Raw genomic sequence first — 57,671 nt, forward strand, 5'->3', positions numbered from 1 at the left:
CCAGCCGCCCGCCGTCACCGCGTCCCACGCCGACGGCGAGCCCGTCGGTCGTGATGCCCCGCGCGTACGCGCCGTCGGCCCGCAAGCAGCGCAGCAGTCGTTCGGTCGTCACCACCATGCTGCTGATCACCGCGCCCGCCGTGCTGGCGGCCGCCGCGCTGCGTCCCCGTTCGTCCGGCTCGTCCGGGCGCCGTTCCTCGTAGGAGGCCACCTTGTCGGAATGGCTGGTACTGACCATCGCGATGGCGGCCGTCTGCGCCGTCGTCCTGAGCATCACGGTCCTCAAACATCGCCGCATCGGCGAGGACGACGACCCGTCCGAAACACCCGATGTCATCGAGTACATGACGATGATGGTGGGGGTGGTGTACGCGATCGTCCTCGGCCTGGCCATCGCCGGCGTCTGGGAGGCCCGCGGCGGCTCCGAGGACACCGTACGGAGCGAGGCACAGGCCCTGCACGAGGTCAGCGAGCGGGTCCGGGTCTACCCGGAGGCCACCCGGGAGCGCATCCGCGCGGATGTCGACGCCTATGTCTCCCACGTCGTCCACAAGGAGTGGCCGGTCATGGCCGAGCAGGGGCAGGTCACCGAGCGGGGCAGTGAACTGCTGGACAAGGTACGGGCCGACGTGACCGACTACCGGCCGCGCGACGACTACGAGGCGCAGTCCTACCAGCCCCTGCTCGACCAGGTCGCCGCGGCGGACGCCGCCCGCAACGCGCGGGCGGACAGCATCGAACCGACCCTGCCGCCGGTGGTCTGGTTCGGGCTGATCACCGGTGCCGTGATCACCATCGGGCTGATCTTCACGCTGCAGATCCGCCGGTCGGGCCGCGAGCTGCTGATGGCCGGTCTCTTCAGTGCCCTGATCGCCTTCCTGCTCTTCCTCGTATGGGACTTCGACGCGCCGTTCAGCCGGGGCATCTCGACCTCGGCCGATCCGTTCACGGACCTCTTCCCGGGGTTGTGAGGCCCCCGTACGGGACGTGAGCGCCTGTGCCATGCCCCTGGCCGGGCGCCCGAAGTCATGGCACAGGCGCCGAACCCGGCGGGACGTCCATACGGCGGGGCATCCAACACCCACCCAACGGAGTGCGGTTACGGCCGCCCCCGGCCGTTCACTCCGCAGCCTGTTCAGCGTGCCCTCCCTGTGCTTCGATGCTGCGATCACCTGTTCGCACAGGGGCGGCAGAGCGGCGGAGAGACCGGGGTGGGCGCATGGACCGGCGGGGTTTCCTTAAGGGAACAGCAGCGGTGTCGGCCGCGGGGGTGCTGGCGGGGGCCGGAAGCGGGCAGTCCGCCGCGGCGGGGCGTGCCGCGCCCGTCGGTGGCGTGGCCACGCGGGCCCGGCGGTCCGTCGCCGTACAGGACTGGATGTCGGCCCTCCCGGACGGTACGGCGATGCAGCGGCTCTCCGTCCCGGGCACGCACGACTCCGGGGCGCGGTACGGCGGCCCCTGGGTCGCCTGCCAGAACACCACCGTCGCGCAGCAGTTGGACAGCGGTATCCGCTTCCTGGACGTACGCTGCCGGGCCGTCGACTCGGTGTTCGCGATCCACCACGGCGCGTTCTACCAGCAGCTGATGTTCGGCGACGTGCTGGTGGCGTGCCGGGCGTTCCTGCGGGCGCATCCGTCGGAGACCGTGCTGATGCGCGTCAAGCAGGAGTACTCCGAGGAGAGCGCGGCGGAGTTCCGGCGGATCTTCGACATCTATCTGGACGGCAAGGGCTGGCGTTCGCTGTTCCGGCTGGACGGTGCGCTGCCTACCCTCGGTCAGGCCCGGGGGAAGGTCGTGCTGCTGGCCGACTCCGACGGGCTGCCGGGCGTGCGGTATGCCGATCCGCGTGTCTTCGACGTCCAGGACGACTACATGGCCGAGCCGCTGCGCAAGTACCCGCTGGTCGAGGGGCAGTTCCGCAAGGCCGCCAAGGAACCCGGCAAGCTGTTCGTCAACTACGTCAGCACCGCGGCCCTGTTGCCGCCCCGCTCCAACGCGGACCGGCTCAATCCGCAGGTGAAGAGTTTTCTGAACGGTGCGGAAGCGCGCGGCTGGACCGGGCTGGGCATCGTTCCGATGGACTTTCCCAACGAAGTGGGCCTGGCCGAGACGCTGATCCGGCACAACACAGGCGGGTGAGCACGCGGATGCGACGACGTCGCGGCGGACGGCCCTGCGGGCGGCCACTGGGGTGGGCAGCCGTCAGATGGTGACGACGAGCTTGCCCCGGGGGTGGCCCTGCCGCAGGTGGTGGATGGCCGCTGGCGCCTCGGCGAGGGGGTAGGTGCGGTCGATGACCGGGGTGATCCGGTCCTTCTCGGCGAGGTCCTTCAGGGTCAGGAGGTCCTCGCGGCGGGCGAGGGAGACGAGGTTGCGGAGGTTCTGGGCGATGAGGGGAGAGAGGAGGACGGCCCGGAGGCCACGGCTCATACCGCCGAGGAAGCCGCTGCCGCCCTCGCCGCCGACGATGACGAGGGTGCCGCGTGGTGTGAGGGCCCGGCGGAGTACGGGCAGCGGCCGGAGTCCCGCGTTGTCGACGATGACGTCATGGCGGTGCGGGCTGCCGGTGATGTCCTCGCGCGTGTAGTCGATGACGTGGGCGGCGCCCAGGGACCGGACGAGGTCCGCGCCGGCCGGGCCGCAGACGCCGGTGACCTCGGCGCCGTACATCGTGGCGAGCTGGACGGCGTACGTTCCCACGCCGCCGGACGCGCCGATGACCAGGACCCGCTGACCGGGCCGGGGGCGGGACGTGCCGCTGAGGGCCTGGAGGGCGGTCATGCCGGAGACGGGGAGGGCGGCGGCCTGCTCGAACGTGAGGTTGGCGGGCTTGGGCACCACCCTGTCGGCCTTGGCACGCGCGTACTCGGCGAAGGATCCCTCGCAGTTGCCGAACACCTCGTCCCCCGGCTCGAAGCCGGTCACCTTCGCCCCGACCGCCTCGACCCGCCCGGCCCCGTCCCAGCCCCGGACGGGGTTCCTGGGCTTGCGGAGTCCGAGGGCGACCCGGGCCACGTACGGCTTCCCTGTCATCAGGTGCCACACTTCGGGCCCCACACCGGCGGCACGGACCTCCACGAGCACCTCGTCGTCGCGCGGTACGGGACGGTCGATGTCACGCAGCTCCAGGAGATCCTCCGACCCGTACGCGTCCTGAACGATCGCCTTCATGGCCGTGGCCCCTCTTTGCGGTTTCCGACACCGGACAACCCGGGCTGCGCCGAGCACCCCGTTTGCTTCGAGCATCCCGAGGCATCAGACGTCTGGCCACATTCCTGAGTACGGTCCCGGGGCCGGGCGCCATGAGTTTTCCTACGGCGGACGCCCTACCGGACAACACCCCGGCGTCCGAGCGGCCGGAGGGCTCCGGCCCCGGGTTCCGGGCCCGGGTCCGGGCGGAAGGAGTCCCGTCCCGGAACCGTATGATCTGCTGGTGAGTACGACCGGGCGCGGCCGCGCCCCACGGCCCCCGTCCCCGGGCGGGGCGCACAAGCGCCGCCGGACCGCCGCCCTCGGCCTCTGCGCGGCGCTCACCCTGACCTGCGCCGGCACGGTCCTGGCCGTACGGGCCTTCGCGCACGGCGGGTTCCTGGCGGCCGGTGACCCGGTCACGGGCTCGTACGCGCAGGGAGCGGCCGACGGTGACGCGGCAGCCGACGCGCTGCTCTCCGGGCCGTACACCGAACAACCCGGACCGCCGCGCGCCACCACCCGCGCCACCACCCGCGCGGCAGCGGACCCGCCGGCGGCAGCGGCAGCGGATCCGGCAGCAGACCCGGCACAGAAGCGGAAACCGCCCGGCCTCCCCGTCTCCCGCCCCCTCCAGGCCACCCCGGCAGCCGTCTCCCCCGCCGTCGGTCCGCTCTTCTCGCCCGGCGGCGACGGCGACGCCGACCATCACTGCACCGCGAGCGTGGTGCACTCCGCGGCAGGCGACCTGGTCGTCACCGCGGCGCACTGCGTCTACGACGGCGGCTTCCGCACGAACCTGGTCTTCGCGCCCGGATACCACGACGGCGTTCTGCCGTACGGCGTCTGGGTGCCGTCCCGTATCGACATCGACCCGCGCTGGGCCGACGGCCGCGACGACGAGCACGACGTGGCGTTCGTGCGGGTGCGCCGTCCGCACGGCACCGGGTCCGGCGAGCGGCGCGTCGAGGAGCTGACCGGCGCCGAGCGGATTCGTTTCTCCCCGCCCGGCGGCCTGCCGACCCTGACCGTCGGTTACCCCGACGACCGTGAGACGCCCGTCAGCTGCCGGAACACCACCACCCTCGTGCCCGGCCAGCTGCGCTTCGACTGCGCCGGCTTCCCCAACGGCACCAGCGGCGGCCCGATGCTCACCGGCATCGACCCGGACACCGGCCTCGGTACGGTGACCGGCGTCATCGGCGGCCTGGACGACGGCGGTGACGACGAGACCTCGTACAGCAGCTGGTTCGGTCCGGACACCGCCGCCCTCTACCACCGCGCCGCCGGGGAACGGGCCTGAGGCGGCGCGGCCTGCAAGCCCTACGCGCCGCGCGGCACCACGGTCTTCAGGATCTGCGGCAGCGGGTACCAGTCGGCGGTCGCGATGCTGCCGTGGGCGGCGGCGAGCTGGTTCACCCGGGCGCGCGCCTCGGCCTCGGTGGGCTTGGTGCCGTCGATGACCGGGGGCACCTTGTGCGCGTCGGTCATGATCAGGAGGTAGTGGCGGCTGTCGTACCAGGCGGTGTCGACGCCGTCCTTCAGGTACGTCGCGGCGTCGCCGTCGAAGACCACGAACCAGGGGCGCAGCGCCGGGTCGGCGTACCGGGTGCGCGGGTCGCCCGCGGCCGCGCCGTGCACCGCCGGGAAGGCGGTGGACTGCGCGAGCTTGCCCTGGGCGGCGAGGTTCTTCAGGTGGATGGCGTACTCGCGGTCGGTCCACAGGTCGTCGAGGGGGTTCTTCTCCTCGACCGTGCCCGGTATGAGCTCGAAGAGGAACTTGCCGTTCAGCGCGGAGCGGGTGGGCCAGCCGTCCGCCCGTACGGCCTCGTCGAGGTCGCGGTGCCCGGCGGCCAGGTCTCCGGGCCCGTACACGGCGTCGCCCAGCCGGGAGCGGACCAGTGCGTCGAAGGCGGCCGGGCCGCGGCCGCCCTTGTCGTTGAAGCCGTCCTTCATCTCGACCTTGACCATGACGGGCCGGTGGCCGGGGTGGGCGTCGTGCCACGCCTTCATGTCGGCGAGGCAGCCGCCGAGGTCCTGGTCGCGCTTCTTGGTGCGCAGCTCGCCCGCGGTGGCGGCGTTCACGCAGTTGCTGTTGTTGCCGAACGGGTTGCTGTGCGAGACCCGCCAGGACTTGCCCAGCGCGTTGGTCCACACGTCCAGTTCGACGAGGCCCGCGCCGGAATCCAACGCGTCGGCGAGGTACGGGTACTTGGTCTTCTCGTAGGCGTTGTGGACGCCGACGGACGTGGTGGCGCCGTACGACCCTGCGGGCTGTGCCGCTCCGGCCGGGGTCCCCACGGCCAGCACCACCGCCGCAGCGACCGCCGCCGTTCCCGCACACCGTGTTCTGCTCATGGCCCCCGCTTTCACTCCACTGGCCCCCCGGCAGCCCCCTGTGGCTCCGGAATCACCAGCCCCTCCGGTCGAAGGAGCAGCGTACGGGAGTTGACGGATGGTCCGGCGGCCGGGTGGGTACGCGGGCCGGGAAACGCCGCGCCGGACGAGCAAACCAGGACAGGGAGAAGATGTACGGCATCGTGGACACCGTGGACACACCTCTGCACGACACGACGTCCCGGGGGCGGCCATGAGCAGTGACCGCGCCCGGGTACGGACCCTCCTCGACACCTACGGCCGGACCTACGCCGACGAGGCCGGTATCCGCCTGAAGGACACACCGCAGCCGCTGTACCAGCTGCTGGTCCTCTCCTGTCTGCTCAGTGCCCGCATCCAGGCCGACATCGCGGTGGCGGCGAGCGGCGCGCTGTCCAAGGCGGGGCTGCGGTCGGCGCGGCGCATGAGGGAAGCGACCTGGCAGCAGCGGGTGGATGCCCTCGGCGAGGGCGGATACCGCCGCTACGACGAGCGCACCGCGACCCAACTGGGGGACGGCGCGGAGCTGTTGCTCGACTCGTACGGCGGCGACCTGCGCCGGCTGCGGGACGCGGCGGACGGGGACACGGACCGGCTGCGCAAGCTGCTGCGCGAGGTTCCCGGCCTCGGGCCCGCCGGTGTCGACATCTTCCTCCGGGAGGCCCAGGCCGTGTGGCCGGAACTGGAACCGCACCTGGACGCCAAGGCGCTGCAGGGCGCGGAGCGCGCCGGGCTGCCGACCTCGCCCGACGCGCTCCTCAAGGCCGCCGGGAAGAAGACGGAACCTGCCGTGCTGGCGGCGGCGCTGGTGCGTGCGGCGCTCGACAAGAAGGGCGCGGAGGAAATCCGTAAGGCGAAGTGAGCGGCGGGGAAAGGGGCAGCGTCCGGAGGCCCCGGCCTTCTCGAAGGGACAGTGCCCGGCGGCCCCGCCCCTCTCGAAGGGCCGGGGCCGCCGGACCGCGGGCGCTCACGGTGTCGACGTGAGCAGCCCCCTGGCCGTGGCCGCGATGGCCTGGGCGTCGATGCCCGCGGCCCGCAGCTGCTCCTCGGGGGGCGCCGACCCGGGCATGGTGCGGACCGCGAGCCGGGCCAGGCGCGGCACCGGGCGGCCGTCGGTGAAGGCGTCGAGCACCGCGTCGCCGAGGCCGCCCTCGGGGTGGTGGTCCTCCACAGTGATGAGCCGGCCGGTGACCTCGGCGGCCTCCCGCAGCGTGGGCAGGTCCACCGGCTTGAGGGAGTACAGGTCGATGACGCGGGCGGCCACGCCCTCGCCGGCCAGGGTGTCGGCGGCGCTCAGCGCCTCGTGGACGGTCACCCCGGCGGCCACGATGGTGACGCGGTCCTCGGGAGTGGACCGCAGCGTCTTGCTGCCGCCGATCGGGAACTCCTCCGCCGGGCCGTAGATGACCGGGCTGTCGCCCCGGCTGGTCCGCAGGTAGCGGATGCCCGTGGCGTCGGCCATGGCGGCGGTCAGGCGGGCCGCCTGGTTGGCGTCGCACGGGTACAGGACGGTGCTGCCGTGCACCGCGCGGAACGCGGCCAGGTCCTCCAGGCCCATCTGCGAGGGGCCGTCCTCGCCGATGGCGACGCCCGCGTGCGACCCGACGAGGTTGAGGTCGGCCCGGCTGACGGCGGCCATCCGGACGAAGTCGTAGGCGCGGCTGAGGAAGGCGGCGAAGGTGGTGGCGTACGGCACCCAGCCGCGTACCTGCATGCCGACCGCGGCGGCCACCATCTGCTGCTCGGCGATGTAGCACTGGAAGTACCGGTCCGGGTGGGCGTCGCCGAACATCTGGGCGCGGGTGGAGTCGCCGACCTCGCCGTCCAGGGCGACCACGTCGCCGCGGGCCGCGCCGAGCGCGGCGAGCGCCTCGCCGAAGGCGTTGCGGGTGGCGACCGCGTCGCCGACCTTGTAGTCCGGCAGCTCGGGCGCGCCGCCGCCGGTCCGCGGGCGCGGTGCGGCGTCGTGCGGCCGGTGCACGTCCACGTGCAGGTCACGGAGGCCGCCCAGCTCCTTGATTGCCTCTGCGGCGTCCTTGAGCGGCTTGCCGTGCTTGCCTTCCTGGTCGGCCACCTCACGCGCGCCCTGGCCCTTGCGGGTCTTCGCGATGATCGCGGTGGGCCGGTCGGTGGTGGCGGCCGCCTCGGCGTACGCGCGGTCCACGGCCGCCACGTCGTGGCCGTCCACCTCGATGGTGTGCCAGTCGAAGCTCTGGATGCGGCGTGCGTAGGCGTCCAGGTCCCAGCCGTGGCGGGTGGCTCCGCGCTGGCCGAGCCGGTTGACGTCGATGATCGCGGTGAGGTTCGCGAGCCGCTCGTACCCGGCGTGTTCGAACGCCTCCCACATCGAGCCCTCGGCCATCTCGCTGTCGCCGCACACCACCCACACGCGGTACGGGACGCGGTCCAGGTCGCGGCCCGCCAGCGCGAGGCCGACGCCGATCGGCAGGCCCTGGCCCAGCGAGCCGGTGGCCACGTCCACCCAGGGGATGCGCGGGGTGGGGTGTCCCTCCAGCAGGCTGCCGTTCTTGCGGAAGGTCAGCAGCTGCTCGTCGGTGAGGGCCCCGGCCGCCTTGCCCATGGCGTACACCAGGGGCGAGGCGTGTCCCTTGGAGAAGACCAGGTGGTCGTTTCCGGGGTTCTCGGGGTCGGCGAAGTCGTAGCGCAGGTGCTCGTCGAGCAGGACCGCGCCCAGGTCGGCGGCGGACATCGAGGAGGTCGGGTGGCCGGAGCCGGCGGCGTCGGCGGCCCGTACGGAGTCGACGCGCAGCTGCTGTGCCAGCTCGCGCAGCCGGTCGTACCGGGTGTCGGCATCCGGGGCGTTCTGCGTGGTCATCAGGTTCCTTCCGCTTTTCGGGGCCCGTCGGGTTTCTTTCCGGCCGCCTCGGGCCGGTCCTTCGGGCCGGTCTTCTCCCCCGGTCCCCCCGATTCCCCCGGTCCCCCCGATTCCCCCGCTCCGCCCGGTGCCGTCTGCCGCGCCGGTTTCCCCTTCGCCGGTTTCCCCCGCGCCGGCTCCCCGCCGTGTCCGTCCGCCGGTATCCGGGGCAGTTCGGGTGCCGCCGTGTCCAGCGGTACCGACCAGGAGCGCACCAGGCCCAGCTGGACGCCCTGGCGCGGCAGTGCCGCGTCCAGCAGCCAGTCGGCGGCGACCCTGACCCGGTTGCCGGGCATCGCCATCAGGTGGTAGCCGCGGGTCACGGCGTTGGCGACGGGGCCGGACAGCGGGACGTGCAGCGGGTTGGCGGCGGCCTGCACCCCGCCGAGGTCGACCATGAAGCCCAGGTCGTGGTGCTTGTAGGCGCGCGGTTCGCCCTTCCCGTAGGAGGCGGCGACGTTGTGGGCGGCGACCTTGCCCTGGCGCTGCGCGTGCTGGGCGGTCATCGGTGTCGTCTCGCCCGGCCTGGTCAGGTCCGGTACGGCGGCGGCGTCGCCGCAGGCGAGCACCTCGGGGTGGCCGGGTACGGCGAGGAATTCGTCCACGCACAGCCGGCCGCGTTCGGTGGGCAGCCCCAGCGCCTCGACCAGGGGGTCCGGCCGTACACCGACGCACCAGATGAGCGACCGGGTGTCGACGGTCGTGCCGTCGTCCAGGAGCACCCCGCCGGAGGTGGCCTCCTTGACGGAGGTCTTGGTGCGGATCTCGACGCCGCGTTTGCCCAGTACCCGGTGCGCGGTGCGCGACAGCCGGTGGTCCAGTTCGGGCAGGACCCGGTCGGCGAGGTCCAGCAGGATCCAGCGCGGCCGCGGCTCGCCGCGCAGCCCGGCATTGCGGCGGGCCAGTGACTCGGTGAACGTAACCCCGTGTGCGGCGACTTCCGTTCCGGTGTAACCGGCGCCGACCACGACGAAGGTCATGCGGGCGGCCCGCTCGGCCGGGTCCTCGGCGGCGCCCGCCAGCTCGATCTGGCGGGTCATGTGGTCCCGCAGGTACAGGGCCTCGGGCATTCCGCGGAAGCCGTGCGCGTGCTCGGCGACGCCCGGGATGGGCAGCAGCTTGTTCACACTGCCGACGGTCAGCACGAGGCGGTCGTAGCCGAGCGATCCGGTACGGCCCTCCGGGTCGGTGTACTCCACCCGGCGGCCGTCGAGGTCGACGCCGCCGACCTGGCCGAGGACCAGCCGGACGTCCGGCAGCGTGCCGGTCAGGGACACCGACACCCGGCGGGGTTCCAGGATTCCGGCGGAGACCTCGGGGAGCAACGGCAGGTAGAGGAAGTAGTCGTTGGGGTTGACCAGCACGATTTCGGCGGCGCCACGGGACGTCTTCGCGAGCGTGCGGGCGCACTCGTACCCGGCGAACCCGGCCCCCACGATCACCACGCGCGGCCGCCTCCCGGCACGGCTCTCCGCCACCATCTGCGTCTCCTCTCACCTCGGGGTCCTGCCCTGATCGGCCCGGGTGCCCGCATTCCCCGCGGGTATGTACGCCGTCCGGCCCAGCCGCGCCGGACCCGGACGCCGTTCGGCCACCCGGCGCAGGGGCCGTCCGTGGGCCGCTCAGTCCGGCAGGGCGAGCAGCACCCGGCCCGGCGTCGTCGGGTGTTCGACGGCTTCGTGTGCTTCGGCGACGGCTTCGAGGGGGTGGACGGCCGCGACGGGGTACCGCAGCGCGGACGCGGCGGCCGCCGCGGTGATGTCGGGCAGGGCCAGGCGTACCGCTTCCCGGGGGAAGTCGTCGTAGCCCAGCAGCCGCACGGTCGCGTTCTTGAAGGCCAGCGGCCAGAAGGGCAGGGCGGGGGCGGGCTCGCGGGTGGCGTAGGCGGCGATGGTGCCGCCGGGGGCGAGCAGGCGCGCGTCGAGGGCGGCGTTGGCGTCGAGGGCGACCTCGATGACGCGGTCGGCGCCGCGGCCGCCGGTCAGCGCCAGCACCGCGTCGACGGCCTCGGAGCCGTCCGGGCCCTCGCCGCTTTCCGTGGGCCCGCCGGGACACACCGCCCGGTCCACGCCCAGTTCCCGGAGCGCGGCGAGCTGGACCGGCCGGCTGACCGTGCCGATGACCTGCGCGCCGCCGCGCCGGGCCAGGACGGCCGCCGCCCGGCCGACGCTCCCCAGCGCGCCCGCCACCACCACCGTGCGCCCGGCCACCGGCCCGTCCGCGAACACCGCGCGGTGCGCGGTGATGCCGGGGATGCCCAGGCAGGCGCCCTGTTCGACGCTCACACTGTCCGGCAGGACGCCGACGCAGCCCTCGGGGACGACCGTGTACTGGGCGGCGGTCCCGTAGGGGCGGTAGCTCTGCGCGTACGAGCACCAGGCGCGGCGGCCGAGCCAGGCGGCGGACACCCCGTCGCCGACCGCGTCGACCACCCCCGCCCCGTCGCTGTGCGGAACGGTCCGCGGGAAGGCGGGCGCGGCGGCGCCCAGCCAGGCCTGCCGTTTCTTCACGTCCCCGGGATTGATCCCGGAGAACGCCAGCCGGATGCGCAGTTCCCCGGGGCCGGGCTCGGGGGTGGGCAGTTCCCCCACCTGGAACACCTTTCGGGCCGGGCCCCTGTTCTCGTACCAAGCGGCGCGCATACGGGCACGATACGGCGTCTGCCGACGGCGTGGACAACCCCCGCCGCGCGCAATACTTTCGATGGCACCTCAAGCCGTCCCGGAGGTGCGTGGTGAAGATCGAGGTCATCGAGAAAGACGATCAATACATTCTGAATCACTGCACCAAATACCTCGCCAGGGAAAGCCGGGACGCGCGCCATGATTTCGGGCAGTACGCGCCGGGCGACGAGCGCGCGGCGATCTGCGAGGCGTGGCGCTTCCCGGTCGTCGACGCGCACTGGGACGGGTCGTCGGCGACCGCCTCGTACCCGTACAACGACGTGACCTTCGTCTACGACGGCCGCCGCGCCGCCCCTGCCTCGGTGGCCGTACTGGGTACCTTCGGGCCGCTGCACTCGCCGGTGCCGCTGCGTCCGCTGGTGTTCGCGGGCGAGCCGACCGGCTTCTTCGCCACCACCGTGCGCGTACCGAAAGGGCAGGTGCACACGTACAAGTTCGCGGTGGACGGGGTGTACGCGCTCGACCCGGTCAACCCGCAGCGCACCGTCCTGGACAACGGCGAGCCGTGGTCGCGGTTCTTCACCGACGCCTGCACCGTGCCGCTGTCGCTGAGCCGCACCGAGCGCGATCTGCTGGGGCGGCTGGTGTGCCACCTGCTGCCCTTCCGGCTCGACGAGAACCGGCGTTTCATCCGCGGCGTGTACGAGTCGCTGGACCGGGCGAGCCGGGACGAGGAATTCCCGCTGGCCTATCAGCTGGACGACGAGGTGGGCACGGTCAACTACATCGACAAACTGATCGCCCGCCAGGAACAGCACCACGCCGATGATTACCACACCTGCCTCAAAATCATCGGGGAAATCATGCGGTCCCGTTTCGGCGGCCTCGATCCGGCGACCGCGCCTCCGGAGATGTACGCGGATCTCTACCGGCAGATGGAAACCGAAAAGGTGGACGGCTGGGACTACTCCCGCTACGGAAGTCCGCGGTTCTTCCTGCTGCTCCTGCGCCGGCACGCGATGACCGGCGCCTTCGTCCACCCGAAGCACGGCGGGAATTCCGGCGCGGCGGGCTGGATGTACCTGGAGAGCCGCTTCCGGGACACACGGGACGCCACGCTCTTCGACTGGCGGCGGGCGCTGGAGTCGCCGCTGGGCCACAGCACCGACTACCGCGGCTGAGTGGAGGACGGCATGGACGGGGAGAGCGCCGAAGTCGTCGTCATCGGCAGCGGCGCGGGCGGCGCACCGCTCACCCATACGCTCGTACGGGCCGGCCACCGGGTGGTCGTCCTGGAGAAGGGACCGCTGCTGCGCACCCAGGCGCAGAGCCCCACCGGCCTGTCGGACTTCAAGCGCGACGAGTGCTTCGCCACCGGGTCGGAGAAGCGCATCACCGTGCAGGGCGTGGCCAACACCGGTGAGTCGTACTTCTCCAGCCATGTGGAGCCGGACCTGAACGACGAGCCGCACGTCTACCGCGACAGCGACGGCCAGGACCGGGTCACCATCGAGGGGTACACGGCCCAAGTGGTCGGCGGCGGTACCCAGTTGTACGGCGGTGTGTCCCCCCGCTTCACCCCCGACGACCTGCGGCTGGCCACCCTCAACGCGTCACGCGGCGACCTGCGCGACGACCCGGGCGGCGACGTGCGCCGGGAGGCCCGCGACTGGCCGCTGGACTACGCCGCGCTGGAGCCGTACTACACCAGGGCCGAGGAGCTCGTCGGCATCAACGGGACCTGGGACGGGCAGGCCAAGGTGCCCTCCCAGGACCGCTACCAGCCGCCGCTGGAGCCCAACCCGATCAGCGCGTACGCGGCCGCCGGCATGGACGCGCTCGGGATGCGCCGCTACCGCACACCGCTCGCCGTCATCACCCGCGACCACACGCCCAGCGGCCGTACGGTGCCCGCCGACGCCGAGACCATCAAGACGGCGTTCGTCAACCGCTACGGCGACCCGCTGGGCCTGAAGTCCAACACCTGGGTGTCGCTGCTGGCGCCGCTGCGCGACGTCAACGGCAGCGGCGGCCTGGACCTGCGGGCCAACTGCACCGTCACCCACCTGGAGGCGGACGGCCCGCGCGTGACGAAGGTGCACTACCGCGACCCCGGCGGCCGGCCCCGCTCGATCACCGCCGGCACCGTCGTCGTGGCCTGCTCGGCGATCGAGTCCGTACGGCTGCTCCAGCTCTCCGGGCTGCTCGACCCGGCCTTCGACAAGCGCGCCAACGCCAACGGCCTGCTGGGGCGTTACTTCCTGACGCACTGCTTCGGCGGCGCGCAGTGCATCGTGCCGGACCGCTCGGACAAGTCCAAGACGCTGGACTCGGACTGGGCCACCGACCACTGCGCTCGTCCCGAGTGGTTCCGCGCCCAGGGCCTGTGGGCGGGCGGCGTGATCTACAACAACACCTCCGACGGCGCCCTGCCCATCTCCCTCGCCCGTACCTGGCACGCGATGGACATGGACAACATGTGGAAGGGCTACCTCTACGACACCGGCATCGTCGGCAACGGCTTCGAGGACTACCTGGAGGACAGCTTCGGGCGGCGCCTGTCGGTGGCGTTCATGGCCAACCAGGTGCCGCAGCGGGAGAACCGCATCGAGCTGCACCCGCGCGTCAAGGACAAGTGGGGCCGCCCGGTCGCGTACATCCTCAAGACCTGGCACCCGCACGACCGGGCGCTGATGGACGCCCTCGCCGAGCAGTGCCGGCAGATCCTGGTGCGCGGCGGTGACGTCCGCGACGTCAGTGCGGGGTCGGTGGGCGGTTCGGTGGTACGGATCGCCAACCACGTGCTGGGCGGCGCCCGGTTCGGCGCCGACGCGGCGGACTCGGTGCTCGACCCCGACTGCCGGGCCTGGAACTTCGACAACCTCTACGTCACCGACGGGGCGTTCATGCCGACCTCGGGCAGCGCCAACCCGACGCTGACCATCGAGGCGAACTCCTTCCGCGTCGGCGACGTGCTGCTGGACAGGGTCGGGAGGCCGTGACATGGACAGCCGCTTCGACGAGGTCTACACCCACCCCGAGAACGAGATCTTCCGCGTCGTCTTCTACCCCGACCGGATCTACCACGCCCGCTACCTCAACGCCACCCGCTCCTCCCGCTACCGCTACTACGTCGCCGAGGTGCGCGGCTCGGCGGACGGCACCGCCATCAAGGGCGACGTCTTCCTCGGCGGCACCAAGCTGTGCCCGATGCTGCGCATCGAGTACTCCGGCATCCGCCTCGTCGAGCAGGCCAGGGAGTTCGGCCGGCGGCTCGGACCCCGTACGAAGGCGTGGCTGAAGGTCACCGGCGAGGACCCGGCGGACTCCGCCGAGGCGATCGTCACGCTGCACTGGGACCCGGTGATCGGCGCGTACGCGGCGGAGATCTGGGAGACGCTGGAGCCGCCGGACGGCACCGCGCACGACCACCGGGTGCTGCCGCTGATGGGCCGGGGCGCGCCGATCACCCGGGTGCCGCAGCTGTCCCCGCTGCTCGGCTCGGTCTCCGAGGTAGCGATGGCGTTCCGCGAGGACGGCGTGCTGTACCCGACGGGCCAGCGGCTGGGCAACCCGCAGTGGGACAACGCGTACCTCCGCTCCCACCAGGAACCGCGCAGCCAGGAGCCCAGCGACCCCCGCAACACCGTCGCCGACAGCAACTACCTCCTCGACTTCCAGCGCGGCTTCTTCATCCCGGACGCCTCACAGATCCCGCCGGTCAACTACCGCAACGCCATGACCGACGAGGGCAATCCGGAGCGCCGGGACGACAACATCGTGCAGATGCGCTGGCTGTTCCAGCGGGAACTCGGCAGCGACCTGGTGTTCTTCCACGAGGTGACGGTGCCGCCGGGCGCGGTGGAGGGCACCCACCGGCACATCGGCTCGGAAGAGCTGTACTACGTCGTCTCCGGCACCGGCACCGCGTACCTGAGCGACGGCGACGACCCGACGACCGCGCATTACCCGCTGGTCGAGCGGCCCGTCTTCGGCGTCGGCCCGGTCAAGTGCCGTGAGCTGCCGGTCAAACCGGGCAGTGTGCTCTACACCAAGAGCGGTGGCGTGCACGGCATCCGCAACCCCGGGACCGAGCCGCTGAAGTTCGTCGCGTTCCTCTACCACACCACCTGAGGCGGTCCCGCGATGCCCAAGATCGTGCACACCGACTCGGTCTTCCGCGTCGACCCGGTCAAGCCCCCGGACTACGCGGAGGCCAACCCGCTGCTGAAGCTGCTGGGCCTGGTCGAGCGCTCCCGGTTCGCCGCCGAGCGCGAACTGTACGAACCGGCCTCGCTCCAGCACCTGTTCCCGCTGCGCACGCTCGAACTGTACGGGCCCGCCTCGCCCAACCAGGACCAGCTGGACCCGGCGCAGCAGGACGACAAGACCGACTTCCAGAAGCAGAACGTCCGCGACTTCACCCTCGGCGACACCCGGGCGGTGCGCGGCTGGGCCGAGATCGGTGACTGGCGCGGGCCGTTCCTCCAGCTCTCCTACCGGGGCGGCCCGGACTCCGCGCTGTGGCGCGAGGCGGGCCAGCTCGGCGACGCCATCGGCTGTGTGCTCTCCGTCCAGGGCAGCCGTCCGGTGCCGGTCCGGGTGCCGTACGACGAGGAGAGCGACTTCTACACGATCGAACTGTGGGGCCGGGTCGGCGACGGCCTCCGCGATCTCCTCGGCCCGCGCGGCCGGACGGCACTCGACTCCGGACTCCTGCAACCCCGCCCGGACCTCGTCACCGGCCTGGGCCAGGACTTCCACCGCGACCAGATGACCAACCAGGACCTGCGGCTGGTCGCCCCGCGGCACGCCATGCACCCGGTGCTGCCCTGCTACATCGACCTGCGGTGGACCGCGAGTCCCGACGGTGCGGGCTCGGCCGACCCACCGTCCGGATCGGTGCGGCTGGGCTTCGAGATGAAGATCCGCGGCTGGGACAACTACCTCGGCGTCGGCACCAGCGCCAACCCGCACGGCGGCGTCGGCTTCCTCGAATACCGCACCCTCTTCAGCGAGTACGGCCGCTGGGCGGGCGGCGACGACCTGCGCCGCGCCCTGGAGCCGTACAACCTCGACGCGTTCGGCCGCAAGGGGCACACCACCGGGGACGTGGAGCCGTTCCTCGCCGTCACCTACATGGACCTGCACGTCCTGGACCCGGCCTGCGGCATCGGCCTGCACCGGCACCGCGACAACCAGGAGGTCTTCCTGATGCTGGAGGGCGACGGGCTGATGGTGATCGGCGACTGGGCCGACTCCGGCAGCCGGGTGCGCTCCTTCGAGGTGCGGCGGCTGCCCGCCGGCCATCTCGCGCTGCTCAAGGGCGGCAACCTGCACGGGCTGATGAACCCCGCCGACCAGCGGGCGTCCCTCTTCATGTTCGGCGGCTACGACTGATGACCGCACCCCGCGTCTCCCCCGTACCCGGCGACCCGTACCGTCTCGGCGCCCACTGGGACGGCTCCGGCACCTCCTTCGCCGTGTACTCCTCGGCGGGCGCGTACGGCGGCTCCGTCGAGCTGTGCCTGCTCGGTGCGGACGGCGAGCGGCGGGTCCCGATGGCGGTGGACTGCGACATCTGGCACACGTACGTGGCGGGCGCGCGGCCGGGCCAGGGTTACGGCTACCGTGCGCACGGCCCGTTCGCCCCCGGGCGCGGCCTGCGCTTCGACGCGTCCCGGCTGCTGCTCGACCCGTACGCGAAAGCCCTGAAGCCGACGGGGACCCGCGCGCTGCTGCCGCTGGTCGCCGACACGGCGTTCGACTGGGGTGACGACCGGGCGCCGCGCCACCCGTGGTCGCGGACGTTCCTGTACGAGACGCACGTCAAGGGCCTGACCGCGCAACACCCCGAGGTGCCCGCGCCCCTTCGTGGCACGTACGCCGGGCTGGCGCACCCCGCCGTCACCGGGCACCTGAACCGCCTCGGCGTGACGGCCGTCGAACTGATGCCGGTACAGCAGTTCCTGCCCGAACCGTTCCTCCTCGACCGCGGCCTGACCAACTACTGGGGCTACTCCACCATCGGCTTCTTCGCGCCACACGCCGCGTACAGCTCGGCGGGCCACGAGGGCGGCCAGATCACCGAGTTCAAGACGACGGTCAAAGCCCTGCACGCCACCGGCATCGAGGTGATCCTCGACGTCGTCTACAACCACACCGCCGAAGGCCCGCCCGACGACCCCACCCTGTGCTTCCGCGGCCTGGCCAACGAGATCTACTACCGGCTGGACCCGGCCGACCCGGCCCGCTACATCGACACCACCGGCACCCGCAACACCCTCAACGCGGGCCGCCCCGAAGTACTGCGCCTGATCATGGACTCGCTGCGCTACTGGGTCACCGAGATGCACGTGGACGGCTTCCGCTTCGATCTCGCCGCGACCCTGGCCCGCCAGTACGGCTACGTCGACCGCCTCGCCGCCTTCTTCGACCTGCTCTACCAGGACCCGGTCGTGAGCCGCGTCAAACTCATCGCCGAACCCTGGGACGTGGGCGCGCCCGACAGCTACCAGGTGGGCCGCTTCCCGCCGGGCTGGAACGAGTGGAACGACCGCTACCGGAACACCGTGCGCGACTTCTGGCGGGGCCGCCCGGCCGTCGGCGACCTGGCGAGCCGGATCGCCGGCTCCTCCGACCTGTACGCCCCCGAGCGGCGCGGCCCGGACGCCTCCATCAACTTCGTCACCTGCCACGACGGCATGACCCTGACCGACCTGGTGACCCATGCGCGCAAGCACAACGAGGCCAACGGCGAGAACAACCGGGACGGCACCGACGACAACCGGTCCGCCAACTACGGCGTCGAAGGCCCCACCAGGGACCCGGCCATCATCTCCGTACGCGAACGCCAGCGCCGCAACATGCTCGCCACCCTCCTCCTCTCACAGGGCTGCACGATGCTCCACGGCGGCGACGAACTCGGCCGCACGCAGGGCGGCAACAACAACGCCTACTGCCAGGACAACCCGACGAGCTGGTACGACTGGTCGGCACCCACCCCCCTCACCGACTTCGTGCGGCGGGTGATCGCCCTGCAACACGACCACCCGGTACTCCAACGCACCACCTTCCTGACGGGTTCCGGCGATCCCCCGGACATCGCCTGGTACGACCGCGACGGCCGCCCGATGAGCCCGGCACGCTGGGACGACCCCGCCACCCGCTTCCTCGCGTTCCTCCTGGCGGGAGAGCGCGCGACAGCACCGGACACCGACGTCCTCGCCCTCCTCAACTCCGGCGCAGACGCGGTCGACTTCGCCGTACCCGGACGGACCGGAGCGGTGTACGAGGTCGTACTGGACACCACCGCGCCGGACGGCGCTCCGGCGGCCTCCGCCACGCTCAAGGCCGGAGACGTGTGCACCGTGCCCGCGCGCACGGTGCTGGTCGCGACGGCGGCGCTGCCACCCGGCTGACAGCGCCCGTAGAGTGCGCGGAGCAGCACTCCACCGCAGGCCAGCAAACCAGGGAGACCGGCGATGCCCGCCACCAGACCGTCGCAGTCCCTTCCCCTCGCGGCGACCGTACTCACCGGCACGATCGCGCTCTACATAACCCTCGTAGCATTCGGCAACATCACCGACTTCGGCACCAACCAGGCTTTCGTCCAGCACGTCCTGGCCATGGACACCACTTTCAAGGACCCCGACCTGATGTGGCGGGCCGTCGAATCACGCACCCTGCAGAACATTGCCTATGTTCTGATCATCATCTGGGAGACGGCCGCGTCGCTGGTACTGGTCACGGGAACCGTACTGTGGGCGCGGGGGCTGCGAGGGCCCGCCGGACACGCCGGTGCGCGGCGGGTCAGCACCATCGGGCTGCTGATGGTCCTGCTGCTCTTCGGCGCGGGGTTCATGGCGATCGGCGGCGAGTGGTTCTCGATGTGGCAGTCGAAAAGCTGGAACGGCCTGGACGCGGCGGCGCGGAATGTGATGCTGGCGGGGGTGGCACTGGTGGTGGTCCAACTGCGGGGCACAGACGAACGATAGCGCCATGAGGAAAGCAGCCCTCTTCCGGATGGTGTACGGAAGAGGGCTGTGCGGTGTGGTGTTCCTGATCAGCGGCTCATGATCCCGTGATCTTCATCGTAGATACCCTTGGCTGAGCTGTGGATTCTCAGCAGATCCCGATCCTCCAAGCGAAACAACACGCCGGAACGGTCGACACGCTGCCAGACCTCCCCTGGGTCAAAAGGCGTGCACTCAGTGATCTGATAACCGTCATCGACCAACTTGGCGACCGTTCGGGAGAACTACGGAACACGCTCGCGCACGTACCACCCCGAAGCACTGGGCAGAGGGATCATGTCAGGCCCGCACTCGATCTACAGGTGTCCTAGCCTCTCCTTGCCGGTGAATCCCGGCTGCAGTTCGCCGTAGAGGCATTAGATCGGATCCGGGTGCTGCTTCGCGAACGCTTCGGGCTCGCCCCAGTCAGCGCCAGGGCCGGTTCTACCTGTGCGGGAGGGCTCTTCCCCGTCCATGAGTATCGCTCCGGCTGACTGTTGTCAGCGCCAGCCAGGAGGAATGCCGGCCACCTGCCGCAGCAAATCCCAGCCTTCGGGACGGCATTCAGGGTCGAGCCACTCGGCGCCTGTACCCACCCAGTAACCGCGGACTTCCCACACCTGCTCCAGGTCGGTGTCCTGCAGACCTGCCTGTGCGCCGCAGCATCGGCAGGTGGCGGAGGTGGGCCGCCCGCCTTCACGAAAGACCGTGCCATCCGAGTAACCACAGACGCGGCACACGTCCTCACGTTCTCCATTGTTTGCCATATACATCCTTTCGCTCGGCAAGAGACGTCGGAGTGTCTTGCCTGGATTCCGCGAGCACCGGGCGGGCAGCGATCAGGGATCGATGCCCGCCCGAGGCTTCTGCCAGGGGTTCAGACCTTCGGAGTGCGCGTTTTCATCCCGCCCGGTCCATCACCACTCACACCGCGCTTCGACTCAGCGCCACTCCGGCGGAATACTGGCCATCTGCCGCAGCAGGTCCCAGCCTTCAGGCTTGCGCGTTGGATCGGTCCACGGAGCACCCTGCCCCACCCAGTACCCGCGAAGCCCGCGTACGCCTTCGAGAATGTAGTCATTAAGACCGGCCTCTGCCCCGCAGGCCGAGCAGATATCGTTGTTGGGGCAACCATTCTCCCAGCGAGGCTCACCGTCGTCGTAGCCACAGACGCGGCATACGCTTTCGATATCGTCGATGTTATCCATGCTCTCCTCCAATCAACGCCCACGCTCCGACCCGAAATGCTTTTGCGCCCTTATGTGCTCTTCCAGCGTCTTCTCCTTAAACCCATCCGGGTTTTCGGGAGACTTTGGAGTGGGCCTGTACATGCTAGAGGGAACCCCGTCCTTGGTGAACGCTGTCAGCGTGTTGGTCTCTTTTTCGTAGACAGCCCATCCCGAATCGTTACCCTTGTTATCTTTCCGGTCAAACACCCGGTACCCATTCGGCGGAGGACCTGGATCGGTGTACTTCCGATAGCTGTGAGCCTTCGTCACGTATTGACCTATCCGGCCCATCTCGGGAAACTCTCGTGCGTGCTTTTCCCAGTGTTTCGTTGCAAGCTGGATGCGTGTCTTGTTCTTCTTTTCGGCCCAGATCTTGGCGGGCCGCCCGGCATCGCGATTGGCCCGCAGGTAGGCCAGGAGGGTGGACGCACCCTTCTGGCCGATTTCATTCTCAAGGGCCTGGATGCCTTCCTTCGTTCCCAGCTTGAGACCGCTCCTGGGGCCCTTGAAGCTCTTGCTTCCTTCCCCCAACTTGCCCAGGAGGACAGCCGTGCAGGAGGCGTCGGCGTCGGCCTCCATGCCGCGGACGCCGTAGGTGAAGCAGTTGAACCCGTCGAAGTACTCACCGAGACCCGGGAAGTAACCGGCCCAGTCGCTGCCCTGCTGGAAGTCGTCGAGCGGATGGTCGGGGTTGAAGAACTTCTCCCAGAAGCCGCGGGTGTCGTCATTGTTCATGACGGCCCGCATCTGGTCCTCCAGGATCTGGAGGTCGTTGTAGTCCTGTTGCGCCTGCTTGTCCCGCAGGACCGCCTTCGCCTCCTCGTCCAGCAGGTGGTCCACGCGCTCGATGGTCTCGAGGACGGCCTTTTGGGCCTCGGCGCGGTCCTTGCCGGCCGCCTCGGCGGACTTACGGGCGGCAGCGGCCGCGGTCCATGCCTCGTCCGCAGATGCCTGAGCCGACTCGGCCGACAGCTCGGCACGTGCCGCGGCGTTGGTGGCCTTGACCGCGGCCTGGTGGGCGTCGGCCTCGGCCTTACGGGCCGTCTTCGCCGACTCCATGGCGCGGGCGGCGGACGCATCGGCGTCCTTGGCCGACTGCCGGGCCTCGGCCAGGTACTTGTCGGCCAGCCGGGAGGATTCCTTGGCCCGGTCGGCTGCCTTGTCCGCTTCGGCCGCGGCGTTATCGGCTCGGTCCGCGTACTCAGCCGCCTTGGACGCGTCGTACTGGGCCTGCGCCGCGACCCTGGAGGCACCGGCGATCAGACTCTGGACCCGGGCGACATGGGTGGTGGTGAGCCGGTCCCTCCGCTGGGCCGTGTACTGCCCGCTCTTGATGAAAGCGTGCACCAGTTCCGGCGGGCCCTCCATGGCGATCCGGGCCGCACTCTTGACCTCGGGGCCACCGGAGTTCATCAGCTGCATGGTGCGGACGCGATCGTCCGCGCTCCGTGCGTTTTGCTGGCCCGTTGTCAGGAATTCCTGGAGCTTGGCGGGCGTGTTCTCGTTCATCGCGGCCTGGGCGGCCTTCTTGACCTCCGGCCCGCCGACGCTGGCGATCTGCATCACGCTGACGCGGTAGCTGGACGCCGCTGCCCGATACTGGCCCGAGGCCAGGAACGCACTGATCTGCTCGGCGTTTCCGCCGAGGGCTTTCTCGGCCTCCGTGCGCACCTGTTCCGTCAGGCCTTCGCGTGCCAGACGTTGGACGCGGGCGCGGTCGTCACGCCGGGTGCCGTCCTTCCAGCCGGACCGAATGTAGTCGCGGATGTCCTCGTCCGAGCCGGCCAGGGCCACCTCTGCGGTGGTCCTGCTCCACGAGCCACCGGTCTTCATCGCCAGGAAGGCGACCTTACGGCCCTTGGCCGCCACCTCCTTGAGGTCCGCTCCGGACTTGGCGGCCTCGGCCACCAACCGTGTGGCCTCGGTGTCGAGTTCCTTGGCGTCCTTGAGCCGCTGAGCCTGTTCAGCCTTGCCCTCGTCATAGGCAGCCTTCAGGTCCCGGGCCGCGGCTGTCGCGGAGGCCGTCCGCGACTTGAGGTCCTCGTCCTCCATCTTGCGCGCAAGGTCGTAGGTCTCACGAGCCTTCTTCACCGCATCCGCGGCGGTGTCGGCAGCGGCCTGGGCGGCCTTGGCGTGCCGCCTGGTCTCTTCGGCGGCCTTGGCCGATTCCCCGGCATGCTTGGCGGCCTCTTCCGCCTCCCGCGCCGCCTCCCTGGCCTGGTCGGCGGCCTTGGCGACGAATGCCCTCGCCTGGCTCGCCGCGCGTGCCGATTGCTGCGCGAGCGCCTGCGAGGCCCTGGCCGCGCGGCTCGACTCGGCGGCATGCCGACGTGCCTGGGCCGCTGCGGCCTTGGCACGGGAAGCCTGGGCCCCCGCGGTGCCGGAGTAGCCGCTGGCTCGTTCGGCCTCGCTCGCGGCAGCGTCCGCGTTTGCGCTGGCGCTCAGGGCCGCGTTTGTTGCTTCCGTCGTTTGGCTCTGGGCCTCGATCAGATCGTCGAGTGCCTCTCTGACGACGTCGGTGGCGTACGCGGCGTTCCGGGCATCCTGCGCGGCCTTGCGGGCGTCGGCTGCCTTTCCTGCGTCCCTGGAAGCACCGGCTGCCGCGTTGCGGGCCCGTGCCGCGGCGTTGGCGGCGCTGGCCGCCGCGGTGGCCGCCTGCGAGGCGGCGGCGGAGGCGATCCGAGAGGCCCGGTTGGCTGCCTGGGCCGCGGTGATGGCTTGCTGTGCGGCGCTTGCCGCGCCCCTGGCCGCCTGAGCGGCTTCGCTCGCGGCGGCTGCGGCCGAGGAGGAGTTCTTGCGGGCGTCCTCGGCTGCGTCAGCCGCGCGCTTCGCCGCGTCCTTGGCCTCCTGCGAGGCCTTCTGCGCACGTTCGGAGGTCTGCTTGGCGGCCTTGGTCTCACGCTGGGCCGCGGCACCCGCCTCCTTGGCCTGCTGGGCCAACTGCGCGACGGTGGCCTGCTCCTGATCCCGGGCGCGGGCCACGTGCTGGCCCACGGTCAGGAACTCCCGGATGTCGTCCATGGAGCCCCGGATCGCGAGGTTGGCGGCCTCCTTGGTCGCCGGGCCCCCGGTACTCATGATCTGCATGAGACGCACCCGGTCGTCGGCGTCCCGTGCGTTGTACAGCCCCTTTTCGAGGAAGTCGGCAACGCCGGTGATCGAACCGTTGAGAGCTTCCTGGCCCTGCTTCTTGACCTGGGGGCCGCCGACGCTCATGGCCTGCATGAGCCGAACCCGCTGGTCGCTTTCGAGCGGTTTCTTCCAGCCGTCCTTCAAAAAGGCACGGACCTGGGCCGGGTCGCGGGTACCCATGGCCTTCGACGCCGCCGCCTGCACCTGTTCGCCGCCGAGGGACGACATCTGCATTGCCGTCACACGGTCGTCACTGGCTTCGGCGAAAGCCTGTTCGTTGCCCAGGAAGAGGCGGACTTCGTTGTCACCACCCATGAGAGCGACCTCGGCCGCGGCCTTGACCGCTGGCCCTCCGCTCTTCCACAGCTCGACAATACGTCCCCGATCGGTCGCCGGAATGGGGCTGCCGCCCTCGTCATCCCAGTCGGCCGCGAAAGCGGGGGAGGCTCCCGGTGTCCCGATCAAAACCGCCAGGGACAGCAAGCCCAGGGAAGTTGCACGTATACCGTGCACCATTCTCCCTCTCGCTTTGTCCATTCGGACTCTTCGTCTCACGAAGCAGACCCTTCTTGCTAGTTGCACTCTGCCGTTACCGGAGCGGTGAGCATAACGTGCCTGGTCAGAGCCGTTTCGCAAGAGACTGGCAAGGAGCCTGAAGGGGTATCATGACGCCGACACCCATGTCCAATTCGATTGACACCATCGCGCGTTCCCCAGGACACGGTTGTACCGCAGCACTTCATTGTTGTCTTTTCGTTATCAGGCACCTCCGGCCGAAACACCGCCGGCCATCGGTGTAACGTTTACCCCGCCCTTTATCTCTTCACTACTCCCGTGCGGCTGTTGTCGGCGCCGCAAAACTTTCGGAAGGACCCCTGGTGGTATTTCGCGCGCGTAGAACTGCGCTCATTGGAGTAATCGGCACGGCCACGGCACTGGCGGGTGTGTGCGCCTTGTCCAGCGCCCAGGCTGCCCCGCAGCCCTCGGGCGACACCGCGCAGCACGTCACTTCCGACGCTCTCCCGCCCTATGCGGTGGAGAGCTTCCAGTACCCCGGCGCGGAGAAGATCTTCAAGGAGACGGGGATCCGGCTGGCGAAGGGAGACGGCCACATCGTCCTGAGCCAGTGCTCCGGACAGGACTGGAACATCCGCGTATGGACGACCCAGCAAAAGGAAAGCAATGATTACTGCTTCAAAGCCACTGCCAAGTCCGGCTATCTCGCACTGAAGATCCCCGAGGTCTACGGCGTCCAGGCGATGGACCGGGCCGTGCGCGCGACCGTCACTTCTGACAAGGAGCAGAAGCGCGTCGATGTGGCCGCATGGCAAACGGAGCAGGTCGGCGTCAGCGACATGTCCTCGGGCCACCCCGGCAAGCCCGCTGTTCTGGTCGAGCTGCGTGTCGGGCAGTGAAACACCCGGCCGTCACACGAATCGCCTGACCCGGCGTCGGTGACGACGGTGCCGCTGTACAACCACCAGATGTACGGCGGTGCACTCCGCGCACGGGCAGCGCAGGAACCCCGCACCTGCACTGCGAGCGAACACACGCAACGTCAACTGCGGGCCACGTTTTCAGGAAAGCACAGAACAACATGTTGAGTAGACGCCTGCGAGCAACCTGGGCGACCGGGCTCTTGACCACCGCTGTCGCCGTCGGCGCACTGGCCTCCGCCTCACCCGCCCAAGCCGTCACCGGAGCCGCCGCCACCGACGGGACGTACGCGTTCACCGCCAAGCTGGACATCGGCAACGGCACGCGCAGCTGCTCCGCAACGCTGGTCGATGCGCAGTGGCTGGCCACCGCCGCCAGTTGCTTCGCCGACAACCCCGCCGAGAGCCTGAAGGTCTCCGCGGGCGCGCCGAAGCTGAAGACCACCGCCACCATCGGCCGCACCGATCTGAACAAGACCGGCGGCAGCGTCACGGACGTCGTCGAGCTGGTCCCCCGCGGTGACCGGGACCTGGTGATGGCCAGGCTCGCCAAGCCCGTCACCGGCATCGCCCCTGCCGCTGTCGGCACCGCCGCCCCGCGTCAGGGCGAGGACCTCACCGCGAGTGGCTACGGCCGTACCAAGGACCAGTGGGTCCCCGACCGCCTGCACAGCGCGAAGTTCTCGCTGCAGTCCGCGCAGGACACCTCGGCGAACATCGCGGGCGCTTCGGCCGGTGCCACCGTCTGCGCCGGCGACACCGGCGGCCCCGTTTTCCGTGAGCAGGACGGCCGCTACGAGCTCGCCGGAATCAGCCACCGTTCCTGGCAGGGCGGTTGCTTCGGCAACGAGGACGAGAAGCGCACCGACGCCGTCATCACCCGCACGGACGACGTCGCGGGCTGGATCCAGCAGATCCGTCTGTCGACCCTGGTCCCCGGCGTCACCTCGGTCATGACAACGGCCGACTTCAACGGCGACGGCCGCACCGACGTCGCAGCCGTGACCAAGGACGGCAACCTCCACGCCTTCTACGGCCGCGCGGACGGAACCTTCGAGTACGGCCGTCCGCTGTGGAAGCTGGACGGCGGCTGGAAGGGCATGTCGAAGATCATCGGTGGTGACTTCGACGGCGACGGGCACGCCGACATCGCCGCCGTCTGGGGCAACGGCTCGCTGCGCCTGTACAAGGGCGATTCCAAGGGCACGCTGGCTGCGAACAAGCCGATGTGGCAGGACGAGAAGACCAACTGGAACGACATGGTCCAGCTGGTCCGCTTCAAGTCCGGTACCTCCAACCGCGACGGCCTGCTCGCCGTGTGGGGCGGCGGCCCCAAGGGCGCGCTCTACGCCTACGACGCCGGCCCCAGCGGCGCGCTGAACGGCACGAAGCGCAACATGTGGCGGGACGACTCCTGGCAGCACATGGCGAAGATCGCCACCGGTGACTTCAACGGCGACGGCCGCGACGACATCGTCGCCGTCACGAACGTCGGCGGTCTGACCCGCTACACCCGCTTCGACAGCAAGACCGGCGGCGGCCTCAGCGAGGGCGTGTCGATGTGGCACGACAACGGCTGGAGCGGCACCCAGATCCTGCTGGCCGGCGACTTCGACGGCGACGGCAAGACCGACATCGGCTCGCTGTGGAGCAACCAGCAGCGTTTCAACTTCTACAAGGGCGACGGCAACGGCAACATCGCGACCGGCACCCACGCCTGGCCGCGTATCTCCTGATCCTCGACCGGTGACCCTGGTGGCGTACGGCAACTCGACGTACGCCACCGGCGGTTCACCGGTCTGCGAAGGGCCGTGTCCGGGGGTGACGCAAGAGAGGGCAACCGCTGGGGCGGACACCTCTTCCCAGTCGCAGCCTGAACTCGACTGGCCCTCGCCTCACCTTCGCCAGAACAGGTGGTGCGTCACACCGCTCGGGCTGGGCACGACCTCCAGGTGGAACCGGTCGAGCAGTTCATCGGGGGAATCCCAAAGGCGTAGTCCGGACCCGAGCTTTACCGGGGAGACCGCCACATGCATGGTGTCGACGAGGCCGGCGTCGAGGAACTGCCGGATGGTGGTGACCCCTCCGCCGAGTCGGACGTCCTGGCCTCGCGCCGCTTCCCGCGCACGTTCGAGGACCGTGGCCGGGGCGCCGTCGACGAAGTGGAACGTGGTGTCGGAGAGCGTGATCGACGGACGCTCGTGGTGGGTCATGACGAACACCGGAGTGTGGAACGGGGGCTCCTGGCCCCACCAGCCGCGCCACTCATGGTCCTGCCAAGGCCCGCGCTGAGGGCCGAACTTGTTGCGGCCCATGATCTCGGCTCCGATGTTGCGTGCGAAGTCCCGCGTGAAGTAGTCGTCGAGGCCCCGGCTCCCGCCTGCATCCGTGCGCATGGGCCAGCTCGCCGTGGCTCCGGCCCAGGCGAACAGCCTCTCGGGGTGGTCGTGGCCGAACGGCCGCTCCAGGCTCTGGTGCTCACCGGCACCGAATCCGTCGCTCGACAGGGCGAAATTCATGACTCTCAGCAGTTGATGCATGTGTTTCCTCGTCAGTTCCTGTCGCGTCGTCGTGTGGCGAGGCGCCACACATCATGACGTCGAACGGGACGCGGCCGGATCGACAGCGGCCCGCACATTTTCCCGAGGCACCTCAGGAAGCGGCCTATTGACGGTGTGCGTGGCCGACGCGTACGGCATCGCGGCGGGGCGACCATTCACCTGCGTCACCACTCGATGCGATAGCCGGTCAGCCATGTGTCGGCGCCGTCGCCGCCGTGTGTGATGCTGCGCGGCAGCATGATGTCGCGGACCAGGCGCCGCATCGTTCCCGGCGCCGCCCGGCGGGCCATGAGTGCGCTGTGTGCCACCACCCGTTCCACGCGTGCGCGGCGCAGTTCCTCGTAGGCGCCGAACGCGCGTCGGGGTTCGTGCTGGTCACGCAGGCACTTGGCCAGTACGACGGCGTCCTCGACGGCCATCGAGGCGCCCTGGGCCGCGTTGGGTGCGGCGGCGTGCGCCGCGTCGCCGATGATCACCATGGTGTCGGAGAACCACTGCGGGGTGGTGGCGAGGTCGTAGGCATGGGAGCTGATGATGTGGTCGCCGGTGGCGCGGACGATGTCGGAGGCCGGGGTGCGGTCGCCTTCGAGGAGGGCGGTGAGGCGCTGCCGCCACTGGTCGGCCGTGACCGCTGCCAGGTCCTGCCGGGACCGCTCGGGGCCCGGCACGTTGGCGAACCACCACACCTCGCCGTCGGGCGCCGCCGTGCAGCCGAAGAAGGTCCGCCTGCCGTAGATCATGGTGTAGGTGTCGGGCGCGGAGGGCGGCTTGACGTCGCGGGTGTAGCCGCAGACGGTGTTCTGGCCGGTGTAGCGCGGGCGGGGCGCCGCCGGGTCGATCATCTTGCGGACGACCGAGTGGATGCCGTCGGCGCCGATCAGCAGATCGCCCTCGGCGCGGCTGCCGTCCGCGAAGGAGGCCACCACCCGGCGGTCGCTGACGGTCTCCGCGGCGACCAGCCGCTTGCCGTGCCGTACGGGAATCCCGCGGCGGCGCGCCTCGTCGTGCAGCACGCGGTAGAGAGTGGCGCGGGTGAGCGTGCGGGGGCCCAGGTCCGCCTCCGCGACATAGCCCGCGAGCGGGCGTTCGCCGAGCCGCTTTCCCGTACCGCTGAGGAACTCCACCCGCTCCGCGGGGAAGGAGTTGGCGACCACCGGGCCGTGGGCGCCGATGACGCGCAGTGCCTCCAGGCCGTTGGCGAAGACGACGAGGAAGGCGCCGACGTCGTCGGCGCCTTCCTCGTACGCCTCGAAGACCTCCGCGTCGATACCCGCTTTCCGCAGGGCCATCGCGGTCACCGCTCCCGCGATGCCACCACCGATGATCAGAGCCTTGGTCATGGCGCTCTCCCAGGTGAATCGCCGGCCGGCGACACGCGGAGCCGCGCCGCCTCCGTCCACGATGCCGCCGGGGCGGGACGGGAGCCAGACCTCGTACGGGGGCGGCCCTACCGGGTTCGGGAACCAGCCGGGCTCCCGGCGGGCCATGGGTCGGCGGGGAGAGCGGTGAGGGCAGGCTCCACCACGGCGTCGGGCGTGCGCAGCCAAGTCCGGGGCTCGCCGTCCCCGGTGAGCGACATCCCGAACTCGCTGAGCGGTGGCCGGCCGGCCGCGGCGTACTCCTGCCAGACCTCCAGCAGTTCGGCCCACAGGTCGCGGCCGCCGCCGTAGACCGCGGCCCAGCCGTCCTCGGCCAGGACTCCCGCCCCGGCCCCGTCCCACAGGAAGACCCGCTCAGACGAGCCGGTCATGTGGACCCCCGGCAGGCGGGTACCGGCGTACAGGCCGAAGGCCGGGGTCGCGAACGCGCTCAGCTGGTTCTCGTGGAGCAGCTTGTGACAGTGCCGCGGGGTGGTCCCGTCCACCTCGGCCGAGACCGTGGACCGGTGGGAACGCATCGGCATGTACGAGGCGCCCCCGTGGAGCGTCCCCGTGACAGCCCCTGTCCTGGTGTCCTTCTCGAACCGGGCCAGGAGGCCGGAGTGGAAATCGCGCACCAGAGGGGCCACCAGGACGCCGCCCGGCGGCAGCTGGCTCAGGAGCGCGGGCGGGACCGTGCGCAGTGCGCAGGTTGCGATGATCCGGTCGTACGGTGCGCATGGCGCCCAGCCGGCCGCGCCGTCCGTGACGTGAACGGCCGGCGCCAGCCCGGCCCGCGCGAGGTTCTCGCGGGCCTGCGCCGCCAACGTCCCGTCGATCTCGACCGACGTGACGTTCGCGTCACCGATGCGCAGACAGAGCTTCGACGCCACGTCCCCGGTCGCCGTACCGATCTCCAGGGCCGTCATCCCGTCCCGGAGACCGAGCAGGCCGAGCATCTTCGCGGCCATGGACGGCATGGAGTTGGACGAGGTGGCCACACCCGGCCCATCGGTGCGGCCGTCGTCCACCTGGGTCACCACGGGCGAGTCACTGTAGGTCAGCCGGTACCGCGCGCCCGCGTCCGTCACGGGCTCGCACCGGTCCGGCCGCTGAACCCAGACCCGCTCCGGCAGCCAGTGCTCGCGGGGGATGCGCTCCCAGATCCCGCGCCATGGCGGCGCGAGCATGCCGTACGCGGCCAGCTTGCCGGTCAGGGCGGCCTGCCCTTCGTGAACCCGCGGCTGAACGGTCGTCACAGTCGCAGGTCTTCATCCACGAGCACCTTGCCGTTGCCGTCCGGGGACGGCGGGTTCGGCGGTGGTGTCCACGGCTTATCGCTCGGCGGGCCGGCGTGCTTACCGTCGTCGGCCAGGATCGCCATGCGGATTCCGCGCACGAGGTACCTCCTTCCGTCATGACCTTGCGGTCTTGTTCGTGACAGTAGAGGAACGCTCTGCTTCGCGGTGCGGAGAGGGGAAAGCGGACCGGGGGTGGGGCTGGGGGCTTGTCAGAGCTGATGCGGGCAAAGGTGAGTAAAGTTGGCGGTTGGCGCTTGAGGAGGCGCGGGTCAGGGTTTGTGGTCCCCGCGAACGCGGGGATGGTCCTCTCAGGGCGGGGACGATCACCTCGCCGCCCGGCGTGGTCCCCGCGTGGGCGGGGGTGGTCCCGAGCTGGGAGGTGTGGCCGCCAGAGTTCTCCCGTAGTCCCCGCGTGCGGGGCTCCCCCGAAGCCGACCGCCCCGCCCCTGCGTCGGCAGAGGCGGGGCATCACATCAGCGGCCAGCAGCAGCTCCGGGCGCCACAATCACCCCCAAGCCCCCGTCACCCCCCATCAAAGCTCACCCCGCCGCATAAACATCCTCCACATACCGCCCCGCGTCCGTCAGTTCGCTTAGCCACGTCTCTGCCTGCTCCTCCGTGGCGCCCGTGCGGGCCGTGTGCAGGGTGCGGAAGGCGGCGCGGACGCCTGGGGCCATGCGGCTGCCGTCGCCGCAGACGTATACGCGGGCGCCGGCGTCCAGGAGGGCGCCCACCTCGTCGGCTTCGGCGGTGATGCGGTGCTGGACGTAGCGACAGTCGTTCTCCGGCTGGGTGCTGAAGGCCGGGCGGAGGGATATCGCGCCGGTGGCCTCGGCCGCCCGCAGTTCCTCGGCGTGGAGGTAGTCGGCTTCGGGGGCGTCGCATCCGAAGTAGAGGAGGGCGGGGACCGGTTGGCTCCCCGATGCGGCGGCCACTCGGTCGGCTATGGCGCCGCGGAAGGGGGCCAGGCCGGTGCCGGCCGCGATCAGGATGACGGGTGTCCGGTCGGTCGGGTCGAGGCGGAACGCCTCCCGGCAGGGCTGGACGCGGGCCAGGACGGTGTCGCCGGGGCGGAGGGTGTGCAGGTGGCCGGAGCCGGTGCCGCCGGGCAGCAGCGACACCATCAGGTCGGCGTGGCGCGGGTCGGCGGCGGGTGAGGAGGAGAGGGAGTAGTGGCGGATGCGCAGGGCGGGCAGCAGGTCGAGGAGGACCGGCCAGGGCAGCTCGCCGCGCAGTGCCGGGTACGCCTCGACGAGGCCGAGGATGCTGCGCGGGTCGTTGGAGGCGACTGCCTGGAGGGCGGCGCGCTCGGGCGGGCAGGGGTTGTGGGCGGCGAGGGTGGTGAGTTGCTCGGGGGTCGGCCGGGCGCCCAGTTCCAGGTGGTTTGTGAAGAGTTGACGTACCGTCAGCGGCCGGTCCACGGGGAGGGTGTCGCGGCCTGCGCGCCCCGCGCCCGCGCGGATGTCGAGGATGGTGTCGAGGTCCACGCCCAGGACGTGTGCCGCGCGCTCGACCGCCGCGGGAGCGTTCGCCGGGAGTACGGCGAGGTGGTCGGCGGTGCGGTAGGTGACGCCGTCGGGCAGGGTGAGGCGCAGGAAGCGCTTGACCCGGGGGTGGCCGGGGGCGGTGAGGTCGCGGGCTTCGGTGACGGTCATCGGCTGGAGGCCGTGGCGGGCGGCGAGCGCGTCCAGGGGGCCGCCGGTGACCTCGCGGACGGTGTAGGACGTGTCCGTGGCGTCGGCCGCCGCGCTCGCGCCGATGGTCGCGGGGTCGCCGTAGCGCACCAGCAGTTCGGTGCGCAGCGCGGCCGTGAACGCCTTCACCGCGCCGTTGAGGTCGCCTGAGGCGTCGGCCTCGCCGCGCGGCAGCAGCCGCTCGGCGCCGAGGGCCGCCAGCCGCTCGTCGAGGAGGGTCGGTACGCGCTGGTAGGTGGCGGCCCAGTTGCGGTCGCCGACTCCGAGGACGGCGTACGGCACTCCGTCGGCCTGTGCTTCCTCGCTGCCGATCCACTCCATGAAGTGTGCCGCGTCGTCGGTCGGGCGGCCGTTGTAGGAGGCGGTGACGATCACGACCGGGCGGTCGGTGGGGAGTGCGCCGGCCGCGGCGTCCAGCGGGGCCACTTCGGTGGTGAAGCCCAGGCCGGTGGCTTCGTCGGCGATGCGTTCGGCGAAGTCGCGGCAGGTGCCGTAGTTGGTGCCGTGGAGGAGCAGCAGGCCGGTGTCCTGCCGGGCCCGCGTGGGCAGGCCGTCGTCCGCGCCGGGCTGCGGGCCGTCCGGTGCCGCTCCGCCGCCGGGCAGTACCGCCAGCGCGGCGCGCAGGGCCGCCCGGTCCGCGGGCGTGCGCCTGCCGAGGGTGAGTGTGAACTCGTCCGGCTTGAGGGTCAGCGTCTCCTTGATGCGCAGCTGGTAGTCCGCGTGGTCGATGAGGCGGTAGCGGTGCACCAGCATGGCGAGCAGCATCGTCGCCTCGTGCAGCGCGAACTGGCGGCCGATGCAGGCGCGTTCGCCCGTACCGAAGGGCTTGTACGCGTGCGGGGAGCGGGCCGCCTCGGCCTCCGGCGCGAACCGTGTGGGGTCGAACAGCTCGGGGTTGTCGCCCCAGACCGGGTCGCGGTGCAGCATCGGTGTGAGGACGGTGACCAGTTGGCCCGCCTTCAGCGGGTAGCGGCCGCCGAGCAGGGTGTCCGTACGGGCCTGGCGGGTGAAGGCGGCGGCGGTGGGCCACAGCCGCAGCGCCTCGTTGAGGACCTGCCGGGTGTAGGGCAGCCGCCCGATGTCCTCGAAGGCCGGGTCGGGGTCGGCCTGGTCGCCCCACAGTTCGTCCGCCTCGCGCTGGGCCATGCGCAGCGCGGCCGGGTCCTTGAGCAGGTGGTGGAGGGCGAAGGAGAGCGCGCCGGAGGTCGTCTCGTGGCCGGCGATGAGGAAGGTGATGACCTGGTTGCGGATGTTGGCGAGGTCGAGGGTCGTGCCGTCGTCGGGGTGGGTGGCGCCGAGCATCAGGCCGAGGAGGTCGTCGGAGGTTTCGGGGGTGCTGCCGTCCGTACCCGTACGGGTGGCGATGACCTCGTCCACGACCGAGGCGAGGTAGTCGGCGTCGGCCCGGAAGGCGGCGTCCTCCTCGGTGTGGTCGCCGTCCGGGTCCCGGCCCATCCGGGTCATGCTCCATTCCAGGCAGCGGACCATCGCCTCGACGAAGGGGTGCGGGGTGTCGCGGGAGAACGATTCGAAGTCGAAGCCGAAGCCGGCCAGGCCGATGGTGTCCAGCGTCATGCGGGTCATGTCGTCGGGGACGTCGACGGGCGTCCCGTCGGCCGCGCGCCGGTCCCAGCTGCCGAGTACCCGGCGTGCCACTTCCAGCATCGCGGGGTGGTAGGTGCGCATCGAGCCGAGCGCGAAGGCCGGCATGAGGATGTCGTGCGCCTTGGCCCAGTTCGGTTCCTCGTTGTACGCGGTGAACAGGCCGTCCCCGGCGAACTCGCGGACGTTCTCCAGGGCGATCGAGACGCCCTTGGCGAAGCGGTCCTCGTCGGCCAGTTCGGTGACCAGCTCCAGGGAGGAGACGAGCGTCGTCTCATGGCCGTGGAACCGCCGCCGGTACACGGGCCCGAGCTTCCGGGCCAGGTCCATGGCCTGCTGGAGGGGCGTGGAGGTGAATCCGGTGGCGGACAGGTCGACGACCGGCACCTCCTCGGACAGGCGCACCGCGCCCTCGGCTGCTTCGAACGTGATCGTCTCGGTCATGACTCAAGCGTGACCCGCCCGGTGTACCGTGCGACGCCGGGTAACTGCATGATTGTGCAGTGGTTTTTCGCTGTCCGCTCTTGCGGCCGGACCGGAGAAGGAGCAATGGACGAGGCGACGGCGGACGGTTCGGCGGGCCCGTACCTGGGGGGTCCGTGGCGCAATTACTTCCTGATCCTGCTGGACCGCATCCCGGTGCCGACCGCCGTGTGCGACGCGCACGGCGAGGTGCTGATCGCCAATCCCGCGATGGCCGCCGAGTGGGGCGCGGCCCCCGGACAGCTGCGCGGCCGCAACCTGCTGGAGCTCTTCCGGCCCCGTTCCCAGCCGCAGATGGACCGGCTGATCGACGCGCTGCGCCTGGGCCGCAGGTCCCGGTACCCGGTCGGGGTGAGCTGGCGGGCCGGCGCGAACGGCGGCGAGCGGGAGGGTGAGTTGACGGTCGATCCGGTCGGCGACCCGTCGGAGGATCTGCCCGTCCTGCTGGCTCTGCTCCGCGTGTACGAGGACGCGTCGCCCGCCCCGGCCCCGGCGCGTGACGCGGCCAGTCCCGTCGAGACCCGTATCCTCGCGCTGGCCGCGTCCGGTGCCACCACCTCGGCCATCGGCAGCAACCTCGGTCTCACCGTCGACGGCGTCAACTACCACCTCACCCGTCTCGCCCGGCGCTGGCGCGTCCAGGGCCGGACCGCCCTGGTGGCGAAGGCGTACGTGCTGGGGGTCCTGGCCCAGGGCGTATGGCCGCCGGCTGCGGCCGCGCCGGTGCCGCCGGGAGGGCAGGGGGCGCCTCGGGAGGGGGCGCCCGAGGGCCCGTCCTCCCCTGATCCCGGCTGTCGCAAAGATCCACGAAGCCGCCCGAAACACCCCCTGTCCGGCCGTGCGGGAGACGAGTAGCGTCGGGCGCCCTTCTTCCGTACGGAGGGTGTCCTGCCATGGCCGACACCGTGAGTCACACGCAGTACGAGAGGTACGAAGGCGGCAGCCCGGAGGCGGAGCGGGTGGTCTTCGAGGAGCTGGCGCGGCAGCTGATGCGGGTGCAGCTCGCGAACCGCAAGAGCGGCGGGGCGCAGGGTGTCGAGCGGGCCTTCCACGCCAAGGCGGTGCTGGGGGTGGAGAACGCCCGGCTGCAATTCGACGCGGCGCTGCCGGCCTCGCTGACCTCCGGTTTCGTGCAGCCCGGCGCGCAGTACCCGGCCGTGGTGCGGCTGTCGAACGCGAGCGGTACGGCGCAGCCGGACATCGCGCCCGATCTGCGGGGAATCGCCGTACGGGTCGAGGTGTCGGCGGAGGAGACGCACGATCTGCTGGCGACCAGCTTCCCGGTGTCGCACGCGCGCAACGCGCGGGAGTTCGTGGCGTTCGCCAAGGCGATGGCCGGGGCCGACAGCACCGTGCGGAAGGCGTTCGGGCTGCTGGTGAAGCTGCCGCTGGCGGTGGGCTGGAGCACGGCGGCGCGGATGCGCCGCAACGTGCAGGCGGCCACCCGGCACGTGGTCGGGTCGCTGGCCCGTGAGACGTACTGGAGCCGGGGCGCGGTCATGTGGGGCGAGGCCGGTCCGGTCCGCTACCAGCTGCGGCCCGCGGCGGGCGGCGCGCCCGCGCCGCGGCCGGACCGGCACGACCCCGACCTGCTGCGCCACGAGCTGGCCGGGCGGCTGGCGCTGGCGGACGTCGAGTTCGAGCTGTGTGTGCAGCGGTACGTGAGCGAGGAGCGCACCCCCGTCGAGGACGGGGCGGCGCAGTGGCGGGAGGCGGACGCGCCGGTGGTCCCGGTCGGGCGGCTGACGATCCCGCGGCAGGACGTCACCACCGCCGAGGCCCGCTCCGCGGCCCGCCGGGTGGAGGCGACGGCGTTCAACCCGTGGCACACCACGGACGCGTTCCGCCCGCTGGGCAACCTGAACCGGGCGCGCAAGGCCGCGTACCGGGCGAGCGCCGGGCACCGGCTCGGCACCCGGTTCCGTACGGAGGAACCGCTGCGCAACACCGTCGTCGGCGTGCCGGTGCGGGCCGTCTTCCGGACCGTGAACCGGTATGTGCCGTGGCACCGGCTGCCGCTGAACCTGAGTCTGCTCAACCTGGTGGCGCTGCGGCAGGCGCTGCGCCGCTTCAACCTCATCGACACCGAGGCCCCGGAGGCGCCGCCGCAGGCCGTGCCGGTGCCGGAGGCGGTGGACGAGGGCGCGCGGACGGCCCGTACGTACGACGGTTCGTCCACCGACCTGTCGGAGCCCCGGATGGGCGCGGTCGGCTCCACGTTCGGCCGCAACCTGCGGCCGGTGTACCGGCCGGACCTGGACATCGTCCCGAACCCGGTGACGGCCGCACGCCAGTTGCTGCACCGCGGGGCGTTCCGGCCCGCGCCCTCGCTGAACATCCTCGCGGCGGCGTGGATCCAGTTCCAGGTGCACGACTGGGTCAACCACCGGCGGTACCGGACCGGCGAGCGGGCGGTGGAGATCCCGATGCCGCCCGGCAGCGCCTGGACGAACACGCCCGGCGGGCCGCCGGAGGACGTGATGCGGTTCGCCGAGAACATCGGCGTCGAGCGGTCCGGTGAGCCGCCGCTGCTGTTCACCAACACCACCTCTCCGTGGTGGGACGGCTCGGAGGTGTACGGCGGCGACGAGGCCACCGCGCGCTCGCTGCGCGAGCCGGACAGCGCCAAGCTGCGGCTGGAGGACGGCCACCTGCCGGTCGGCGCCAACGGCATCCCGCTCACCGGCTTCAACGAGAACTGGTGGCTGGGTCTGAGCGTGATGCACACGCTCTTCGCCCGGGAACACAACGCGCTGTGCGACGCGCTGCACGCCGAGTACCCGGCGATGGGCCAGGACCGGATCCACCACACGGCCCGGCTGATCGTCTCGGCGCTGATCGCGAAGATCCACACGGTGGAGTGGACCCCGGCGATCCTGGCGACCGAGGCCATCGACGTCGGCCTGAAGACGAACTGGCAGGGCCCGCCGGACAAGTGGCTGAGCAAGCTGGGTCTGTGGCTGGTCGAGAGCCACGCCCTGCGCGGCATCCCCGAAACCCTGCCGGACCACCACAAGGTGCCGTATTCCCTGACGGAGGACTTCGTCACGGTCTACCGGATGCACCCGCTGATCCCGGACGACTACGAGCTGCGCGAGCACCGCTTCGGGCAGCGCGTGGAGACCGTCACGTTCGACGACATCCAGGGCACGGCGGCCGAAGGGGTGGCCCGCAAGACCGGGCTGACCGACACGCTGTACTCCCTCGGCATCGCCCATCCCGGCGCGATCACGCTGCACAACTACCCGCAGGCGCTGACCCGCTTCGAGCGGGACGGGGAGATCATCGACCTGTCGGTGGTCGACCTGGTACGGACCCGGCGGCGCGGCGTGCCGCGCTACAACGACTTCCGCGCCGGGCTGCACAAGCCGCGGGTGCGCCGTTTCGAGGACATCAGCTCCGACCCGGAGACGGTCGCGCAGCTCAAGGAGGTCTACCGGAACGTCGACGAGGTCGACACCATGGTGGGGCTGTTCGCCGAGAACCCGCCGGAGGGCTTCGGCTTCAGCGACACCGCCTTCCGGGTCTTCATCCTGATGGCGACCCGGCGTATCCAGTCGGACCGGTTCCTGACCGTCGATTTCCGGCCGGAGCTGTACACGCCGCTCGGTATGGACTGGATCGCCCGCGGCGGTATGAACTCGGTCATTCTGCGGCACTGCCCGGAGCTGGCCGCGATGCTGCCGCGCGGCGCGAGCGCCTTCGCGCCGTGGCGGCCGGTGCTCCCGGGGCGCGACGGCGGCGCGGGTTCGTGAGGGACGCGTCCGCGGTGCGCGGGGCCCACCGGGTCCCGCGCAGCCCTGTGTAAAGCACACGTAAGGCGCCCGATAACCTCCTCGTGTGGAGGAGAACACGCCCGCGCCCTTCGAGCGCGGTACGGACGGCCCGAAGGTCATCGTCGTCGGCGTCGACGGGTCGGACTCGTCATGGCGCGCCGCCGCCTACGCGGCGGGTCTGGCCCGCCGCCAGGGGTCCAAGCTGGCCCTGGTGTACGTCCAGCCGGTGCTGCCGGCCGGGGCGGCCATGGGTGCGCCGGTCGTGGACGCGACGAACGAGGTCGCCGAGGAGCTGATGGCGGAGATCCGGGCGGCGACGGAGCGGGTACAGGGGACGTATGACCTGCGCTGGGAGTTTCACACGCTGCGCGGCGACCCGTACTCCGGCATGGTGCAGATGGCCGACGAGCTGACGGCGGACGCCGTGGTGGTGGGGGCCTCGGAGTCGGCGGGGCACCGGATCATGGGGTCGGTGGCGGTACGGCTGGTCAAGGCCGGGCGCTGGCCGGTGACGGTCGTGCCGTAACCGCCGGGAGCACACGCGCCCGGGGAGGCGTTTTCCGGCCACCGCGATGGCCGGAACGCAGGGGTCGGCCAAATTGGTCTGGACCACGAAGGTGGCGGCGGTTAGGGTCCTTCCCGTACGGCGCACCGGCCGTACGGTTCCAGCACCGCCCTGCTCACAGCACCGCCCTGCCGGTTCGGTCCGGCGCGGTCCCGCGCGGACCGCACTCCGCCGGCACCCCGCTTCGCTGCCCCGCCAGCCCTGCCCCTGGGACCGGTCCATGATCGAAATCGTGGTCGTACTCCGGGTCGAGGATGCCGTCCTCGACTTCCTCTCCGTCCTCACCGACCCCGACCCCGGCGGCGGCCCGGCCGCCGTGGTCCTCGCCGACCGCGGCGACATCCTCTCCCTGCCCGCCGGTACACCGCCCGCCGAACGGCTCGCGCTGCTCGCGCCGTACGTACGGCCGGCCGAGGAGGGCGCCGCCTCACCCGGCCCCGCCGCCCTTGCCGGTCTGGTACGCCGGGCCGCCGACGGCCACTCCGCCCGCGTGTGGACCCACTCCCCGGCCGACAACCGGCGCAGCCGGGGCCGCGTCGGCCGGGACACCGCCGTCGCCTGCGCCGGACTGGCGGACACCGTGCCGGTGCTGACCGTGCGGCACGCCGTCGGCTACTCCCCGTACCTCCAGTTCGTCAGCGACCTCGACCGTCCGCTCGGCCTCGAACAGGTCGCGGCCAAGCTGGGCTTCGTCAACGGCCCGGCCGCCGGGCTGCTCGGCACCCCGTCGCCCGAGTTCGTGGTGCAGACGCCCCGCATCCCGGCGGCGGAACGATTCTTCAGCGCGGACCCCGGCGAACGCGAACGGCTCTTCGCCCTGCTCGCCAGCCTGGGGGACGAGGCCGCCGCCGTCCCCGACCCGTGGGAGTTCGCCACCTCGCCGTACGAGGCCCGGCGCCTGGACGCGACCGCCGCCTGGGTACGGCGTCACAGTCCGCCCGGCGGCCCCCTGGTGGAGGTCGGCGCCTGCGAAGGCGCGCTGACGTCCCGGCTCGCGGCGGACGGCTTCTCCGTGTACGCCACCGAACCCAACCCGCACTTCCGGGCCCGGCTCGACGCCGCACAGCGGGACACCCCGGCCGTCCGGATCGGCTCCGAGGACCTCGCCGGGCTGGCCAAGGACGGACCGGACGGAGCCGCGTACCTGCTGGTCGAAATGCTCTACTACGGCCAGGACCTCGCACTCCTCGACGACCTGCCCACCGGTCTGCTCTTCCTCGCCCTGGAACCCGAGGCGCTGGAGACGCGGCTGCGGCCGTGGCTCGCCGCGTCCCCGGTGTGGCGCACGGTGGAGGAGATCCCGCTCGTCACGCCCCGGGTGGAGTCCGTCTGCGGCGGACGCGCGTACCTGAGCAAACGCGGCAGCGTCGGGCTCGCCCTGCGCCGTACCGGCTGCTGACCCCCGGGTCTTCCCGCCGGACTCCCGCCCGCCGTCCCCTTCCCGCCGCCACCGGCCACGTCCCGGCCGTCCGCCGGGCTGCCGCCGCCCCCTCCGCCCCGTACCGGAAGGCCCTATGCGCGCCGACATCTCCCTGGTCAACGCCTGCCTGCTCCCCGCCTACGCGGGCCGCTCGCCCGCCGACTGGATCCTGCGCGCGGCGGACGAGGGCCTGGCGGGCGTCGGCCTGTTCGGGACCAACTTCCCCGCCGGTGCCGGTCCGTTGCACGAGGAGGTCACCGCCCCGCTCCGCGCCGTACGCCCGGACCTGCTGATCGCGCTGGACGAGGAGGGCGGTGACGTGACCCGGCTGGACTACCGCCGGGGCAGCGTCTACCCGGGCAGCCACGCCCTCGGCGCCGTCGACGACGTCGCGCTCACACGGGAGGTGGGCGCGGCCGTAGCGGGCGATCTGCGGGCCGCGGGCGTCAACCTCTGCCTGGCCCCGTGCGCGGACGTCAACTCCCGCCCGGACAACCCCATCATCGGCGTCCGCTCGTTCGGTGCCGACCCCGAGCTCGTGGCGCGGCACACCGCGGCCTGCGTCCGGGGCATCCAGGACCTCGGCGTCGCCGCCACCCTCAAGCACTTCCCCGGGCACGGCGACACCCGCACCGACTCGCACTCCGCGCTGCCGGACGTCGACCGCGACCCGGCGTCCCTCCACGCGGTGGACCTGCCGCCGTTCCGCGCCGGGATCGCGGCCGGCGCCAAGGCCGTGATGACCGGGCACATCCGGCTCTCCCGGCTGGACGGCCTGCCCGCGACGCTGAGCCGGCGGATCGTCACCGGCCTGCTGCGCGAGGAACTCGGCTACCGGGGCGTGGTGATGACCGACGCCCTGGAGATGGCGCCGGTCGTACAGCGCTGGGGGTACGGCGGTGCGGCGGTCGCCGCGCTGGCCGCCGGGGCCGACCTCGTGGTGCTCGGCGCGACCGACGGGGAGAAGCTGCTGCCCGAGATCCACGACGCCGTGCAGGAGGCGCTGGACCGGGGCACGCTGACCTTGGAGCGGGTGGCGGAGGCGGCCTGCCGGGTCGCGTCGCTGCGCGCCTGGGCCGACCCGGCCAGACGCGCCGGGGCGGCCGTCCCGCCCGCGTCCGACGGCCGGACCGAGCCCGTCGGCCTGGCCGCCGCCCGCCGGGCCCTGCTCGCGCACGGCGTCCCCCGGGCCGCCGACGGCCGCCGCCTGCACACCGTACGGCTGGCCACCGTGGCCAACATGGCGGTGGGCGAAGCGCCGTGGGGCCTGGAGGCGCCGCTCCGGGGCCTCGGAGCCCTTGCCTCCGCGACCGACGTGGAACCGGGCACCGACCCGGCCGCGGCCGGCCTGCCGCCCGCCGACGGCGAACCGCTCGCGGTCGTCGTACGGGACGCGGAGCGCGACCCCTGGCAGCGGGCGGTCCTCCGGGCGCTGCGGGCCCGGCGCCCGGACCTGGTCACCGTGGAGATGGGCCTGGCCCCGGCCCGCCCGCTGCCCGACGGCGCCCCCGCGACGCTGTTCACCCGCGGCGCCGGACTGGCCAACGCCACCGCGGCGGCGGAGTACCTGACCGGCCGCGTCCGGCGCGGCCCGCTGCGCACATGAGCACCCGGCAGATGCCCGCCAGGACACCCGCCGGGCCGGCGGTCCCGTCCCGGGCCGCGGGCACACGGGCGGCGGCCGGGTACGGACAAGGAGCGACCGGCGTGTACGACCACTGCGTGGGCCTCGGCTACCACTGCGAGTCCACGTACCAGATCCGGCGCGTCACCGGGGTCGCCCGCGCCCACTTCTTCGACTGGCTGGACCTCGACTTCGAGTCGGTCGTGGAGGCCGTGGCGGAGGACTTCCGCCCCGTACTGCGCCCCGGCCTGGTCGAGCCGTTCGACGAGGGCCGATGCGCCCTGGACCGCGGCTCCGACATCCGCTTCTACCACGAGTTCCACCCCGCGGCCGGCGCCGGAACCCCCCTCACCCAGACGGACATCGACGCGCAACTGCCGCGCGTACGGGCCAAGTTCGCCGCTCTGGCCGGACGCTGGCGGACCCTCGCCGGATCGTCCGCCCGGGTGCTGTACGTCCACCACGACGCCTGGGACGAACTGGCCGCCGCCGACCTGCGCCGACTGCGCGCGGTGATCGCGGCGCAGCATCCCGGCCACCGCTTCGACCTGCACTGGCTGCGCCGCACCGCGCCGCCCGACGCCGCCCTGCTCGGCCCCGGCATCACCTGGGGCACCGTCGCCGCCGCCCCCGGCCGCTGGGAGGGCGACGACGCCGCCTGGGACGCCGCCCTCACCCCCGTACTCGCCCTCCCCCACGACCCGCCCGGCCCCGGCTCAGCTCCGCCGCACCGCCCCAGCACTAAGGAACCCCTATGACGCCTCCCCCGCCGCGCACCGTCATCCTCTCCCCGCACTTCGACGACGCCGCCCTCTCCCTGGCGGGCCTGATACCCCGGCTCCCGGCCCCGGTGACCGTGGTGACCGTGTACGGCGGCGCCCCCGCCGACCACCACGCCGTCTCCTGGTGGGACAGCACCTGCGGCTTCTCCACCGCCGCCGAGGCCCACCGCACCCGGCTCGCCGAGGACGCGCGGGCCGCCGGGCTGCTCGGCGTGGACCAGGCGGTGCTGGACCACCCCGACGGACCGTACGGCGAAAGTGACGAACTGACGGGCATAGACGCCTACTTGGGCGCGCTTCCGGAGCCGTTCCCGCTCGTCCTCCTGCCCATCGGCACCAACCAGGCCGACCACCGGCGGGTGCGCGACCGCGCCCTGCGGGTCCTCGCCGGGCTGGGCGCGCCGCCGCCGCTCCTGTACGCCGACCTCCCCTACACCGGCCATCTGCCCGAGTGGGGCACCCCGGACGTCGAGCACGCCCTCGGCGGCGACCAGACCTACGGGCTCGCCTACCAGGACCTGCGGGCCCGTTACGGCCTCGACGTCGCGCACGATCTCGTCCTCACCGACGAGGAGTGGGCGCGCAAGCGGGAGGCGGTGCTCTGTTACGGCTCGCAGCTCGCCCCGCTGGCCGCCGACCACGGGAGCCTGGTGGCCCGGGGCGGGCCGCTGCGCGCCGAGCGCGTCTGGTCGGCGGTGCGCGGTCCGCGGCCCGCCGGGGCGGGCGCATGACCGCGCACGGCGCCGCGCCGCCCGTCCTGGAGGCGCACGACCTGGTCAAGGAGTACCGCCGCGGCCGGGTCGTCGACGGCGTACGGCTGACCGTCCGCGAGGGCGAGCGGGTCGGGCTGCTCGGCCCCAACGGCGCGGGCAAGACCACCACGCTGCTGATGTGCCTGGGCGCGGTCGCGCCGGACGCGGGCAGTGTGCACGTCCTCGGCCACCGGCTGCCCGCCAAGCGCTCGGCCGCCATGCGCGGTGTCGGCTTCGCGGCCGGCTACCTGCCGCTCCCCGACCGCCTGCGGGTGCGTGAATACCTGCGGCTGTACGCGGACCTGTACGGGCTGCGCGCCCCGGGCGCGGCCGTCGAGGACGCCCTGGAGCACTTCGGCATCGGCCACCTGGCCACCGCGATCGGCACCGAGCTCTCCAGCGGCCAACGGACGCTGGTCGGCATCGCCAAGGCGTCCCTGCACTCGCCCCGGCTGCTGGTCCTGGACGAGCCGACCGCGGCACTGGACCCGGACATCGCCCTGCGGGTGCGTACCGCGCTGCTGGAGCTGTGCGCCCGGCACGGGACCGCGCTGCTGGTCACGAGCCACGACATGGTCGAGGTGGAGCGGCTGTGCGAACGGGTGGTCTTCCTGGCGGCCGGGCGGGTGACCGCGGACGGTACGCCGCAGGAGGTGGCGCGGCAGTTCGCCCAGCGCGACCTGGAGGGGGTCTTCCTGCACCTCGCGGAGGCCCGTGACCGCGAGCGGGGCCGGGAAGGTGCCGGTGCGCGGGACGGTGCCGCCGACCGGGAAGGGGCCGGTGCCGCGTGAGCGCCGTCGAGTCCCCCGCTCTGCGCAGCCCCGCCGCGGCCAGCGCGTACCGCGTCCGCGCCGTGGCGCGCCGCCACTGGCTGGTGCTGCGCCGCAGCCCGCACCGGATCTTCGACGTCCTGGTGTGGCCGGTCGTCGACACGCTGCTGTACGGCTCCATCGGGCTCTTCGCCGCGAAAGCCGCGGGCGGCGGGGCGGCGGCGGTCGCGGACACCGCCCCGGACCTGGGCACCGGGCCCACCTTCGCGGTCTTCCTGCTCAGCGGCACCGTCCTGTGGCACCTGGTCCACCAGACGCAGATCTCCCTGGCCACCGGCTTCCTGGAGGAGACCTGGTCACGCAATGTGATCGGGCTGCTCGCCACGCCGCTGCGCGGCTGGGAGTACCTGGCCGGAGTGGGGCTTTTCGCCCTGGTCCGTACGGCGCTGAGCACCCTCGCGGTGGCCGCGCTGGCCTTCGGCGCGTACGCCTTCGACGTGACGTCCCTGGGCCTGGGGCTGATCCCCGTCGCGGCGCTGCTCCTGCTGTGCGGCTGGGCCGTGGCGCTGGCGGTGGTGGGTCTGGTGCTGCGCTACGGCAGCGGCGCGGAGGCCCTGGTGTGGGGCGGGCTCTCGGTGGTGATGCCGCTGTCCGGCGTGTTCTATCCGGTCTCGACCCTGCCGGGGGCGCTCCAGCCGGTGGCCGAGGCCCTGCCCACCACGCACGTCTTCGCGGCCGGGCGGGCGCTGGCCGGCGGCGGGCCCACCCCGTGGCACGAACTGGCCGTGGCCACGCTGGGCACGGTCACGCTGCTGGTGCTGGCCCTGTTCTTCCTGGGGCGCATGGTGGCGTCGTTCCGGCGCCGCGGCCTGATCACCCGGTATTCGTGACGCGAGGGGCGCACAGGGGGCGCGCACGGCGCGGCGCGCCCCCTGGTCCCGGGGCCGTGTCAGCCGGACCCGGGGCCGTCAGCCGGGGCTGTCAGCCGGTCCGGGGGCCGTCAGCCGGTCCAGGGGCCGTTCAGCCCTCCTCGCCGTCCTCCAGCCGGAACCCGACCTTCAGCCCCACCTGGTAGTGCTCGATCGCCCCGTCGACGATGTGGCCGCGCACCTGCGTGACCTCGAACCAATCGAGGCCGCGCAGCCTCTGCGCCGCCCGCTTGATGCCGCTCTGGATCGCGGCGTCCACGCCCTCCGGGGACGTCCCGACGATCTCTGTCACCCGGTACGTGTGATTCGACATGTCCGCTCCTCCGTCGTGCCGGTGTCCGTGCCGGCGGTCCGTGGTCACGCCCCGGGTGCCCGGATTCACCGGTTCCACTCAGCTCCGCCAGGCCGTCGCCTTCCCCTGCCGCCCCCGAAGGGCCATGATGACCCGCCGTCGGCCGACGACGAGAGGACGTGGTGTGGTGATGCGCGCGGGGCAGGGCGTATGGCGGCGCAAACCGATCGAACTCATCCAGGAGGCGGAAGGCGGCTCCGGCGAACAGCTCAACCGGGCGCTGGGGCTGTGGCAGCTGACGGCCATCGGCGTCGGCGGCATCATCGGCGCGGGCATCTTCACCCTCGCCGGGACCGTCGCGAACGGCAAGGCGGGGCCCGCGGTCCTGTTGTCGTTCCTGGTCGCGGGCGTGGCCAGCGCGGCGGCCGCGTTCTCGTACGCGGAGTTCGCGGGGCTCATCCCCAAGGCGGGCTCGGCGTACACGTACGGTTACGCGGTGCTGGGCGAGCTGGCGGGCTGGTTCATCGGCTGGGACCTGCTGCTCGAATACACGGCGATCGTGGCGGTGGTCGCGATCGGCATCTCCGGCTACTTCAGTTTCCTGCTCGGCGAGCTGGGGGTGGAACTGCCCGCCTGGATGCTGGGGGCGCCGGGGACCGGCGAGGGGCACCGGGTGGACGTTTTCGCGGCCGCGCTGTGTCTGCTCATCGCTTATCTGCTGACCCTGGGCATCAAGAACGCGGCACGCTTCGAGACGATCGTCGTCGGCCTGAAGGTCCTGGTCGTACTGCTCGTCATCGGCGTCGGTTTCTTCCACATCAGGACGGGGAATTACACGCCGTTCTTCCCCTTCGGTGTCACCGGCGCCTTCACGGGCGCGGCCACGGTCTTCTTCGCGGTGTTCGGCTATGACGCGATGAGCACCGCGGCGGAGGAGTCCAAGGACGCCCAGCGGCACATGCCGAAAGCGATCCTGTATTCGCTGCTGATCTCGATGGTGCTGTACGTGCTGGCGTGCCTGGTACTGACCGGTATGCAGAACTACCGGGACATCGACCCGGAGAGCGGATTCTCGACGGCGTTCAAGTCGGTGGGGCTGAGCGGCCTGGCCGATGTGATCGCGGTGGGCGCGATCATCGGCATTCTCACCGTGATGTTCACCTTCATGCTGGGTGCGACCCGTGTGTGGTTCAGCATGAGCCGGGACGGGCTGCTGCCGAAGTGGTTCGCCAAGACCCATCCGCGGCGGCACGTGCCGACCCGGGTGACCTGGATCGTGGGTGCCGCCTCGGCCGCCATCGCGGGCTTCCTGCCCATCGGCGAGGCCGCCGAGCTGACCAACATCGGCATCCTGCTGGCGTTCGTGGTGGTGTGCGTCTCGGTGATCGTGCTGCGCTACAAGCGGCCCGATCTGCCGCGCACGTTCCGTACCCCCGGGATGCCCGTGGTGCCCGCGCTCGGGGTGGTTTTCTCGCTCTGGCTGATCACGTTCCTGGAGTGGCGGACCTGGGTGCGTTTCGCGGTGTGGCTCCTGATCGGCCTGGTCGTCTACTTCGCGTACTCCCGCCGGGGCTCCGAGCTGGCGAAGGCGGAGCGGGAGAGCACCGAGCCGGCGGACCGCGACGGGCGGCCGTGACGGCCGTACCGGGCCGGGGCCCCGGAACGCGACGGAGCGCCCCTGGACCGTGGTCCCGGGGCGCTCTCGCGTCAGGGTGCGACCGTGGCCGGCCCGGCCCGGGAGGGTGGTCCCGGGCGGTGCGGCACACGCGTCGCGGCTGCCTGCCCACCGGACTCAGTACGCCGAGTTGACGTTGTCCATGGAGCCGTAGCGGTCGGCGGCGTAGTTGGCGGCGGCCGTGATGTTGGCGACCGGGTCGGTCAGGTCGTTGGCCGTGCCCTCGACGTGGAAGCGGTCGAACGTCGGCTGGATGACCTGGAGCAGGCCCTTGGACGGAATGCCGTTCTTGGCGTTGATGTCCCAGTCGTTCACGACGTTCGGGTTGCCGCTGGACTCACGCATGATGTTGCGGTGCAGGCCCTCGTAGCTGCCGGGGATGCCCTTCTTCTTCATGATGTCCAGCGACTCCTTGATCCAGCCGTCCAGGTTGTTCGCGTACTGCGGCTTGGACTCGACCGGCTTGCGGTCGGCGGCGCGGCTCGCGGCCTCCTTGGCGGTGTGGCCCTGGGCGCCGACGGCGGTGACCTTCACCGAGTCGGCGAGGGTCGTGCTGTCCGCGGCGGCCTTCGCGTCGCCGGCCTTGGGAGCGTCGGCGGCCTTGGTGTTCGCACCCGCGGGCTGACCGTTCGCGGAGACCGGCTTGACGGCGGCCGGGGCGGCCGAGGTGGCGGCGTGCGCGTCACCGGTCGCGGCGGAGACCGTCAGGGCCGCGGTGGCACCGGCGGCGGCCAGTACGGCGGCGGAGAGCTTGTGGGCCTTGGTCACGCGGACGGAGCGGAGCAGGGTGTGAGCGGTCATGCGGGGAATCCTCTTCCAATCACTGAAATGGGCGGGCGGCAGCCATTGGCGGGATGTACGAGCAGGAAGCCACTGGCGGCACGAGAACCGAGTTCTTGTCCGCGTCCGCCCCGAAGGCATTTACGCGACGCTTCAACCCGGCGCCTCAGCAATGATTAGCGACGGCCAAATTGGAAAGCAATAGCCGCACATCGGGGTCCGGCTACGGCCCGCATACGTAGCACGGGACTTCCGGGCCGTCCCGGTCCATGTTTCCGGGCCGCGGCAGCGCGGTGGAGAATTACTAAGAAGGACCGTACGGGACCGAAGTCCCGTGCTGCGCGTCACGTTCCGGCCCCGGCGACCCACCCGCCGAAAACCGCTTGAAATGGCCTCGGAACCCGGTTTTCCGGTACTGCCCGAAAATCCTTGTGGCCCGCGTCACCGAACCCCGTCCGGCCACGCGGAAAAGTGGCACCGGTCACGGGGTGAAGGGCATTGATCGGGGGAATCTATGAGCGCAATAGGATTTTGGTGAACAAAAACGCGGCCGGCCGGTCGGCCGGCCGCGTGTGCGGCCCTGCGGGCGTGCGGCGCCCGGGGCGGGTCAGCCCTGGAGCGACTTCCAGAACTCCTCGAAGGAGAGCTTGCCGTCCGCGTTCGCGTCCTTGGCGGCGATGACGGCCTCGGCGACCGGCCCGGTGACGTAGGGGTCCCCCATCTCCGCCATCGCCCGCTTGTACTCGTCCGCGGTGATCACGCCGTCGCCGTCCGCGTCGAACCGGTTGAACGCCGCCTTGGCCGCCTCGATGTCTGCCACGGGAGTGCCCCCTTGAAGTCGCTGTACCACTGAATTGACCTGGGTACATTAACCGACTGTCACCACACCCCGGACCCCGCCCTCCCGGCCCGGCCCCCGGCTCCGGCGCCCGGCGTCAGCCCCCGGTACGGCGTGCCAGGTAGGGGGCCGTGCGGCTGTCCGGCGACGCCGCCACCGCGGCCGGGGTGCCGGTGGCCACGACGCGGCCGCCGGCCGCGCCGCCGCCCGGCCCCAGGTCGATGACGTGGTCGGCGCCCGCGACCACCCCCATGTCGTGCTCGACGACCACGACGGTGTTGCCCGCGTCCACCAGCCCGTGCAGCTGCCGCAGCAGCACCTCGGTGTCGGCCGGGTGCAGGCCGGTGGTGGGCTCGTCCAGCAGGTAGAGGGTGTGGCCGCGGTGGGCGCGCTGGAGTTCCGTGGCCAGTTTGATGCGCTGTGCCTCGCCGCCGGACAGCTCGGTCGCGGGCTGTCCCAGGCGCAGGTAGCCGAGGCCGACGTCCTGGAGGGTGCGCAGGCTGCGGGCGGCGGCCGGTACGTCGGCGAGGAAGTCCGCCGCGGTGTCCACGGTCATGCCGAGCACGTCGGCGACGGTGCGGCCGCGGTAGGTGATCTCCAGGGTCGCGGGGTTGTAGCGGGCGCCGTGGCAGGCGGTGCAGGGCGCGTACGTACCGGGCAGGAAGAGCAGCTCGACGGCGACGAAACCCTCGCCCTGGCAGGTCTCGCAGCGCCCGCTCGCGACGTTGAAGGAGAAGCGGCCCGCCGTGTAGCCGCGGGCCCGTGCCTCGTCGGTGGCGGCGAAGACCTTGCGTACGGCGTCGAAGAGGCCGGTGTAGGTGGCGAGGTTGGAGCGCGGGGTGCGGCCGATGGGCTTCTGGTCGACGCGGACGAGGCGGTCGACGGCTTCCAGGCCCTTGGCGGCGGCGAGCCGGGCCCGCGCGGCGGTCTCCTCGTCCTCGTCGGTACCGGCGCCGAGGTGGTCGGTGACGGCGTCCGCGAGGACCCGGGTGACCAGCGTGGACTTGCCGGATCCGGAGACGCCGGTGACCGCCGTGAAGACGCCGAGCGGGAAGGCGGCGTCCACGCCGTGCAGGTTGTGCAGGGTGACGCCGTGCAGGGACAGCTGCCCGGAGGGTTCGCGCAGCGGGCGCGCGGCCCGGGGCGCTTCGTCGAAGAGGAAGCGCCGGGTGGCGGACTCGGTGACGTGCGCGAGGTCCGCGACGGGCCCGCTGTGCAGGACCCGCCCGCCGTGCTCGCCTGCCTCCGGCCCGACGTCCACGATCCAGTCCGCGTGCCGCACCACGTCCATGTCGTGCTCGACAACGAACAGGGAGTTGCCCGCTTCCTTGAGGCGGGCGAGGACGGTGAGCAGGGCCTCGGTGTCCGCCGGGTGGAGGCCCGCCGAGGGTTCGTCGAGCACGTAGACAACGCCGAAGAGGCCGGAGCGGAGCTGGGTGGCCAGCCGCAGCCGCTGGAGCTCCCCGGAGGACAGGGTGGGGGCGGCCCGGTCCATGCTGAGGTAGCCCAGGCCCAGCTCGGTGAGTACGTCGATACGGGCGACGAGGTCCCGGGCCAGGGTCGGCGCCACCCCGTCGTCGCCGGACACGGCCGTCGGGCGCAGCAACTGGGCGAGGCCGCTCAGCGGCAGCCCGGACAGCTCCGCGATGTCGCGGCCCGCGAAGGTGACGGCCAGCGCTTCCGGCCGCAGCCGCCGCCCGCCGCAGCCGGGGCAGGGCTCGGAGACCAGGTACCGCTGGACGCGTTTGCGCAGTGTCTCGCTCTTGGAATCGGCGAAGGTGTGCAGTACGTAGCGCTTGGCGCTCATGTACTGGCCTTGGTAGGGCCGGTGGATGCGGCCCGCTTCCCGTACGGGGTGGACGGTGACGACGGGCTGCTCGTCGGTGAACAGGATCCAGTCCCGGTCGGCGGCGGGCAGGTCGCGCCACGGCTTGTCGATGTCGTACCCGAGTGCGGCCAGCACGTCCCGCAGGTTCTTGCCCTGCCAGGCTCCGGGCCAGGCGGCGACGGCGCCGTCCCGTACGGACAGCGACGGGTCCGGTACCAGCGACTCCTCGGTGACCCGGTGGACGCGGCCCAGGCCGTGGCACTCCGGGCAGGCGCCGGCCGCGGTGTTCGGTGAGAAGGCGTCGGAGTCCAGCCGCTCCGGCGCGTCGTCCGGGTACGTACCGGCGCGCGAGAACAGCATCCGCAGGGTGTTCGAGAGGGTGGTGACGGTGCCGACGGAGGAGCGGGAGGTGGGGGCCGAGCGGCGCTGCTCCAGGGCGACGGCGGGCGGCAGCCCGGTGATGTCCTCGACCTTCGGGGCGCCGACCTGGTGGATCAGGCGGCGGGCGTAGGGGGCCACCGACTCGAAGTAGCGGCGCTGTGCCTCGGCGTAGACGGTGCCGAAGGCGAGTGAGGACTTGCCGCTGCCGGACACCCCGGTGAACACCGTGACGGTGTCCCGCGGGATGTCCACGTCGACGTTGCGGAGGTTGTGCTCACGGGCGCCGCGCACCCGTACGTACGAGTCGGTCATGCCTTCCATGATCGGTCACCGCCGGGCGGCGGCGCGCGGGCCCGCCCCCATGGTCGGGGTCGGGGGCGGACCCGCGGCGGCCGTCACGCGAGGGCGTTGCGTACGCCCTCGCATGCCTCTTCCCAGGGCACGGGCGTGGCGATCAGTGCCCGCAGGCCCCTGACCTGGCGGGGCGGCAGCCCGATCGCCAGGATGCCGGTGGCCTGTCCGTCGCGCCCGTAAAGAGCCACGGCCTTCTTGGCGTCCGGGTCCAGGACGGTGGCCTCGGTCCGGTCGGCGCCGTCGAGCACGCCGTACGCCTGGATCTTCAGGCCGTACTGGTCGGACCAGAAGTACGGCACGGGCGTGAAGGGCCGCCGCTCCCGGCCGGCGGCGGGGGCCAGTGCCCCGTCCCCGCCGTCCGGCAGCGTCTCCTCCAGTTCGGCGAGGAGGTTGCGGGCGGCGGCCATGCCCTGCTCGGTGGCGTTCATACGGTGCTCGACGCGCAGGTGGCGCCCGTGCACCGGGTGCTGCCAGCGGGCCACGTCACCGGCGGCGTAGACGCCGGGCGCGGCGGCGCAGTACGCGTCGCAGCGCAGCCCGTCGGTGGTGTCCAGGCCCGGGTCGCCGCGCAGCCAGCCGACGGCGGGTTCCGAGCCGATGGCGACGAGCACGGTGTCGGCGGGCAGCCGGGTGCCGTCGGCCAGCCGTACGGCGGTCACGTGCCGCGCCGGTCCCTCCCCGTCCGCGTCGAAGCCGTCGACGGCCGCGGTGCGCAGGTCCACGCCGTGCTGGTGGTGCTCGGCCGCCAGCAGCTCGCCGATCCGCCGGCCGACCGTACGGGCCATCGGCAGCGCCTCGCGCCCCACGAGCGTGACCTCGTGCCCCAGCTCGCGCGCCACGGCCGCGGCCTCGCAGCCCAGCACGCCGTTGCCGACGACCACGAGGCGCCGTCCCGTGCCGGACAGCCGCTCCTTGAGGGCGAGCGCGTCCTCCAGGGTGCGCAGTGTGTGCACGCCGTCCAGCCCGGCCGTCTCCGGCAGGCCGCGGGCCGCGACGCCCGTCGCGACGATCACGCCGTCGCAGGCCAGCCGCTCACCGCCGTCCAGGGTGAGGGTGCGGGCCGCGGTGTCCAGCGCCGTCGCCCGGGTGCCCAGCCACAGGTCGAGGCCGAGGGCGTCGAGCTGTTCGGCCGCGCGCAGGTGCAGGCGGTCGGGCTGCCAGGCGCCTTGGAGGAGCTGCTTGGACAGCGGCGGCCGGTCGTACGGCGGGTGCGGCTCGTCGCCGACGAGGGTCAGGGTGCCGGTCCAGCCGAAGCGGCGCAGGGCCTCGGCGGCGGCGAGGCCCGCCGCGGAGGCGCCCACGACGGCGATACGGCGGGGGCTCACTCCTGTACCCGGATCACGGCGGCGGGGCAGATGGCGACGGCCTCGCGGACCATGTCGTGCTGGTCGGCGGGCGGCGCGGCGTCCAGGAGGACGACCACGCCGTCCTCGTCACGCTGGTCGAAGACGTCGGGGGCGATCAGCACGCACTGGCCGGCGGCGCAGCACTTGTCGGCGTCGAGGGTGATGTTCATGGCAGGTGGCTCCTGAAGGCAGGCGGGGCGGGGAGAAGGGGGGTCACCAGGTGACGGGCAGGGTGTGGCATCCGTAGATCGCCATGTCGCTGCGGAAGGGGATCTCGTCGACGGGGACGGCGGGCCGCATCTCCGGGAAGCGGCGCAGCAGGGTGCCGATGACGACCTGGAGCTCGACGCGGGCCAGGGCCTGGCCGAGGCACTGGTGGATGCCGTAGCCGAAGGCGACGTGGTGCTGGGCGTTGGGGCGGGACACGTCGAGCGCGTCGGGGTCCTCGAAGACCTCCGGGTCGCGGTTGGCGGACGCCACGGCCACCACCACGCCCTCACCGGCCCGGATGAGCTGTCCGCCGATCTCGGTGTCCTCGGTGGCGGCGCGGCGCGGGCCGTTGCGGATGATGCTGTGGAAGCGCAGCAGTTCCTCGACGGCGCCGCGGATCAGGTTCGGCTCGGCGCGCAGCCGGTCCGCGGTCTCCCGGTCGCGCATCAGGGTCAGCGCGCTCAGGCCGATCATGTTGGCGGTGGTCTCGTGGCCCGCGATGAGCAGCAGGGCGGCGAAGGCCACCACGTCGTCGTGGGTGATCTCGCCCGGCACCTGCTGCTCGGTGATCAGGCGGCCGAGGATGTCGTCGTCGGGCGCGCCCTCCTTGGCGCTCACCAGCCGGTGCAGGTAGGCGCGCAGTTCGGCCCGCGCGCTCTCCCGTTCCTCGTCGGTGACCGTGCGGGACAGCAGGGTGCCGGTGAGCCGCTGGAACACCTCGTGGTCGTCGTACGGGACGCCGAGCAGCAGGCTGATGACGAGTGAGGGCACCGGCAGCGCCAGCGCCTCGACGAGGTCCACGTCCTGTCCCGCGCGCTGCTCCATGGCGTCGCACAGCTCGTCGGTGAGGCGCTGGATCTCGGGGCGCATCGCCTCGACGCGCTTGACCATGAACTCGCGGGTGACCATGCGGCGCAGCCGGGTGTGTTCCGGCGGGTCCATGCGGATGAAGCCGCGGTGCTCGGTGGTGGCGCCGCCGGTCATGCCGCTGAGGGGGTAGCCGGGGCGGGTGGTGTCGGAGCTGAAGCGGGTGTCGCCGAGGACGGCGCGGATGTCGGCGTACCGGGTGGCCAGCCAGGCTTCGGTGCCGTCCGGCAGCGAGATCTTCGACAGCGGCGCCTCGGTGCGCAGCCGCGCGAACTCGGCGGGCGGTTCGAACGGGCAGCCCTGCGGCGGCTGCACGGGCAGCGCCGGCGCGGCGGCCGGTGCGGGGGCGGACGCGGGGGCGGACGCGGGGGCGGACGCGGGGGCGGACGCGGGGGCGGGAGAAGCGGGAGAGGGGGGCATGTCGCTCCTTGGGAGCACGCGGGCAGGGGCGTGCGCCCTGTGTCGGATGTTCACCTAACGCCCGTAAACTTACATGCGTAATGCGCGGGCATGGGGGTGGGGGGTGGGGTGTGATCGATGAGCGGCACACCGCTTCGGCGGGGGTGCCGGAAATGACCGGTGCGCGCCTGAAACGCCCGGCTCAGGCGTCCGGTTCACGCGTCCGGCTCAGGCGTCCGGTTCACGCGTCCGGTTCACGCGTCCGGTTCAGGCGCTCGCTTCAGACGCTCGCTTCAGGCACCCGGCTCAGGCACCCGCTTCAGGCGCCCGGTTCTCCCGCTCCATCAGCAGATGCAGGATCTCGTCCACGTAGCGGTACAGCCGTCCGGCGTCCTTGCGGCTGGGCATGACCTGCCACAGCATGATCCGGCCGTGCACGGCTGCCCACAGCACGTACGGCGCCTCCTCGCGGGTGCCGCGCACCCGCCAGCCCGCGGCCTCGCACGCGGTGAGGGCGTCGTGCAGGCCCCGCACCAAGCGTCCCGCCGGGTGCCCGGCGAGCCGCTCCGGTTCGACCGGGGTCTGCCGGGTCTCGTACAGGAGGCGGTATTTGGCGGGGTGGTCGACGGCGTACCGGCAGTACGCGCGCAGCTGGGCGCGGAGCAGGTCCACCGGGTCGTCGGTGCCCGCCGCCTCCGACGCCTCCGCCATCGCCGCCGTCAGCCGCTCGTAGCTGACCTCCAGCGCGGCCCACACCAGCTCGGTCTTGTCGGCGAAGTGCCGGTAGATGCTGGGGGCGGCGACGCCCGCCTCGCGGGCCACGGCGCGCAGCGACAGGGCGTCCTCGCTGCCGACCTCTTCGAGGAGACGCTCGGTGGCGCGCAGCAGCTCCTCCCGCAGGCGCTCGCCCTGCCCGCGCGGATTGCGGGGCCGTACGGCCGCACTCTCGCCCACCGCTGTCACGCCCTTTCCGCGCCCCGCACCGCTGTCGCTGTCCGCCGGGCGGGACAGCCGTCCGGCGTGCCCGTGTCCGTGGTGCTCACGACCGGTCCGGGCCGGTCTTCAGGGTTTCACATCGCGGAACCCTCCCGTACCCGGCCGCCGCCGCGGCGCCTGCGGCCGCGCGTCCGTCACCGCCCCATGGTCAGCCCGGCGCCCTCCGCGCCCCGGCTGAGGACGGCCTCGCGGATGCCCTCCCGCACGTCGGCGCGGTCCCCGGTGGCGGCGAGGTTGAGCATGCGCAGCGGCGGTCCGTGGGCGGAGAGCTGGGGGATGTACTCGGCCTTGGTGACCCGCCAGCGCTGCCCCTCCTTCGCGGGCGGCTCGAAGCGGAAGCGCGCGATGGTGCCCCAGTTGCCGCGCGGGCTCTCCATGATTCCGGCGATCTGGTCGCCCATGCCGTAGACGACCCAGGTGCCGTTCAGCTTCTCGTACGGCTGCGGGGTGTGCGCGTGGGTGCCGATGACGAGGTCGATGTCGGGCCGGCCGCCGGTGCGCGCCGCCGTGAGCGCCTTGGCGACCTCCAGCTGCTGCGCGTCCGGTGCGGTCTGGTACTCGGTGCCCCAGTGCGGGCTGACCACGACGACGTCGGCACCGGCCCGGCGGGCGGCCCGCGCGTCCGCGATGATCTTCTTGGCGTCGATGACGCGGACGGTCCACGGTTTGCCCTGCGGCATCGGGACGCCGTTCGTGCCGTAGGTGTACGAGAGCTGGGCCACGCGCGCCCCGCCGGGCGCCTTCAGCAGCGCGGGCCGCCGGGACTCGGCGGCGTCGCGGGCCGAGCCGGCGTGCTTGACCCCGGCCCGGTCGAGCCGGTCGAGGGTGCGCCGGACGCCGTCGGCGCCGTCGTCGAGGGTGTGGTTGGACGCCGTGGAGCAGGAGTCGTAGCCGGTGGCCTGAAGCGCGTCGGCCACCTGGGGCGGCGCCTTGAAGGCCGGGTAGCCGGTGAACGGGCCGCCGTCGGGGCCGAAGGGCGTCTCCAGGTGGCAGATCGCCAGGTCGGCGCCCTCGATCACGGGTTTCACCCCGGCGAGGATGGGCCGGTAGTCGTAGCCGCCGCCTCCGGCGTCCTGGCGCGCCGTCTCCAGTACGGACGGGTACGAGGCGATCACGTCGCCGGAGGCGGCGAGGGTGAAGCCCGCGGAGGCACGGTGGGCGGAGTGCTGCGGCGCGCCGGCCGAGGCGGCGGAGCTGTGGTCGCCGGGCCCGGACGCGGCGCCCGTGGGCCGTCCGGCGCCCTGCTGCGCCGCGCAGCCCACGGCCAGGGATATCAGGAGCAGGGCGGCGCCGTACGGTCGGTACTGGTTCATGCCCCCACGCATAACAGCCCGAACAGCGCAATAAACCGATTAATCACCCCGCCGACACCGCTGGTCCCGCCACACCGCCCGACCGGGGCGCACCGGCTCGCGGACCCGCGCCGCCCGCGCATAATCCGGTCGATCCGGCCCCCGCCGCGCGGCTACTGTGCCCGGATGGCACGAGCCCCGCTGAGCGACGACCTGTTCCCCGCCGGCCTTCCCGTGTACGCCACCGTGGGGAGCACCGCGGAGGGGCGCGCGTGGCTGGACCGGCTGCCCGCCACCGTCCGGGACGTCCAGGAACAGTGGGACCTGCGGCTCGGCGCGCCGCTGCACGGCGGCAGCTGCTCGTGGGTCGCCCCCGTGGAGCTCCCGGACGGCGGCGCGGCGGTGCTCAAGGTGACCTGGCCGCACCGCGAGGCCGCCGGGGAGGCACCGGCCCTCCGCGCATGGGACGGAAGGGGCGCCGTACGGCTGCTGAACCACGACCAGGAGAGGTACGCGCTGCTGGTCGAGCGCTGCACACCGGGCGGAGAGCTGGACGGCAGTCCGCTCCCCCCGGCCGAACGGCTGCTGCTGGGCACCGGCGTGCTGCGTGAGCTGTGGGACGCGCCCGCACCGCCCGAAGGCGCACTGGAGCGGGTCGCCGACGTGTGCGCCGAATGGGCCGCCGCCGTCGAGGAACGCATGGCCCGCATCCGTCCCGGCTACGACCCCGGCCTCGTCCGGCTCGGCGCCCGGCTGCTGCGCGAACTGCCCGCCTCCGCGACCCGCGAGGTCGTGGTGCACGGCGACTTCAACCCCGGCAACGTACTCGCCGCGCGGCGCCGCCCGTGGCTGGCCATCGACCCCAAGTCCATGGTCGGCGACCCCGGGTACGACCCCTGGCCGCTCCTGGAGCAGATCGACGACCCCTTCGGGTACGACGATCCCCGCCCGGTGCTGCGCGAACGTTTCTCGCTGGTGGCCGACGCCCTGGACGAGGACCCGGCCCGCCTGCTGGCGTGGGCGGCGGCCCGCACCGTGGAGAGCGCCCTGTGGTGCGCCGAACACGGCGACGTGCCGGACGGTGCGGAGGAGTTGGAGGTGGCGGCGGTACTGGCCGAGCTGGCGGGCCTGTGAACCCCCTTGGCACGGTACGGGGTCAGGCCACCTCGATCCCGTACTCCTGCACCAGCGCCTCCAGACCGCCTTCGTAGCCCTTGCCGCCGAGGACGAAGTCCCAGTCCCCGTTCGCGCGGCGGCGGAAGGAGCCGAGCACCAGCGCCGTCTCGCCGCTTCGCCCGTCCGAGACCTCCAGCTGTCCGAGTTCCGTGCCGGACTCGTCCACGAGGCGGATACGGGCGTCCGTGAAGCCCGACAGGTCGGCGTGCGGGTCGGTCTCCGGGTCGATGGCCGCGACGAGGACCAGCCGGTCAGCGGTGGCGGGCAGCGCGTCGAAGGCCACCTGCATGGCGGCCCGGTCGGGGGCGAAGCCGGACAGCATCCGTACCGTGCCGTCCGGGGTGCGCGGGTTGTTGTAGAAGACGAAGTGGTCGTCGCTCAGTACGCGCTCGCCGCGGCAGACCAGCGCGCAGACGTCCAGGGAGACGCTGCCGGACCAGTTCATGCCGAGGACGCTCCCGGCGGCGTCCTGCTCCCCGTCCGCGGCCCGGCCCGCCTCCGGGTCCGTTTCCGTCTCCTCTTCGGCGGGCGCCTGCCGCTGGGTCGGGACCGCGTCGCCGAGGCGGCCGCGCAGACCGTGGCGGGCCAGCAGCTCGACCAGTTCGGGGCCGCTGACGAGGGTCAGCGGTTTGCCGTTGGCGAAGGCGTGGGCGCCGGGGCCGAAGCGGGACGTGGTCACCAGGACGCCCTTGTTGGCGCCTTCGGACTGGACGGTGCCGAAGAGGTCGCGCACGGCGGTCGGC

At 72.1% G+C, this 57,671-nt stretch carries 47 protein-coding genes (1 of these 47 cut by a window edge); 23 read left to right on the forward strand and 24 right to left on the reverse strand.

Translation table 11 applies throughout. The features are described 5' to 3' along the window. The coding region (locus A6A06_RS42385) for a hypothetical protein (protein ID WP_199931354.1) at positions 1 to 211 on the reverse strand (211 nt) is incomplete at its 3' end. Between the two features lies 1 nt (position 212). Between A6A06_RS42385 and A6A06_RS34335 the strand changes: the two genes are divergently transcribed. Together A6A06_RS34335 and A6A06_RS34340 are read left to right on the forward strand one after the other, a co-directional pair. Next, positions 213 to 971 carry a bestrophin-like domain gene (locus tag A6A06_RS34335; protein WP_073766902.1) on the forward strand — a complete coding sequence of 253 codons (759 nt, stop codon included), beginning with the start codon at positions 213 to 215 and terminating at the stop codon, positions 969 to 971. 248 nt (positions 972 to 1,219) lie between these two features. Beyond that, positions 1,220 to 2,140, forward strand: a complete 921-nt coding sequence (locus A6A06_RS34340; protein ID WP_073766904.1) for a phosphatidylinositol-specific phospholipase C — start codon at positions 1,220 to 1,222, stop codon at positions 2,138 to 2,140. Between the two features lie 63 nt (positions 2,141 to 2,203). Here A6A06_RS34340 and A6A06_RS34345 read toward each other — a convergent pair whose 3' ends face one another. Next, positions 2,204 to 3,172 carry an NAD(P)-dependent alcohol dehydrogenase gene (locus A6A06_RS34345; protein WP_073766906.1) on the reverse strand — a complete coding sequence of 323 codons (969 nt, stop codon included), beginning with the start codon at positions 3,170 to 3,172 and terminating at the stop codon, positions 2,204 to 2,206. Between the two features lie 262 nt (positions 3,173 to 3,434). On the opposite strand from A6A06_RS34345, the gene A6A06_RS34350 reads away from it, so the two are divergent. After that, positions 3,435 to 4,493: a trypsin-like serine peptidase gene (locus tag A6A06_RS34350; RefSeq protein ID WP_199931355.1), complete on the forward strand. Its 1,059-nt coding sequence runs from the start codon at positions 3,435 to 3,437 to the stop codon at positions 4,491 to 4,493. 20 nt (positions 4,494 to 4,513) lie between these two features. Here A6A06_RS34350 and A6A06_RS34355 read toward each other — a convergent pair whose 3' ends face one another. After that, positions 4,514 to 5,548, reverse strand: a complete 1,035-nt coding sequence (locus A6A06_RS34355) for a phosphatidylinositol-specific phospholipase C domain-containing protein (RefSeq protein ID WP_073766907.1) — start codon at positions 5,546 to 5,548, stop codon at positions 4,514 to 4,516. Positions 5,549 to 5,780: 232 nt separating this feature from the next. Here A6A06_RS34355 and A6A06_RS34360 point away from each other — a divergent pair, with 232 nt between their 5' ends. Beyond that, positions 5,781 to 6,428 carry an endonuclease gene (locus tag A6A06_RS34360; RefSeq protein ID WP_073766909.1) on the forward strand — a complete coding sequence of 216 codons (648 nt, stop codon included), beginning with the start codon at positions 5,781 to 5,783 and terminating at the stop codon, positions 6,426 to 6,428. Positions 6,429 to 6,533: 105 nt separating this feature from the next. Here A6A06_RS34360 and A6A06_RS34365 read toward each other — a convergent pair whose 3' ends face one another. The 3 genes from A6A06_RS34365 to A6A06_RS34375 form a co-directional block, all read right to left on the reverse strand. Then, positions 6,534 to 8,402, reverse strand: coding sequence for a transketolase (locus A6A06_RS34365; RefSeq protein WP_073766910.1), 1,869 nt, complete (start codon positions 8,400 to 8,402; stop codon positions 6,534 to 6,536). Further along, positions 8,402 to 9,922: an NAD(P)/FAD-dependent oxidoreductase gene (locus A6A06_RS34370; RefSeq protein ID WP_073766911.1), complete on the reverse strand. Its 1,521-nt coding sequence runs from the start codon at positions 9,920 to 9,922 to the stop codon at positions 8,402 to 8,404. The genes A6A06_RS34365 and A6A06_RS34370 overlap by 1 nt, the downstream gene beginning before the upstream one ends. A gap of 141 nt (positions 9,923 to 10,063) precedes the next feature. After that, positions 10,064 to 11,083 carry an NADPH:quinone reductase gene (locus A6A06_RS34375; RefSeq protein ID WP_073766912.1) on the reverse strand — a complete coding sequence of 340 codons (1,020 nt, stop codon included), beginning with the start codon at positions 11,081 to 11,083 and terminating at the stop codon, positions 10,064 to 10,066. Between the two features lie 89 nt (positions 11,084 to 11,172). On the opposite strand from A6A06_RS34375, the gene A6A06_RS34380 reads away from it, so the two are divergent. From A6A06_RS34380 to A6A06_RS34405, 6 genes are all read left to right on the forward strand, one after another. Continuing rightward, positions 11,173 to 12,246, forward strand: a complete 1,074-nt coding sequence (locus tag A6A06_RS34380) for a gluconate 2-dehydrogenase subunit 3 family protein (RefSeq protein ID WP_242441098.1) — start codon at positions 11,173 to 11,175, stop codon at positions 12,244 to 12,246. Positions 12,247 to 12,258: 12 nt separating this feature from the next. Continuing rightward, complete coding sequence (locus A6A06_RS34385) at positions 12,259 to 14,067, forward strand: GMC oxidoreductase (protein ID WP_073766914.1); 1,809 nt, start codon at positions 12,259 to 12,261, stop codon at positions 14,065 to 14,067. Position 14,068: 1 nt separating this feature from the next. Beyond that, entirely contained in the window at positions 14,069 to 15,199 is a 1,131-nt protein-coding gene (locus A6A06_RS34390) for a cupin domain-containing protein (protein ID WP_073766915.1), read from the forward strand. Between the two features lie 12 nt (positions 15,200 to 15,211). Then, entirely contained in the window at positions 15,212 to 16,465 is a 1,254-nt protein-coding gene (locus tag A6A06_RS34395; protein ID WP_073766916.1) for a hypothetical protein, read from the forward strand. Beyond that, positions 16,465 to 18,486, forward strand: a complete 2,022-nt coding sequence (glgX, locus tag A6A06_RS34400; RefSeq protein ID WP_073766917.1) for a glycogen debranching protein GlgX — start codon at positions 16,465 to 16,467, stop codon at positions 18,484 to 18,486. Before A6A06_RS34395 ends, glgX begins: the two co-directional genes overlap by 1 nt. A 63-nt stretch (positions 18,487 to 18,549) precedes the next feature. Next, positions 18,550 to 19,062, forward strand: a complete 513-nt coding sequence (locus A6A06_RS34405; protein ID WP_073766918.1) for a DUF2165 domain-containing protein — start codon at positions 18,550 to 18,552, stop codon at positions 19,060 to 19,062. A gap of 518 nt (positions 19,063 to 19,580) precedes the next feature. Here A6A06_RS34405 and A6A06_RS34410 read toward each other — a convergent pair. From A6A06_RS34410 to A6A06_RS34420, 3 genes are all read right to left on the reverse strand, one after another. Next, the gene (locus A6A06_RS34410; protein WP_073766919.1) at positions 19,581 to 19,847 is read right to left on the reverse strand and encodes a hypothetical protein; all 267 of its coding nucleotides are present in this window, start codon (positions 19,845 to 19,847) and stop codon (positions 19,581 to 19,583) included. A gap of 174 nt (positions 19,848 to 20,021) precedes the next feature. Next, entirely contained in the window at positions 20,022 to 20,288 is a 267-nt protein-coding gene (locus A6A06_RS34415; protein ID WP_073766920.1) for a hypothetical protein, read from the reverse strand. A 12-nt stretch (positions 20,289 to 20,300) separates the two neighbouring features. After that, positions 20,301 to 23,924, reverse strand: coding sequence for a hypothetical protein (locus A6A06_RS34420; RefSeq protein WP_199931356.1), 3,624 nt, complete (start codon positions 23,922 to 23,924; stop codon positions 20,301 to 20,303). Positions 23,925 to 24,394: 470 nt separating this feature from the next. Between A6A06_RS34420 and A6A06_RS34425 the strand changes: the two genes are divergently transcribed. Next, on the forward strand, positions 24,395 to 24,856 hold the full coding sequence (locus A6A06_RS34425; RefSeq protein WP_079194579.1) for a hypothetical protein: 462 nt from the start codon (positions 24,395 to 24,397) through the stop codon (positions 24,854 to 24,856). A gap of 224 nt (positions 24,857 to 25,080) precedes the next feature. Beyond that, the gene (locus A6A06_RS34430; protein WP_242441099.1) at positions 25,081 to 26,613 is read left to right on the forward strand and encodes a trypsin-like serine protease; all 1,533 of its coding nucleotides are present in this window, start codon (positions 25,081 to 25,083) and stop codon (positions 26,611 to 26,613) included. Positions 26,614 to 26,772: 159 nt separating this feature from the next. Here the strand turns inward: A6A06_RS34430 and A6A06_RS34435 are convergent, their stop codons facing one another. The 5 genes from A6A06_RS34435 to A6A06_RS34450 form a co-directional block, all read right to left on the reverse strand. Continuing rightward, entirely contained in the window at positions 26,773 to 27,417 is a 645-nt protein-coding gene (locus A6A06_RS34435) for a dihydrofolate reductase family protein (protein ID WP_073766923.1), read from the reverse strand. Positions 27,418 to 27,602: 185 nt separating this feature from the next. Continuing rightward, on the reverse strand, positions 27,603 to 28,778 hold the full coding sequence (locus A6A06_RS34440) for an FAD-dependent monooxygenase (protein ID WP_073767238.1): 1,176 nt from the start codon (positions 28,776 to 28,778) through the stop codon (positions 27,603 to 27,605). 107 nt (positions 28,779 to 28,885) lie between these two features. Continuing rightward, positions 28,886 to 30,055, reverse strand: coding sequence for a methyltransferase domain-containing protein (locus tag A6A06_RS34445; RefSeq protein WP_242441100.1), 1,170 nt, complete (start codon positions 30,053 to 30,055; stop codon positions 28,886 to 28,888). Further along, positions 30,052 to 30,195: a hypothetical protein gene (locus A6A06_RS42390; protein WP_199931357.1), complete on the reverse strand. Its 144-nt coding sequence runs from the start codon at positions 30,193 to 30,195 to the stop codon at positions 30,052 to 30,054. Before A6A06_RS42390 ends, A6A06_RS34445 begins: the two co-directional genes overlap by 4 nt. A 441-nt stretch (positions 30,196 to 30,636) precedes the next feature. Beyond that, positions 30,637 to 33,837: a bifunctional cytochrome P450/NADPH--P450 reductase gene (locus tag A6A06_RS34450; RefSeq protein ID WP_073766924.1), complete on the reverse strand. Its 3,201-nt coding sequence runs from the start codon at positions 33,835 to 33,837 to the stop codon at positions 30,637 to 30,639. Between the two features lie 105 nt (positions 33,838 to 33,942). Between A6A06_RS34450 and A6A06_RS34455 the strand changes: the two genes are divergently transcribed. The 9 genes from A6A06_RS34455 to A6A06_RS34495 all read left to right on the forward strand — a co-directional run bounded on the left by A6A06_RS34455 (position 33,943) and on the right by A6A06_RS34495 (position 44,455). After that, complete coding sequence (locus tag A6A06_RS34455) at positions 33,943 to 34,731, forward strand: PAS domain-containing protein (RefSeq protein ID WP_079194555.1); 789 nt, start codon at positions 33,943 to 33,945, stop codon at positions 34,729 to 34,731. A 38-nt stretch (positions 34,732 to 34,769) separates the two neighbouring features. Next, positions 34,770 to 37,631, forward strand: a complete 2,862-nt coding sequence (locus A6A06_RS34460) for a peroxidase family protein (protein ID WP_073766925.1) — start codon at positions 34,770 to 34,772, stop codon at positions 37,629 to 37,631. Between the two features lie 85 nt (positions 37,632 to 37,716). Then, on the forward strand, positions 37,717 to 38,178 hold the full coding sequence (locus tag A6A06_RS34465) for a universal stress protein (protein WP_073766926.1): 462 nt from the start codon (positions 37,717 to 37,719) through the stop codon (positions 38,176 to 38,178). 259 nt (positions 38,179 to 38,437) lie between these two features. Further along, positions 38,438 to 39,616 carry an SAM-dependent methyltransferase gene (locus A6A06_RS34470; RefSeq protein ID WP_073766927.1) on the forward strand — a complete coding sequence of 393 codons (1,179 nt, stop codon included), beginning with the start codon at positions 38,438 to 38,440 and terminating at the stop codon, positions 39,614 to 39,616. A gap of 115 nt (positions 39,617 to 39,731) precedes the next feature. Next, complete coding sequence (locus tag A6A06_RS34475; protein WP_073766938.1) at positions 39,732 to 41,243, forward strand: glycoside hydrolase family 3 protein; 1,512 nt, start codon at positions 39,732 to 39,734, stop codon at positions 41,241 to 41,243. 101 nt (positions 41,244 to 41,344) lie between these two features. After that, positions 41,345 to 42,019: a papain-like cysteine peptidase gene (locus A6A06_RS34480; protein ID WP_073766949.1), complete on the forward strand. Its 675-nt coding sequence runs from the start codon at positions 41,345 to 41,347 to the stop codon at positions 42,017 to 42,019. Further along, positions 42,016 to 42,774: a PIG-L deacetylase family protein gene (locus A6A06_RS34485; RefSeq protein WP_073766951.1), complete on the forward strand. Its 759-nt coding sequence runs from the start codon at positions 42,016 to 42,018 to the stop codon at positions 42,772 to 42,774. The genes A6A06_RS34480 and A6A06_RS34485 overlap by 4 nt, the downstream gene beginning before the upstream one ends. Continuing rightward, positions 42,771 to 43,586, forward strand: a complete 816-nt coding sequence (locus A6A06_RS34490) for an ABC transporter ATP-binding protein (RefSeq protein ID WP_073766959.1) — start codon at positions 42,771 to 42,773, stop codon at positions 43,584 to 43,586. Before A6A06_RS34485 ends, A6A06_RS34490 begins: the two co-directional genes overlap by 4 nt. After that, positions 43,583 to 44,455, forward strand: coding sequence for an ABC transporter permease (locus tag A6A06_RS34495; protein WP_073766971.1), 873 nt, complete (start codon positions 43,583 to 43,585; stop codon positions 44,453 to 44,455). Before A6A06_RS34490 ends, A6A06_RS34495 begins: the two co-directional genes overlap by 4 nt. A 130-nt stretch (positions 44,456 to 44,585) precedes the next feature. On the opposite strand, the gene A6A06_RS34500 is transcribed toward A6A06_RS34495, so the two are convergent. Next, positions 44,586 to 44,807, reverse strand: a complete 222-nt coding sequence (locus A6A06_RS34500) for a dodecin (RefSeq protein ID WP_073767242.1) — start codon at positions 44,805 to 44,807, stop codon at positions 44,586 to 44,588. Positions 44,808 to 44,976: 169 nt separating this feature from the next. Here A6A06_RS34500 and A6A06_RS34505 point away from each other — a divergent pair, with 169 nt between their 5' ends. Next, the gene (locus A6A06_RS34505; protein ID WP_073767244.1) at positions 44,977 to 46,422 is read left to right on the forward strand and encodes an amino acid permease; all 1,446 of its coding nucleotides are present in this window, start codon (positions 44,977 to 44,979) and stop codon (positions 46,420 to 46,422) included. A gap of 156 nt (positions 46,423 to 46,578) precedes the next feature. On the opposite strand, the gene A6A06_RS34510 is transcribed toward A6A06_RS34505, so the two are convergent. The 8 genes from A6A06_RS34510 to A6A06_RS34550 form a co-directional block, all read right to left on the reverse strand. After that, the gene (locus A6A06_RS34510; protein WP_073766973.1) at positions 46,579 to 47,262 is read right to left on the reverse strand and encodes a transglycosylase SLT domain-containing protein; all 684 of its coding nucleotides are present in this window, start codon (positions 47,260 to 47,262) and stop codon (positions 46,579 to 46,581) included. 586 nt (positions 47,263 to 47,848) lie between these two features. Next, positions 47,849 to 48,061 carry an EF-hand domain-containing protein gene (locus A6A06_RS34515; RefSeq protein ID WP_073766982.1) on the reverse strand — a complete coding sequence of 71 codons (213 nt, stop codon included), beginning with the start codon at positions 48,059 to 48,061 and terminating at the stop codon, positions 47,849 to 47,851. Between the two features lie 115 nt (positions 48,062 to 48,176). After that, positions 48,177 to 50,600: an excinuclease ABC subunit UvrA gene (uvrA, locus tag A6A06_RS34520; protein WP_199931358.1), complete on the reverse strand. Its 2,424-nt coding sequence runs from the start codon at positions 50,598 to 50,600 to the stop codon at positions 48,177 to 48,179. A gap of 83 nt (positions 50,601 to 50,683) precedes the next feature. After that, positions 50,684 to 51,967 (reverse strand): NAD(P)/FAD-dependent oxidoreductase, encoded by a 1,284-nt coding sequence (locus A6A06_RS34525; RefSeq protein WP_073766989.1) that lies wholly within the window; start codon positions 51,965 to 51,967, stop codon positions 50,684 to 50,686. Beyond that, complete coding sequence (locus tag A6A06_RS34530) at positions 51,964 to 52,158, reverse strand: ferredoxin (protein ID WP_073766991.1); 195 nt, start codon at positions 52,156 to 52,158, stop codon at positions 51,964 to 51,966. Before A6A06_RS34530 ends, A6A06_RS34525 begins: the two co-directional genes overlap by 4 nt. Before the next feature lie 43 nt (positions 52,159 to 52,201). Further along, on the reverse strand, positions 52,202 to 53,485 hold the full coding sequence (locus tag A6A06_RS34535; protein ID WP_274535907.1) for a cytochrome P450: 1,284 nt from the start codon (positions 53,483 to 53,485) through the stop codon (positions 52,202 to 52,204). Between the two features lie 285 nt (positions 53,486 to 53,770). Continuing rightward, on the reverse strand, positions 53,771 to 54,418 hold the full coding sequence (locus tag A6A06_RS34545) for a TetR/AcrR family transcriptional regulator (protein WP_199931374.1): 648 nt from the start codon (positions 54,416 to 54,418) through the stop codon (positions 53,771 to 53,773). Positions 54,419 to 54,594: 176 nt separating this feature from the next. Next, a complete protein-coding gene (locus tag A6A06_RS34550; RefSeq protein WP_073766995.1) occupies positions 54,595 to 55,773 on the reverse strand; it encodes a CapA family protein in 1,179 nt (392 codons plus the stop codon). Between the two features lie 165 nt (positions 55,774 to 55,938). On the opposite strand from A6A06_RS34550, the gene A6A06_RS34555 reads away from it, so the two are divergent. Next, positions 55,939 to 56,886: an aminoglycoside phosphotransferase family protein gene (locus A6A06_RS34555; RefSeq protein ID WP_073766997.1), complete on the forward strand. Its 948-nt coding sequence runs from the start codon at positions 55,939 to 55,941 to the stop codon at positions 56,884 to 56,886. 22 nt (positions 56,887 to 56,908) lie between these two features. Here the strand turns inward: A6A06_RS34555 and A6A06_RS34560 are convergent, their stop codons facing one another. Next, positions 56,909 to 57,671, reverse strand: the 3' portion of a protein-coding gene (locus A6A06_RS34560) for a restriction endonuclease (protein WP_073766999.1). 1,370 nt of this gene lie beyond the right edge of the window; the window shows 763 of its 2,133 coding nt (coding positions 1,371-2,133); its start codon lies beyond the right edge, outside the window — the gene reads right to left on this strand; it ends in the stop codon at positions 56,909 to 56,911.

It is taken from the genome of Streptomyces sp. CB02923 (genome assembly GCF_001905005.1).
GTDB lineage: Bacteria > Actinomycetota > Actinomycetes > Streptomycetales > Streptomycetaceae > Streptomyces.

Excerpts from the sequence above, each read along its gene's own strand:
- A6A06_RS34340 (WP_073766904.1), top strand. The coding sequence starts at position 1,220 with ATGGACCGGCGGGGTTTCCTTAAGGGAACAGCAGCGGTGTCGGCCGCG.
- A6A06_RS34345 (WP_073766906.1), bottom strand. The coding sequence starts at position 3,172 with ATGAAGGCGATCGTTCAGGACGCGTACGGGTCGGAGGATCTCCTGGAG.
- A6A06_RS34355 (WP_073766907.1), bottom strand. The coding sequence starts at position 5,548 with ATGAGCAGAACACGGTGTGCGGGAACGGCGGCGGTCGCTGCGGCGGTG.
- A6A06_RS34360 (WP_073766909.1), top strand. The coding sequence starts at position 5,781 with ATGAGCAGTGACCGCGCCCGGGTACGGACCCTCCTCGACACCTACGGC.
- A6A06_RS34365 (WP_073766910.1), bottom strand. The coding sequence starts at position 8,402 with ATGACCACGCAGAACGCCCCGGATGCCGACACCCGGTACGACCGGCTG.
- A6A06_RS34370 (WP_073766911.1), bottom strand. The coding sequence starts at position 9,922 with ATGGTGGCGGAGAGCCGTGCCGGGAGGCGGCCGCGCGTGGTGATCGTG.
- A6A06_RS34375 (WP_073766912.1), bottom strand. The coding sequence starts at position 11,083 with ATGCGCGCCGCTTGGTACGAGAACAGGGGCCCGGCCCGAAAGGTGTTC.
- A6A06_RS34385 (WP_073766914.1), top strand. The coding sequence starts at position 12,259 with ATGGACGGGGAGAGCGCCGAAGTCGTCGTCATCGGCAGCGGCGCGGGC.
- A6A06_RS34390 (WP_073766915.1), top strand. The coding sequence starts at position 14,069 with ATGGACAGCCGCTTCGACGAGGTCTACACCCACCCCGAGAACGAGATC.
- A6A06_RS34395 (WP_073766916.1), top strand. The coding sequence starts at position 15,212 with ATGCCCAAGATCGTGCACACCGACTCGGTCTTCCGCGTCGACCCGGTC.
- glgX (WP_073766917.1), top strand. The coding sequence starts at position 16,465 with ATGACCGCACCCCGCGTCTCCCCCGTACCCGGCGACCCGTACCGTCTC.
- A6A06_RS34405 (WP_073766918.1), top strand. The coding sequence starts at position 18,550 with ATGCCCGCCACCAGACCGTCGCAGTCCCTTCCCCTCGCGGCGACCGTA.
- A6A06_RS34410 (WP_073766919.1), bottom strand. The coding sequence starts at position 19,847 with ATGGCAAACAATGGAGAACGTGAGGACGTGTGCCGCGTCTGTGGTTAC.
- A6A06_RS34415 (WP_073766920.1), bottom strand. The coding sequence starts at position 20,288 with ATGGATAACATCGACGATATCGAAAGCGTATGCCGCGTCTGTGGCTAC.
- A6A06_RS34435 (WP_073766923.1), bottom strand. The coding sequence starts at position 27,417 with ATGCATCAACTGCTGAGAGTCATGAATTTCGCCCTGTCGAGCGACGGA.
- A6A06_RS34440 (WP_073767238.1), bottom strand. The coding sequence starts at position 28,778 with ATGACCAAGGCTCTGATCATCGGTGGTGGCATCGCGGGAGCGGTGACC.
- A6A06_RS34450 (WP_073766924.1), bottom strand. The coding sequence starts at position 33,837 with ATGACCGAGACGATCACGTTCGAAGCAGCCGAGGGCGCGGTGCGCCTG.
- A6A06_RS34455 (WP_079194555.1), top strand. The coding sequence starts at position 33,943 with ATGGACGAGGCGACGGCGGACGGTTCGGCGGGCCCGTACCTGGGGGGT.
- A6A06_RS34460 (WP_073766925.1), top strand. The coding sequence starts at position 34,770 with ATGGCCGACACCGTGAGTCACACGCAGTACGAGAGGTACGAAGGCGGC.
- A6A06_RS34470 (WP_073766927.1), top strand. The coding sequence starts at position 38,438 with ATGATCGAAATCGTGGTCGTACTCCGGGTCGAGGATGCCGTCCTCGAC.
- A6A06_RS34475 (WP_073766938.1), top strand. The coding sequence starts at position 39,732 with ATGCGCGCCGACATCTCCCTGGTCAACGCCTGCCTGCTCCCCGCCTAC.
- A6A06_RS34485 (WP_073766951.1), top strand. The coding sequence starts at position 42,016 with ATGACGCCTCCCCCGCCGCGCACCGTCATCCTCTCCCCGCACTTCGAC.
- A6A06_RS34490 (WP_073766959.1), top strand. The coding sequence starts at position 42,771 with ATGACCGCGCACGGCGCCGCGCCGCCCGTCCTGGAGGCGCACGACCTG.
- A6A06_RS34500 (WP_073767242.1), bottom strand. The coding sequence starts at position 44,807 with ATGTCGAATCACACGTACCGGGTGACAGAGATCGTCGGGACGTCCCCG.
- A6A06_RS34505 (WP_073767244.1), top strand. The coding sequence starts at position 44,977 with ATGCGCGCGGGGCAGGGCGTATGGCGGCGCAAACCGATCGAACTCATC.
- A6A06_RS34510 (WP_073766973.1), bottom strand. The coding sequence starts at position 47,262 with ATGACCGCTCACACCCTGCTCCGCTCCGTCCGCGTGACCAAGGCCCAC.
- uvrA (WP_199931358.1), bottom strand. The coding sequence starts at position 50,600 with ATGACCGACTCGTACGTACGGGTGCGCGGCGCCCGTGAGCACAACCTC.
- A6A06_RS34530 (WP_073766991.1), bottom strand. The coding sequence starts at position 52,158 with ATGAACATCACCCTCGACGCCGACAAGTGCTGCGCCGCCGGCCAGTGC.
- A6A06_RS34535 (WP_274535907.1), bottom strand. The coding sequence starts at position 53,485 with ATGCCCCCCTCTCCCGCTTCTCCCGCCCCCGCGTCCGCCCCCGCGTCC.
- A6A06_RS34550 (WP_073766995.1), bottom strand. The coding sequence starts at position 55,773 with ATGAACCAGTACCGACCGTACGGCGCCGCCCTGCTCCTGATATCCCTG.
- A6A06_RS34555 (WP_073766997.1), top strand. The coding sequence starts at position 55,939 with ATGGCACGAGCCCCGCTGAGCGACGACCTGTTCCCCGCCGGCCTTCCC.